Origin of the sequence: Duganella radicis (assembly GCF_009720825.1) — a bacterium.
In the GTDB taxonomy this organism is placed as follows: Bacteria; Pseudomonadota; Gammaproteobacteria; order Burkholderiales; family Burkholderiaceae_D; genus Rugamonas; species Rugamonas radicis.
In genome coordinates this window covers 56,326-111,516 of record NZ_WNKY01000017.1, presented here as the reverse complement: position 1 = coordinate 111,516, position 55,191 = coordinate 56,326, and the positions used below count along the sequence as shown (strand labels likewise).

The 55,191-nt window shown below is 62.1% G+C and carries 57 protein-coding genes and 1 tRNA gene (2 of these 58 cut by a window edge); 20 read left to right on the top strand and 38 right to left on the bottom strand.

The genetic code is table 11. From position 1 onward, the window contains the following. Positions 1-585 carry the 3' portion of an aldo/keto reductase gene (locus GM676_RS16850; protein WP_155464884.1) on the top strand. The gene continues 465 nt to the left of window position 1, outside the view, so 585 of the gene's 1,050 nt are visible here — the last part of the coding sequence; its start codon lies beyond the left edge, outside the window; it ends in the stop codon at positions 583-585. A gap of 95 nt (positions 586-680) precedes the next feature. After that, positions 681-3,017, top strand: coding sequence for a TonB-dependent receptor plug domain-containing protein (locus GM676_RS16845; RefSeq protein WP_155464883.1), 2,337 nt, complete (start codon positions 681-683; stop codon positions 3,015-3,017). Between the two features lie 18 nt (positions 3,018-3,035). Here the strand turns inward: GM676_RS16845 and GM676_RS32980 are convergent, their stop codons facing one another. The 11 genes from GM676_RS32980 to GM676_RS16795 form a co-directional block, all read right to left on the bottom strand. Beyond that, the gene (locus GM676_RS32980; protein ID WP_371866271.1) at positions 3,036-3,557 is read right to left on the bottom strand and encodes a methyl-accepting chemotaxis protein; all 522 of its coding nucleotides are present in this window, start codon (positions 3,555-3,557) and stop codon (positions 3,036-3,038) included. Further along, positions 3,493-4,356, bottom strand: a complete 864-nt coding sequence (locus GM676_RS16840) for a HAMP domain-containing protein (protein ID WP_371866270.1) — start codon at positions 4,354-4,356, stop codon at positions 3,493-3,495. The genes GM676_RS32980 and GM676_RS16840 overlap by 65 nt, the downstream gene beginning before the upstream one ends. 112 nt (positions 4,357-4,468) lie before the next feature. Then, positions 4,469-5,401 (bottom strand): CysB family HTH-type transcriptional regulator, encoded by a 933-nt coding sequence (locus tag GM676_RS16835; RefSeq protein ID WP_155464882.1) that lies wholly within the window; start codon positions 5,399-5,401, stop codon positions 4,469-4,471. Beyond that, positions 5,398-6,468 (bottom strand): sulfate/molybdate ABC transporter ATP-binding protein, encoded by a 1,071-nt coding sequence (locus GM676_RS16830; RefSeq protein WP_155464881.1) that lies wholly within the window; start codon positions 6,466-6,468, stop codon positions 5,398-5,400. Before GM676_RS16830 ends, GM676_RS16835 begins: the two co-directional genes overlap by 4 nt. 4 nt (positions 6,469-6,472) lie before the next feature. Then, positions 6,473-7,363, bottom strand: a complete 891-nt coding sequence (gene cysW, locus GM676_RS16825; protein ID WP_155464880.1) for a sulfate ABC transporter permease subunit CysW — start codon at positions 7,361-7,363, stop codon at positions 6,473-6,475. A gap of 1 nt (position 7,364) precedes the next feature. Next, a complete protein-coding gene (gene cysT / locus GM676_RS16820; protein ID WP_155464879.1) occupies positions 7,365-8,240 on the bottom strand; it encodes a sulfate ABC transporter permease subunit CysT in 876 nt (291 codons plus the stop codon). Between the two features lie 95 nt (positions 8,241-8,335). Next, positions 8,336-9,112 carry a sulfite exporter TauE/SafE family protein gene (locus GM676_RS16815; RefSeq protein WP_155464878.1) on the bottom strand — a complete coding sequence of 259 codons (777 nt, stop codon included), beginning with the start codon at positions 9,110-9,112 and terminating at the stop codon, positions 8,336-8,338. A gap of 81 nt (positions 9,113-9,193) precedes the next feature. Further along, the gene (locus GM676_RS16810; protein WP_155464877.1) at positions 9,194-9,832 is read right to left on the bottom strand and encodes a peroxiredoxin; all 639 of its coding nucleotides are present in this window, start codon (positions 9,830-9,832) and stop codon (positions 9,194-9,196) included. Between the two features lie 26 nt (positions 9,833-9,858). Further along, the gene (locus tag GM676_RS16805) at positions 9,859-10,419 is read right to left on the bottom strand and encodes an RBBP9/YdeN family alpha/beta hydrolase (protein ID WP_155464876.1); all 561 of its coding nucleotides are present in this window, start codon (positions 10,417-10,419) and stop codon (positions 9,859-9,861) included. A gap of 5 nt (positions 10,420-10,424) precedes the next feature. Then, the gene (locus GM676_RS16800) at positions 10,425-11,432 is read right to left on the bottom strand and encodes a sulfate ABC transporter substrate-binding protein (RefSeq protein ID WP_155464875.1); all 1,008 of its coding nucleotides are present in this window, start codon (positions 11,430-11,432) and stop codon (positions 10,425-10,427) included. 88 nt (positions 11,433-11,520) lie between these two features. Further along, positions 11,521-11,904 (bottom strand): diacylglycerol kinase, encoded by a 384-nt coding sequence (locus tag GM676_RS16795; RefSeq protein ID WP_155464874.1) that lies wholly within the window; start codon positions 11,902-11,904, stop codon positions 11,521-11,523. A 103-nt stretch (positions 11,905-12,007) separates the two neighbouring features. On the opposite strand from GM676_RS16795, the gene GM676_RS16790 reads away from it, so the two are divergent. Then, on the top strand, positions 12,008-12,787 hold the full coding sequence (locus tag GM676_RS16790) for an IclR family transcriptional regulator (RefSeq protein ID WP_155464873.1): 780 nt from the start codon (positions 12,008-12,010) through the stop codon (positions 12,785-12,787). On the opposite strand, the gene pbpG is transcribed toward GM676_RS16790, so the two are convergent. From pbpG to GM676_RS16775, 3 genes are all read right to left on the bottom strand, one after another. Continuing rightward, positions 12,769-13,842: a D-alanyl-D-alanine endopeptidase gene (gene pbpG / locus GM676_RS16785; protein WP_155464872.1), complete on the bottom strand. Its 1,074-nt coding sequence runs from the start codon at positions 13,840-13,842 to the stop codon at positions 12,769-12,771. The genes GM676_RS16790 and pbpG overlap by 19 nt on opposite strands. 129 nt (positions 13,843-13,971) lie before the next feature. After that, on the bottom strand, positions 13,972-14,667 hold the full coding sequence (locus GM676_RS16780; RefSeq protein ID WP_155464871.1) for a nitroreductase: 696 nt from the start codon (positions 14,665-14,667) through the stop codon (positions 13,972-13,974). 8 nt (positions 14,668-14,675) lie between these two features. After that, complete coding sequence (locus GM676_RS16775) at positions 14,676-15,584, bottom strand: DMT family transporter (protein WP_155464870.1); 909 nt, start codon at positions 15,582-15,584, stop codon at positions 14,676-14,678. A gap of 337 nt (positions 15,585-15,921) precedes the next feature. Here GM676_RS16775 and phaP point away from each other — a divergent pair, with 337 nt between their 5' ends. Further along, entirely contained in the window at positions 15,922-16,482 is a 561-nt protein-coding gene (phaP, locus tag GM676_RS16770) for a TIGR01841 family phasin (RefSeq protein WP_155464869.1), read from the top strand. 50 nt (positions 16,483-16,532) lie between these two features. Here the strand turns inward: phaP and GM676_RS32975 are convergent, their stop codons facing one another. The 8 genes from GM676_RS32975 to GM676_RS16730 form a co-directional block, all read right to left on the bottom strand. Continuing rightward, positions 16,533-16,757, bottom strand: a complete 225-nt coding sequence (locus GM676_RS32975; RefSeq protein WP_155464868.1) for a type II toxin-antitoxin system MqsA family antitoxin — start codon at positions 16,755-16,757, stop codon at positions 16,533-16,535. Between the two features lie 3 nt (positions 16,758-16,760). Next, the gene (locus GM676_RS16760) at positions 16,761-17,057 is read right to left on the bottom strand and encodes a type II toxin-antitoxin system MqsR family toxin (protein WP_155464867.1); all 297 of its coding nucleotides are present in this window, start codon (positions 17,055-17,057) and stop codon (positions 16,761-16,763) included. 182 nt (positions 17,058-17,239) lie between these two features. Further along, positions 17,240-17,962: an ABC transporter ATP-binding protein gene (locus tag GM676_RS16755; RefSeq protein ID WP_155464866.1), complete on the bottom strand. Its 723-nt coding sequence runs from the start codon at positions 17,960-17,962 to the stop codon at positions 17,240-17,242. Then, a complete protein-coding gene (locus GM676_RS16750) occupies positions 17,962-18,732 on the bottom strand; it encodes an ABC transporter ATP-binding protein (RefSeq protein WP_155464865.1) in 771 nt (256 codons plus the stop codon). Before GM676_RS16750 ends, GM676_RS16755 begins: the two co-directional genes overlap by 1 nt. Positions 18,733-18,745: 13 nt before the next feature. Then, complete coding sequence (locus GM676_RS16745) at positions 18,746-19,957, bottom strand: ABC transporter permease subunit (RefSeq protein WP_155464864.1); 1,212 nt, start codon at positions 19,955-19,957, stop codon at positions 18,746-18,748. 9 nt (positions 19,958-19,966) lie between these two features. Next, positions 19,967-20,896 (bottom strand): branched-chain amino acid ABC transporter permease, encoded by a 930-nt coding sequence (locus GM676_RS16740; protein WP_155464863.1) that lies wholly within the window; start codon positions 20,894-20,896, stop codon positions 19,967-19,969. A gap of 222 nt (positions 20,897-21,118) precedes the next feature. Next, positions 21,119-22,084: a 4-hydroxy-3-methylbut-2-enyl diphosphate reductase gene (gene ispH, locus GM676_RS16735; RefSeq protein WP_155464862.1), complete on the bottom strand. Its 966-nt coding sequence runs from the start codon at positions 22,082-22,084 to the stop codon at positions 21,119-21,121. Beyond that, positions 22,084-22,536 (bottom strand): FKBP-type peptidyl-prolyl cis-trans isomerase, encoded by a 453-nt coding sequence (locus GM676_RS16730; RefSeq protein WP_155464861.1) that lies wholly within the window; start codon positions 22,534-22,536, stop codon positions 22,084-22,086. The genes ispH and GM676_RS16730 overlap by 1 nt, the downstream gene beginning before the upstream one ends. Before the next feature lie 112 nt (positions 22,537-22,648). On the opposite strand from GM676_RS16730, the gene radC reads away from it, so the two are divergent. The 3 genes from radC to rpmG all read left to right on the top strand — a co-directional run bounded on the left by radC (position 22,649) and on the right by rpmG (position 23,905). Beyond that, positions 22,649-23,323, top strand: a complete 675-nt coding sequence (gene radC, locus GM676_RS16725) for a RadC family protein (protein ID WP_155464860.1) — start codon at positions 22,649-22,651, stop codon at positions 23,321-23,323. A 161-nt stretch (positions 23,324-23,484) separates the two neighbouring features. Then, positions 23,485-23,721, top strand: coding sequence for a 50S ribosomal protein L28 (rpmB, locus tag GM676_RS16720; protein WP_008451488.1), 237 nt, complete (start codon positions 23,485-23,487; stop codon positions 23,719-23,721). Positions 23,722-23,737: 16 nt separating this feature from the next. Next, positions 23,738-23,905, top strand: coding sequence for a 50S ribosomal protein L33 (gene rpmG, locus GM676_RS16715; RefSeq protein ID WP_005665735.1), 168 nt, complete (start codon positions 23,738-23,740; stop codon positions 23,903-23,905). Positions 23,906-24,088: 183 nt separating this feature from the next. Here rpmG and GM676_RS16710 read toward each other — a convergent pair whose 3' ends face one another. From GM676_RS16710 to GM676_RS16690, 5 genes are all read right to left on the bottom strand, one after another. Continuing rightward, entirely contained in the window at positions 24,089-25,285 is a 1,197-nt protein-coding gene (locus GM676_RS16710; protein WP_155464859.1) for a DesA family fatty acid desaturase, read from the bottom strand. Between the two features lie 98 nt (positions 25,286-25,383). Continuing rightward, entirely contained in the window at positions 25,384-26,727 is a 1,344-nt protein-coding gene (locus GM676_RS16705; RefSeq protein ID WP_155464857.1) for a mechanosensitive ion channel family protein, read from the bottom strand. 70 nt (positions 26,728-26,797) lie between these two features. After that, positions 26,798-28,087, bottom strand: a complete 1,290-nt coding sequence (locus GM676_RS16700; RefSeq protein ID WP_155464855.1) for an RsmB/NOP family class I SAM-dependent RNA methyltransferase — start codon at positions 28,085-28,087, stop codon at positions 26,798-26,800. Positions 28,088-28,106: 19 nt separating this feature from the next. Further along, positions 28,107-28,718, bottom strand: a complete 612-nt coding sequence (gene purN / locus GM676_RS16695) for a phosphoribosylglycinamide formyltransferase (protein ID WP_155464853.1) — start codon at positions 28,716-28,718, stop codon at positions 28,107-28,109. Between the two features lie 105 nt (positions 28,719-28,823). Then, complete coding sequence (locus GM676_RS16690) at positions 28,824-29,216, bottom strand: barstar family protein (protein WP_229262733.1); 393 nt, start codon at positions 29,214-29,216, stop codon at positions 28,824-28,826. Positions 29,217-29,617: 401 nt separating this feature from the next. Here GM676_RS16690 and GM676_RS16685 point away from each other — a divergent pair, with 401 nt between their 5' ends. The 7 genes from GM676_RS16685 to GM676_RS16655 all read left to right on the top strand — a co-directional run bounded on the left by GM676_RS16685 (position 29,618) and on the right by GM676_RS16655 (position 35,551). Beyond that, complete coding sequence (locus GM676_RS16685) at positions 29,618-30,139, top strand: glycine zipper 2TM domain-containing protein (RefSeq protein WP_155464849.1); 522 nt, start codon at positions 29,618-29,620, stop codon at positions 30,137-30,139. 89 nt (positions 30,140-30,228) lie between these two features. After that, complete coding sequence (locus GM676_RS16680; protein ID WP_155464847.1) at positions 30,229-31,029, top strand: spermine/spermidine synthase domain-containing protein; 801 nt, start codon at positions 30,229-30,231, stop codon at positions 31,027-31,029. A gap of 13 nt (positions 31,030-31,042) precedes the next feature. Beyond that, positions 31,043-32,815: a type IV pilus assembly ATPase TfpB gene (gene tfpB / locus GM676_RS16675; RefSeq protein WP_155464845.1), complete on the top strand. Its 1,773-nt coding sequence runs from the start codon at positions 31,043-31,045 to the stop codon at positions 32,813-32,815. A gap of 50 nt (positions 32,816-32,865) precedes the next feature. After that, positions 32,866-32,941: transfer RNA gene (locus tag GM676_RS16670), tRNA-Lys, on the top strand. A 175-nt stretch (positions 32,942-33,116) separates the two neighbouring features. Then, positions 33,117-33,896, top strand: a complete 780-nt coding sequence (locus GM676_RS16665) for a substrate-binding periplasmic protein (RefSeq protein WP_155464843.1) — start codon at positions 33,117-33,119, stop codon at positions 33,894-33,896. 53 nt (positions 33,897-33,949) lie between these two features. Then, on the top strand, positions 33,950-34,720 hold the full coding sequence (locus GM676_RS16660) for a hypothetical protein (protein WP_155464841.1): 771 nt from the start codon (positions 33,950-33,952) through the stop codon (positions 34,718-34,720). Positions 34,721-34,780: 60 nt separating this feature from the next. Next, positions 34,781-35,551 (top strand): substrate-binding periplasmic protein, encoded by a 771-nt coding sequence (locus GM676_RS16655; RefSeq protein WP_155464839.1) that lies wholly within the window; start codon positions 34,781-34,783, stop codon positions 35,549-35,551. On the opposite strand, the gene GM676_RS16650 is transcribed toward GM676_RS16655, so the two are convergent. Beyond that, complete coding sequence (locus GM676_RS16650; RefSeq protein ID WP_155464837.1) at positions 35,548-36,393, bottom strand: PhzF family phenazine biosynthesis protein; 846 nt, start codon at positions 36,391-36,393, stop codon at positions 35,548-35,550. The genes GM676_RS16655 and GM676_RS16650 overlap by 4 nt on opposite strands. A gap of 95 nt (positions 36,394-36,488) precedes the next feature. Between GM676_RS16650 and GM676_RS16645 the strand changes: the two genes are divergently transcribed. Continuing rightward, the gene (locus GM676_RS16645; protein WP_155464835.1) at positions 36,489-38,600 is read left to right on the top strand and encodes a dipeptidyl-peptidase 5; all 2,112 of its coding nucleotides are present in this window, start codon (positions 36,489-36,491) and stop codon (positions 38,598-38,600) included. Positions 38,601-38,701: 101 nt separating this feature from the next. Here the strand turns inward: GM676_RS16645 and GM676_RS16640 are convergent, their stop codons facing one another. Together GM676_RS16640 and GM676_RS16635 are read right to left on the bottom strand one after the other, a co-directional pair. Further along, positions 38,702-40,825, bottom strand: a complete 2,124-nt coding sequence (locus tag GM676_RS16640) for a metallophosphoesterase family protein (RefSeq protein WP_229262732.1) — start codon at positions 40,823-40,825, stop codon at positions 38,702-38,704. A 90-nt stretch (positions 40,826-40,915) separates the two neighbouring features. Then, positions 40,916-42,220, bottom strand: coding sequence for an MFS transporter (locus tag GM676_RS16635; protein WP_155464833.1), 1,305 nt, complete (start codon positions 42,218-42,220; stop codon positions 40,916-40,918). On the opposite strand from GM676_RS16635, the gene GM676_RS32610 reads away from it, so the two are divergent. After that, positions 42,219-42,350 (top strand): hypothetical protein, encoded by a 132-nt coding sequence (locus tag GM676_RS32610; RefSeq protein WP_267875630.1) that lies wholly within the window; start codon positions 42,219-42,221, stop codon positions 42,348-42,350. The genes GM676_RS16635 and GM676_RS32610 overlap by 2 nt on opposite strands. A 30-nt stretch (positions 42,351-42,380) precedes the next feature. Here GM676_RS32610 and GM676_RS16630 read toward each other — a convergent pair whose 3' ends face one another. From GM676_RS16630 to GM676_RS16600, 7 genes are all read right to left on the bottom strand, one after another. Next, positions 42,381-43,091 carry a BON domain-containing protein gene (locus GM676_RS16630; RefSeq protein ID WP_155464831.1) on the bottom strand — a complete coding sequence of 237 codons (711 nt, stop codon included), beginning with the start codon at positions 43,089-43,091 and terminating at the stop codon, positions 42,381-42,383. An 88-nt stretch (positions 43,092-43,179) separates the two neighbouring features. Further along, complete coding sequence (locus GM676_RS16625) at positions 43,180-43,845, bottom strand: hypothetical protein (RefSeq protein WP_155464897.1); 666 nt, start codon at positions 43,843-43,845, stop codon at positions 43,180-43,182. A gap of 80 nt (positions 43,846-43,925) precedes the next feature. Then, complete coding sequence (locus GM676_RS16620) at positions 43,926-45,626, bottom strand: DUF8614 domain-containing protein (protein ID WP_155464829.1); 1,701 nt, start codon at positions 45,624-45,626, stop codon at positions 43,926-43,928. Positions 45,627-45,674: 48 nt separating this feature from the next. Further along, positions 45,675-47,591 (bottom strand): methyl-accepting chemotaxis protein, encoded by a 1,917-nt coding sequence (locus GM676_RS16615; protein WP_229262731.1) that lies wholly within the window; start codon positions 47,589-47,591, stop codon positions 45,675-45,677. Positions 47,592-47,788: 197 nt separating this feature from the next. Further along, positions 47,789-49,264: an efflux transporter outer membrane subunit gene (locus GM676_RS16610; RefSeq protein WP_155464827.1), complete on the bottom strand. Its 1,476-nt coding sequence runs from the start codon at positions 49,262-49,264 to the stop codon at positions 47,789-47,791. Between the two features lie 23 nt (positions 49,265-49,287). Next, a complete protein-coding gene (locus GM676_RS16605) occupies positions 49,288-50,874 on the bottom strand; it encodes a DHA2 family efflux MFS transporter permease subunit (RefSeq protein ID WP_155464825.1) in 1,587 nt (528 codons plus the stop codon). A 15-nt stretch (positions 50,875-50,889) separates the two neighbouring features. Continuing rightward, the gene (locus tag GM676_RS16600; RefSeq protein ID WP_155464823.1) at positions 50,890-52,017 is read right to left on the bottom strand and encodes an HlyD family secretion protein; all 1,128 of its coding nucleotides are present in this window, start codon (positions 52,015-52,017) and stop codon (positions 50,890-50,892) included. 128 nt (positions 52,018-52,145) lie between these two features. On the opposite strand from GM676_RS16600, the gene GM676_RS16595 reads away from it, so the two are divergent. From GM676_RS16595 to GM676_RS16580, 4 genes are read left to right on the top strand one after another with little or no spacing between them, the layout of a single operon-like run. After that, positions 52,146-52,853, top strand: a complete 708-nt coding sequence (locus GM676_RS16595; protein ID WP_155464821.1) for a TetR/AcrR family transcriptional regulator — start codon at positions 52,146-52,148, stop codon at positions 52,851-52,853. Between the two features lie 56 nt (positions 52,854-52,909). Then, positions 52,910-53,092: a hypothetical protein gene (locus GM676_RS16590; protein ID WP_155464819.1), complete on the top strand. Its 183-nt coding sequence runs from the start codon at positions 52,910-52,912 to the stop codon at positions 53,090-53,092. 1 nt (position 53,093) lies between these two features. After that, positions 53,094-54,032: an alpha/beta fold hydrolase gene (locus GM676_RS16585; RefSeq protein ID WP_155464818.1), complete on the top strand. Its 939-nt coding sequence runs from the start codon at positions 53,094-53,096 to the stop codon at positions 54,030-54,032. Next, positions 54,029-54,541, top strand: coding sequence for a GNAT family N-acetyltransferase (locus GM676_RS16580; protein WP_155464817.1), 513 nt, complete (start codon positions 54,029-54,031; stop codon positions 54,539-54,541). The genes GM676_RS16585 and GM676_RS16580 overlap by 4 nt, the downstream gene beginning before the upstream one ends. 6 nt (positions 54,542-54,547) lie before the next feature. Here GM676_RS16580 and GM676_RS16575 read toward each other — a convergent pair whose 3' ends face one another. Continuing rightward, positions 54,548-55,191, bottom strand: the 3' portion of a protein-coding gene (locus GM676_RS16575; RefSeq protein ID WP_155464816.1) for a thiol:disulfide interchange protein DsbA/DsbL. 16 nt of this gene lie beyond the right edge of the window; the window shows 644 of its 660 coding nt (coding positions 17-660); its start codon lies off the right edge, out of view — the gene reads right to left on this strand; the stop codon is at positions 54,548-54,550.

Here is a 55,191-nt window from a genome sequence, read left to right as displayed (position 1 = left end):
GTGCCGATCGAGGAAACACTGGCGGCGCTGGGCGATCTGGTCAGGCAAGGCAAGATCGGCGCGATTGGCGTGTCCAACGAATCGTGCTGGGGCGTGAACGAGTTCGTCAAGCAATCCGAGCTGAAAGGCTTGCCGCGCATCGCCACCATCCAGAACCTGTACAACCTGACCGCGCGCCACTACGAAACCAGTCTGCTGGACGAGACCTGCTATCGCGAGAACGTCAGCCTGCTGGCCTACAGCCCGCTGGCGTTCGGGCAGCTGACCGCCAAGTACATCGACAACCCCCAAGCGCATGGGCGCCTGAATATTTTCCCGGCGAACTGGAGCCCGCGCTATGCCCGCCCGGCCACGGTGGCGGCGGCCACCCGTTATGCCCAGCTGGCGCGCGACAACGGCCTGGCGCCGACCCAACTGGCGCTGGCGTGGTGCTACTCGCGCTGGTTCGTGGCCTCGACCATCATCGGCGCCACCAGCTTGGAGCAGCTCAAGCAGAACATCGACGCTTACCAGGTCCAGCTACCGCTCGACCTCATCAAGCAAGTCGACCAGATCCACGCCGAAATCACCAATCCCGGCCAGTAAGCTCGAAACTTGAATATCAATAGTTATTAGGATTAGTGGGCAGCGCGGCTGTCCGCTGATATGCTTTTACTATTATTCCCTCAAAGAGTTTACCGATGCCCATACGTCCCCTGCTGCTGGCCAGCCTGATTTCTTCCGTCGTCATTCCCACCTTTGCCCAAGTTGCCGATGGTGAATTGCAATCCATCATCGTGACTGGTACCTATGCCAAGAACCGCCGCACCGTCGATACCGAATCGCCGGTCGACATCATCGGCGCGCGCGAGCTGCAAGCCAGCGGCTCGACCGAGCTGGCCACCGTGCTGGGCCGCGTGCTGCCGTCGCTGAACTTCCCGCGTCCGTCGGGCGCCGACGCCAGCGACGCGGTGCGCCCGGCGCAATTGCGCGGCCTGTCGCCGGATCAGGTGCTGGTGCTGGTCAATGGCAAGCGCCGCCACTCGTCGGCCGTGGTCAACGTCAACGGCACGCAGGGCCGCGGCTCGGCGCCGGTGGACCTGAACGCGATTCCGCTGTCGGCCATCGACCACATTGAAGTGCTGCGCGATGGCGCGGCGGCGCAGTACGGCTCGGACGCGATTGCCGGCGTCATCAACATCATCCTGCGCAAGGGCGCGGCCGGTGGCGAGGCTGAAGTCGGCTTCGGCGAGTACCAGGAGCGCGACGGCAAGCAAGTGTCGCTGCGCGGCTCCACCGGTTTCAATCTGGGCAGCGACGGCTGGCTGCGCATCGCCATCGATGCCGCCGACCGCGATCCGACCAACCGCGCCGGCGCCGATTACCGCAACCCGGCCGACCCGCGCTACGGCAAGGTCAACCAGCGCTTCGGCGATCCGGAAACCAAACCGCGCGTGCTGTTCGTCAACAGCCAGTACCGCGTGAGCGATGAGATCGACTGGTACGCCTTCGCCAACTACGGCCAGCGCGACACCTCGGCCGCCGCCACCTGGCGCACCTTCGGCCGCTCGCCGATTTACCCGGAGGGCTTCCTGCCGCTGGAGAACAGCAAGTCCACCGACGCCTCGCTGGTCACCGGCCTGCGCGGCGAAGCGTCCGGCTGGCGTTGGGACGTGAGCCTGAATTACGGCCAGAATGAGTTCAAGCTGGACCTCGACAACACCGTCAACCTCGACCTCGGCGCCAACAGCCCGACCCACTTCTACGCCGGCAAGCTGAAGAACGCGCAATCGCTGCTGAATGTGGACGTGGCGCGCGACTATCCGGTGGAGGCCTTCACCGGCCCGCTGACGGTGGCGCTGGGCGCCGAATACCGCCGCGAGGAATACGAGATCGGCGCCGGCGACGTGGCCTCCTACAGCGGCACCGGCGCGCAAGGCTTCTCCGGCTTCCGCTCGGTGAACGCCGGCAGCAACAGCCGCCACAACGAATCGATCTACGCCAACTTTGAAGCCGAGGTGAGCAAGCAATTCTCCGCCTCGGCCGCGCTGCGCCACGAGCGCTACAGCGATTTCGGCAACACCACCTCGGCCAAGGCGTCGACGCGCTATGCCTTCAACGATGCGGTGTCGCTGCGCGCGACGGCCTCGTCCGGCTTCCGCGCGCCATCGCTGGCGCAGCAGTTCTACACCATCACCACCACCAACTTCTCGGTGGTGAATGGCGTCAACACGCCAATCGAGACCGGCACCTTCGCGGTCGGCAGCGCCGCCGCCGCGGCATTGGGCGCGACGCCGCTCAAGGCCGAGAAAGCCCGCAACTACAGCCTCGGCATCCAGTTGCAGCCAACCCGCAACTGGACCGCCAGCATCGACGCCTATCGCATCAATATCGATGATCGTATCGCGCTGTCGGCCAATATGACCTTGAACCAGGCGTTGAAGGATACGCTGGCCAAGCAAGGCTTGCTGGTTGGCGCCGGCCGCTACTTCACCAACGCCATCGACACCCGCACCACCGGCGTCGATATCCTCAGCACCTATCGCTGGGAGAGCAGCAAGGCCGGCCGCTTCGACTTTACCGCCGCCTACAACCACAACAAGAATTCGCTGGAACACGTGAACGCCAACCCGGCCATCCTGACCGCGAACGGCCTGACGCTGATCGATCGCCAGACCATCAACCGCATCACGGTCGGCTCGCCGAAGGACAAGTTCAGCCTGGCCACCGATTGGGCGCTGGGCGACGTGGGCGCGCGCGCCGTGGTCACGCGCTACGGCAGCTTCACCGTGCCGCAGAATAACGCGACGCTGGATCAGACTTACGATCCGCAGTGGGTGCTGGACTTGTCGGCCAGCGTCAAGGTGGGCAAGAACTGGCGTTTCAGCGCGGGCATCGACAACGTGACCGACAAGTATCCAGATCAGGTCACGTCGGCGGGCAATCTCAACAACAATGGCATCAACCCGTACAGCGGCTGGGCACCGAACGGCTTCAACGGCCGCTACTACTACGCCAAGGCCGGTTACAGCTGGTAAGCGGCGCGGCGGCGCGGCTCAAGCCGCCGCCAGCCGGCGCAGTGTGGACTGGGCTGGCGGCGGACCGCCCGCCAGCTTGAACACGCTGACCGCCTGCGCCAGCAAGTCCGCCTGATCGCGCATGCTTTGCGCGGCGGCGGCGGCCTCCTCCACCAGCGCGGCGTTCTGCTGCGTCACATCGTCAATCGACACGATGGCTTGATTGACCTGCTCGATGCCGCTGCTTTGCTCGCTGCTGGCGGTGCTGATCTGCTTCATGATATCGGCCACCTGCTGCACCGATTGCACAATGTGCTGCATGGTCGCGCCGGCCTGGTCCACCAGCGAGGCGCCAGCATCCACCGTCTCCACCGAACGCCCGATCAACTCCTTGATCTCCTTGGCCGCCGCTGCGGAACGCTGCGCCAGCGTCCGCACCTCCGACGCCTCCACCGCCGCGTTCAAGGCCAGGATATTGGTCTGGAACGCGATCCCGTCAATCACGCTGATGATGTCGACAATCTTGCCGGAGCTTTCCTTGATGGCGCCCATGGTGCTCACCACCTCGTCCACCACCTGCCCGCCCCTGGTGGCGTAGTCCGAAGCCGCCACCACCAGCCTGGTGGCCTGGCGCGCATTCTCGGCATTCTGCGACACGGTCGAGGTCAGCTCCTCCATCGACGACGCCGTCTCCTCCAGGCTGGAGGCCTGCTGCTCGGTGCGCGTCGACAAATCCAGATTGCCGTTGGCGATCGTTGGAGGCATTGGTGATGGTGTCCGTCCCCGAGCGCACCTGCCCCACCGTACGCGCCAGGGATTCGTTCATGTCGATCAGCGCTCGCAGCAGCTGGCCGGTTTCATCGGTGGTGTGGCACTCCATGCGCATGGTCAGGTCGCCGCCGGCCACCGCCTGCGCCATGCCGACCGCGCGGTTCAATGGCTGCGTAATGCTGCGCGTGATCCAGTGCAGCACCCACGCCGCCAAGGCCACCGCCACCACCGTCAACGCGGCCATGGTGGTGCGCGAGCTGGAATACGATTGCTCGGCCACGGTGCTGGCCTGTTCCACCGCCGTATTCTGGAACTTGACCAGATCGGTCAACGCATTCAGGTAAGCCGTCTGCTCCTTGCGCACCGTGGTCAGCAGATATTTCACGTTCTCGTCGCGCTTGCTGTCGTCGGCCGACATGGCGATGAATTTGCTTTGCACCACCAGGTTTTTTTCGCGCGCATCCAGCACGGCTTGCAGCTTGGCCTTGCTTTGCGGGTCTTCGTCATCGGCGATCAGCACGCCCAGCTTGTCGAGGCGTTCGGCGTTTTCCTGCTTGCGCTTGTCCACGCGCTCCAGCTCGGCCTTCACCACCGCCGGGTCGGTTTTAAGGATTCAGTATATGGTCATTCGAACAATGCAAATAGGAAAAATTTGGAGACTGTTTTGCCGCCGCCACACTCAGGTGGCGGCGGCAACCACGTCAGTTCAACTCCCCGCCGTTGAGGGCGGCGTCGATGTCGGCGCGGGTCAGGTCCGGCGCGAATTGCTGGATGAAGTGATACGCGTACGAACGCAGATAGGTGCCCTTGCGCACCGCCAGCCGCGTGGTGTTTTGCGCGAACAGGTGCGAGGCCTCCACCGCGCGCATGCCTTTGTCGCGGCCATGGTCAAAGGCCATCGAGGCGACGATGCCCACGCCCAGACCGAGCGAGACGTACTGCTTGATCACGTCCGAATCCATGGCGGTCAGCACGATGTCCGGGCGCACGCCGGCTTGTTCGAAAGCCGCGTCGATGTGGCCGCGGCCGGTGAAGCCGACGTCGTAGGTGATTAGCGGGAATTCGGCCAGGTCTTCCAGCCTGATCGGCGAGCGCGACAGCAGCGGATGGCCGTCCGGCACCACGATCAGGTGGCTCCAGCGGTAGCACGGGAAGGACACCAGGTCGGGGAATTGCGACAGGCCCTCGGTGGCGATGCCGATGTCGGTCTTGCCGGACAAGATCCATTCCGCGATGTGCTCGGGCGCGCTTTGCTGCAAGGCGATGCGCACGTCCGGATAGGCGGTGCGGAAGCTCTGCACCACTTTCGGCAACGCATAGCGCGCCTGCGTGTGGGTGGCCGCCACGCTCAGCGTGCCGCTTTGCTGGCCGGTGTATTCCAGGCTGGCCTGTTGCAGGTTCTCGGCCTCGATCAGCAGGCGATCGATGATTTTCAGGATGCCTTTGCCCGGCTCCGTCATGCCGGTCAGGCGCTTGCCGTTACGCTCGAAAATGACCACGCCCAGTTCGTCTTCCAGTTCGCGGATCTGGCGCGACACGCCAGGCTGCGAGGTGAACAGGGCATTCGCCACTTCGGTCAGGTTGTAGCCACGACGGGCGGCTTCGCGGATGGACCGCAGCTGTTGAAAATTCATATGGAGGCTCCTTCGTCCACGAACACACGCAGGCGTTTTGGTCGCACCACCAGCGTCTCGCCTTCTTTCAGGTCGAGGCTGCTGAAGCGCTCGTTAGGGATGACTGCTTCGATCAGTTCGGCGTTGTCGCCGCGTTCCAGGTCCAGCTGGGCCAACGGGCCGATGGCGTGCGCGCGGCGCAGCTTGACCACGATGCCTTCCGCGCCCGGCGTGTAGCGGTCCACGTCCAGCTCGTGCGGACGCACGTAGGCGGTGCCCTTGCCCGCCGCTTCCGGCTGGCCCGGCACGGCGAAGCTGGCTTCGCCGCTGGCCAGCACGCCATCCTGCACGCGGCCGTGGAACATGTTGACGTTGCCGAGGAAGCCGTACACGAAGGGCGAGGCCGGGTGGTTGTACACCTCGTCCGGCGCACCGATCTGTTCGACGTTACCCTTGTTCATCAGCACCACCTGATCCGCCACTTCCAATGCTTCCTCCTGATCGTGGGTGACGAAGATGGAGGTGACGTGCAGCTCGTCGTGCAGGCGGCGCAACCAGCGGCGCAGTTCCTTGCGCACCTTGGCATCCAGCGCGCCGAACGGTTCGTCCAGCAGCAGCACGCGCGGCTCGACCGCCAGTGCGCGCGCCAGCGCGATACGCTGACGCTGGCCACCCGACAGTTGCGGCGGATAGCGGTCGGCCAGCCAGTCCAGCTGCACCAGCTCCAGCAGATCCTTGACCTTGCGGCGGATCTGCTCTTCCGACGGACGCTCGGAACGCTTCTTCACGCGCAGGCCAAAGGCGACGTTCTCAAACACTGTCATGTGCTTGAACAGCGCGTAGTGCTGGAACACGAAGCCGACCTGACGCTCGCGCACGTGGCGGTCGGAAGCATCCTGGCCATCCAGCAGCACCTGGCCCGAGTCCGGATGTTCCAGACCGGCGATGCAGCGCAGCAGCGTGGTCTTGCCGCAGCCCGACGGGCCCAGCAGCGCGGTCAGTTCGCCCTGCGGGAAGTCCAGCGAGATGTTGTTGAGGGCGACGAAATCGCCGAAACGCTTGTTGATGTTTTTAACTTGGATCGTCATGGTATTACTCCGTAGTGCGCACGTCGTCGGCGATGGATTCGTTCAGGCGCCAGGCGATAAAGGTTTTCACGACCAGCGTCACCAAGGCCAGCAGCGCCAGCAGGGACGCCACGGCAAAGGCGGCGGCAAAGTTGTACTCGTTGTAGAGAATCTCCACTTGCAGCGGCATGGTGTTGGTCTCGCCACGGATGTGGCCGGACACCACCGACACCGCGCCGAACTCGCCCATGGCGCGGGCGTTACACAGGATCACGCCGTACAGCAGGCCCCATTTGATGTTCGGCAGGGTCACGCGGCGGAAGGTATCCCAGCCCGATGCGCCCAGCACGATGGCGGCCTCCTCTTCCTCGCTGCCTTGCGCCTGCATCAGCGGGATCAGCTCGCGCGCCACGAACGGGAAGGTGACGAAGATGGTGGCCAGCACAATGCCGGGCACGGCAAACAGGATCTTGATGTCGTGCTCTTGCAGCCACGGACCGAACCAGCCCTGCGCGCCGAACAGCAGCACGTAGATCAGGCCCGAGATCACCGGCGACACCGAGAACGGCAAGTCGATCAGGGTCAGCAGGATGCTCTTGCCGCGGAACTCGAACTTGGCGATGCACCACGAGGCGGCCACGCCGAACACCAGGTTCAGCGGCACGGCGATCACGGCGGTGATCAGGGTCAGCTTGATGGCCGAGATCGCGTCTTCCTCGACGATGGCGGCGGCGTAGGCGTCCCAGCCTTTTTTCAGCGCCTCGTAGAACACCGAGACCAGCGGCACGAACAGGAACAGGGTCAGGAACAGCAGCGCGATGGCGATCAGCGCATTGCGCACCCAGCGCGGTTCCAAGGTTTGCGGCGCCGATGGCAGTTCGCCACGGCGCACATTGGTGACAGGAGCTCCGCTCATCTTATTTCCCCGACTTTCCGCGAGCCCAGGCTTGCAACAGGTTGATGGTCAGCAGCAGGATGAAGGACACCACCAGCATCACCACCGCAATCGCGGTGGCGCCCGAGTAGTCGTACTGCTCAAGCTTGGTGATGATGAACAGCGGCGTGATCTCCGACACCATCGGCATGTTGCCGGCGATGAAAATCACCGAGCCGTATTCGCCGGTGGCGCGGGCGAAAGCCAGCGCGAAGCCGGTCATCAGCGACGGCAGGATGGTCGGGAACACCACGCGCGAGAAAGTCTGCCAGGCGTTGGCGCCCAGGCTGGCGGCGGCCTCTTCCAGTTCGCGTTCGGCGTCCTCCAGCACCGGCTGCACGGTCCGCACCACGAACGGCAGGCCGATGAAGGTCAGCGCGATGATCACGCCCAGCGGGGTGAACGCCACCTTGATGCCGAGCTCGCCCTCGATGAAGCGGCCCAGCCAGCCGTTGGCCGAGTACAGCGCGGTCAGGGTGATGCCGGCCACGGCGGTCGGCAGCGCGAACGGCAGGTCGACCAGGGCGTCGACGATGCGCTTGCCGGGGAATTCATAGCGCACCAGCACCCACGCCACAATGCCGCCAAAGATGACGTTGATGAAAGCGCCCAGCAGCGAGGCACCAAACGTCAGCTTGTAGGAAGCCACCACGCGGGCCGAGGTGACGGTGTTCCAGAAATGCTCCCAGCTCATGGTGGACGTCTTGAGGAACACGGCCGACAGCGGGATCAGGACGATCAGCGTCAGGTAGAAAATGGTGAAGCCCAGCGACAGCCGGAAACCCGGCATGACGCGGAACGGTGCGCCCCGTTTGGCCGCCACGGGAGTGGCGCCGGACGCTGCAAGAACAGCAGACATGAATGCTCCCTTATTACAAATCCTTCTATAAGGGCTGCATGTTCTCATCTATGCTTCATAATACAAACGAAGCATTTCTCATGTCGTTATGAGATTCAGGTATATACCAGCTTGACAGCCACAGCCACCAGCGTCACCGCCAGGATGCCGCGCAGCAGGCGCTCGGGCACGGCGCGGGCGGCGTAGGCGCCGATGGTGATGCCGGGCACAGAACCGACCAGCAAGGTCAGCAGCAGCATCCAGTTGATCGAGCCCAGCCACCAGTGGCCGACGGCGGCAATCGCGGTCAGCGGCACGGCGTAGGCGATGTCGGTGCCGGCCACTTCGGCGGCGGTCAGGCGTGGATAGAGCATCACCAGCACGGTGGCGCCAATGGCGCCGGCGCCGATGGAGGAAATCGTCACCAGCACGCCCAGCACGGCGCCGGTGAAGATGGTGGCGTTGTGCAGCGCCCTGCCCTGCAACTGGCGTTCGGGATGGGTGGTGATCCAGGCCAGCATCTTGCGCCTGAACAGCAGCGCGATCACGGTCAGGAACACCGAGCCGGCGATGGTGTAGCGGATGATCTGGCCCATCTCTTTACTGAGGGTGCCGAAGTATTTGAGGCCGATGCTGGCGATCAGGGCGGCCGGCAGCGCGCCCATGCACAGGCGGCGCACGATGTCCCAGTGGACGGTGCCGCGCATACGGTGGGTGAAGGTGCCCACGCCCTTGGTCAGGGAGGCGAAGGCGAGATCGGTGCCGACCGCCACGGCCGGCGTGACGCCGAACAGCAGGGTCAGGAGCGGCGTCATCAAGGAACCGCCTCCCACGCCGGTCATACCGACCAGCAAGCCAACTGCAAAACCTGATGCGACGAACTGCAAATCCATAGAGTTTCCCCAAAGTAGGTCTGAAGGTTACCTACTTTGGGGAAAGTTCCAAACAACGGAAAACTTATAAGCTTATCCGGATTATTTGTTTGGTTGCGGGGTCACGCGCAGGTAGGGACGCTCGGCGGTGAAGCCTTTGGGATACTTTTGTTTCAGTACTTCCGGGTCCTGCACGGTCAGCGGGATGATGACGTCATCGCCATCTTTCCAGTTGCCCGGGGTGGCCACGGTGTAGCCATCGGTCAGTTGCAGCGCATCGATCACGCGCAGCACCTCGTCGAAGTTGCGGCCGGTGCTCATCGGGTAGGTGATGCTCAGGCGAACCTTCTTGTTCGGATCGATCACAAACAGGGTACGCACGGTGGCGGTGGCCGAAGCCTCCGGGTGAATCATGTCGTACAGGGTTGCCACCTTGCGGTCGGCATCGGCGATGATCGGGAAGCCGACCACGGTTTTCTGGGTCTCTTCGATGTCCTTGATCCACGCGGTGTGCGACTCGGCCGGATCGACCGACAGCGCGATCGCTTTCACATTGCGCTTGTCGAATTCCGGTTTCAGCTTGGCGGTCAAACCCAGCTCGGTGGTGCAGACCGGGGTGAAGTCCGCCGGGTGCGAAAACAACACCACCCACGAATTGCCAGCCCACTCATGGAACTTCAGTTTGCCGATGGACGAATCTTGTTCGAAATCGGGCGCGGTATCGCCCAGACGAATGGTCATGTTTTGCTCTCCAGAGTAGAAAATGGTCACACGGACAATGCGCTATTGTGCGCCTGCTCTGCTAAAAAGTACAAGGTTTCCAGCCCCTCCGGCCAGTCGCCCAGGCCGGACTCCGCATTGATGTGGCCCAGCGCTCCGCCATTGATGAAGCGGCTCCGCCAGCGTTGCGCCCACAGCTCGGCGCGCGGCGCCGCCATCCACGGATCGTTGGTGCTGCCCACCATGATGGAAGGCACGGGCAAGGCTTGCCGCGGCAGCAGCGCGGCCACCTTGAATTTATCGGGATCGGCCGGCGCCACCAGCAGCACGCCCGCCACGTTATCGGGATTGCGCGCCACGCTGTGCACCGTGGCCAGCGCGCCGAAGCTGTGCGCGACGATCAGTGTCGGGCGTGGATCGTTGCCGCGTTGGCGCAGCTCGTCCACCCGGGCCGACCAGCGCGGCAGATCCGGCGCCTCCCAGTCATCCTGCCGCACCCGCTCGAAAGCGGGATACAGGCGTTGCCAGCGGCTTTGCCAGTGGTCCGGTCCGCTGTTGTGCAGCCCGGGCGCGATCAGCACGCGCAAGTCTTCAAAGACGCTGGCCATGGTGCTTACTTGCCGGTTGGCTGATAAATCTGGTCGAACAGGCCGCCGTCGGCGAAGTGGGTCTTCTGCGCCTTGGTCCAGTCGCCAGCCACTTGCGCGATGGTGAACAGCTTCACGTTCGGGAACTGGGCGGCATATTTCTTGGCCGCTTTCTCGGTGCCCGGACGGTAGTAGTTCTGGGCGATGATGTCTTGCGCCTCGTCGGTGTACAGGAAGTTCAGGTAGGCTTCCGACACTTTGCGGGTGCCGCGCTTGTCGACCACTTTGTCGACCACGGCCACCGGCGGCTCAGCCAGGATGGAGACCGATGGCGCCACGATGTCGAACTTGTTCGGGCCGAGTTCCTTGATCGCCAGCAGGGCTTCGTTTTCCCAGGCGATCAGCACGTCGCCGATGCCGCGTTCCACGAAGGTGGTGGTGGCGCCGCGCGCGCCGGAATCGAGCACCGGTACGTTCTTGTACAGCTTGCTCAGGAATTCCTTGGCCGAGGCTTCGTTGCCGCCCGGCTGGCGCAGGGCGTAGCCATACGCGGCCAAGTGGTTCCAGCGGGCGCCGCCCGAGGTTTTCGGATTCGGGGTGATCACGGCCACGCCGGGTTTCACCAGATCGTTCCAGTCCTTGATGCCTTTAGGATTACCCTTGCGGACCAGGAACACGATGGTGGAGGTGTAGGGGGTGCTGTTGTGCGGCAGCTTTTTCTGCCAGTCCGAGGCCAGCAGCTTGTGGTCGGCGATGGCGTCGATGTCGTAGGCCAGCGCCAGCGACACCACGTCGGCTTCCAGGCCGTCGATCACGGCGCGGCCTTGTTTGCCGGAGCCGCCGTGCGATTGTTTGATCTTGACGTTGTCGCCGGTCTTGGCTTTCCACTCTTTGGCGAACGCAGTGTTAACGTCCTGATACAGCTCGCGGGTTGGGTCGTAGGACACGTTCAGCAGCGAGATGTCCGCCGCCAGGGCTGGGGCAACGGCGGAAACAACGAGAATGGCGGCGGCAATGATTTTCTTGGACAGCATTGGATTCCCCTAGTAGTGAAGGCCTCCAGATTAATGCCGCCCCTTATAAATTAGAACGAAGCATTTAGCAGTTCGTTATGCCAAAACCTCATAAGAAGCGGTTGTACAGCACCACCGACCAGGTGGCAATCGCCAGCAAGCAAGTCAGCAGCACGGCCGCGCTGCCGAAATCCTTGGCATTCTTGGACAAAGGGTGGCGTTCCAGCGACACCCGGTCCACCACCGCCTCAATAGAGGAATTAATCAGTTCCACGATCAGGATCAATAACAGCACGCCGATCAGCACCAGTTTTTCAAACGCCGAGACCCTGAGCACCAGCGCGATCAGGGCGCCCACCACGAACACGCCCACCTCCTGACGGAAGGCGTGCTCATTGCGCCAGGCCGAGCGGAAGCCGTCGATGGAATAGAAAAACGCCGTGTAAATACGCTTGAGGCCGCTCTTGCTTTTGAACTCGCTGACTGGTTCCATGATGTGGCAAAAAGAAATAATGTCACATTATGCAGCATTTTCGTTTTTTTCCACATTATGGTATAAAGTTTGATATCGAATACTGCATCGCACCAACCACATCATGAAAATCGAACCCGTTCCAGAGCAAAAGACCACCATCCAGGTGATCGAACGCATGGTAGCGCTGCTCGATGCGCTCGCCAAATACCCCGACCCCGTCAGCCTGAAGGAATTATCCAAGGTCTCGGGGCTACACCCATCCACCGCCCACCGGATTTTGAACGATATGGTGGTCACCCGCTTTGTCGACCGGGTTGAACCGGGCACCTACCGGCTCGGCATGCGCCTGCTGGAACTGGGCAATGTGGTCAAGAGCCGCCTGTCCGTGCGCGAGGCGGCGCTGGACTTTATGCGTGCACTGCACAAAAAAACCCAGCAGACCATCAACCTGTCGGTGCGCCAGGGCGACGAGATCGTCTACATCGACCGCGCCTTCTCGGAGCGCTCGGGCATGCAGGTGGTGCGCGCCATCGGCGGCCGCGGCCCGCTGCACCTCACCTCGACCGGCAAGCTGTTCCTGTCGGTGGACGAGCCGAAAGCCATCCGCGCCTACGCCACCCGCACCGGGCTTGCCGGACACAACAAGAATTCGATCACGGATCTGGGCAAGCTGGAGCGTGAGCTCAGCCTGGTGAAATCGCGCGGCTATTCGCGCGACAATGAGGAGCTGGAACTGGGGGTGCGCTGCATGGCCGCCGGCATTTACGACGACAGCGGCAAGCTGATCGCCGGCCTGTCGATCTCGGCGCCGGCCGACCGCTTGCAGGAGGAATGGCTGGAAGACCTGGTGCAAACCGCGCGCCAGATCTCCCTGACCCTGGGTTACATCCCGGTCGAGTAAGCGGCGCCGGCGCTGGTGCTGCCGCCCAGGCTGGCTGGGCGCAACGCTTCCAGCCACTTGCGCATGCGCCCGGCGTCGGCCGTCCGCGACTGCTTGCCCTTGGAATCGAGGAACACCATGATCACCGAGCGGCCTTCAATCACGGCCTGCATCAGCAGGCAGCGTCCGGCTTCATTGATGAAGCCGGTCTTCTGCAAGCCGATCGCCCAGTCCGGGCTGGCCACCAGATGGTTGGTGGTGCCAAACGCCATCGGACGGCCATTGCTGGTTTCGACGATGGCTTTGGGATCGGTGGAGAACTGGCGCAGCACCGGCTGCTGATAGGCCGCCATGGCCAGCTTGGCCAGATCGCGGGCGCTGGCCACATTCATTTTCGACAGGCCGCTGGAATCGACGTAATGGGTGTCGGTCATGCCCAGTTCGCGCGCCTTGGCGTTCATGGCTTCGACAAAGGCCGGCTTGCCGCCCGGGTAGTTGCGGCCCAGCGCCGAGGCGGCACGGTTCTCCGAACTCATCAGGGCGATGTGCAGCATATTGGCGCGCGTCATCTGGGTGCCGACTTTCAGGCGCGAGCTGCTGAACTTTTCGCGGTCGACGTCCTCGTCGGTGACGGTCAGGATTTCATCCATGTCCTGTTTGGCTTCCACCACGATCAGGCCGGTCATCATCTTGGTGATCGAGGCGATCGGCAAGGCGATGTTGGAATTCTTCTCAAACAGTACTTCCGAATTGGCCTGGTCCAGCACCAGCGCCACATTGGATGCCAGCGCGAGCGGATCGCTGGTCTGGTTCAGTCCGGCCAGATCGCCCATGGTCGGCACGGCCGGCGCGGCGGCCAGCACGCGCTGGTACACCACCTTGCGCTTGCCGTTGACCTTCATCACGCGTTTGACCACGCGCTCGCCGGCATCGGCGGCAGCAACACGCACCGCCTGGCGTTTCTTTTTGATCAGCTGTTTTTTGGGCGCGGCGCCGCCGGCTTCCGTCGCCGGTGCGGCGATGGCAGCAGATGCAAACATCAGCGAGATGAGCGCGCTAATTGCGAGTTTAACCATTCCACTTCCCCAAAAAAAATCCATTCCAATACTCGTTGCAGTGTAGCAAAACACTGAGCGAGCGCAAGCAAATTTAACCTTTTCCCTGCAATTGGTTGCGTAGCCGCAATACGGGAAAATCAAGCTGAGTCATTCGACAAATTTAACAAATTCCGCGAGCGCCATGCGCTCAGTGACCAAAGAATTTTCGATCTTGCTCATATCGGCAACACCCAGCGCCATGCCGCACACCACAGTCTCGCTTTCCGGCAACGCCAGCTGCTCGGCAATGATGCGGTGGTACTGGGTGAACGCCGCCTGCGGACAGGTATCCAGCCCGCGCCCACGCGCCGCCACCATGATGTTTTGCAGGAACATGCCGTAGTCCAGCCACGAGCCCTGCTCCATGATGCGGTCAATGGTGAAGATCAGGCCGACCGGCGCGCCGAAGAATTCATAATTCTTGCCGTGCTGGGCCGCCATGCCGGCCTTGTTGTCGCGGGTCAGGCCCAGCAGCGCGTACAGATCCCAGCCGACCTTGCGGCGGCGATCGATGTAGGGCGAGATCCACTCGCGCGGATAGTAGGCATACTCTTCCGTGTGCTGCGCAGCCAGCGCCGGATCGTTATGTGCGGCCAGGATGGCGGAAGACAACTGTCGTTTGCGCTCTCCCTGCAACACATAGACTTTCCACGGTTGGGTATTGGTCCCCGACGGCGCGCGCGCCGCCACCTGCAAGATGGCGGCAATGTCGTCGTGCGCCACTGGCGTCGGCAAAAAAGCGCGGATGGAACGGCGCGAGGTGATCGCGACATCGACGGCTTGCTGGGCTGGATTGGAAATCATGCGTCCTCTCACTTGGGTTTCTTGACCACAAAGATCACACCGGTTACCGCCAGCACCATGCCTGCCATGCCGAGGGCGTTAAACGCTTCGCCAAACATCAGCCATGCCATGATAGCGGTGGTGGGCGGCGTCAGATACATCAAGCTGGTGACCTGGGTGGCGTCATTTCTGCGAATCAAGGCGAACAGCAGGAAGATGGCGCCGATCGACAGCCCCAGCACCGACCACAGCAAAGCACCAATAAAGCGCGGCACCCACTGCACCGCAGCAAAATCCGGGCCCAGCCCCTCAAATATAATAGCGAGCGGCAATATAAGCACTGCGGAAGAGGCAAACTGGATCACCGTGCCGACGCGCAAGTCGAATTGCGGACAATAGTTCTTTTGGTACAAGGTACCGGCGGTGATGCTGAGCAGTGCAAGCACGCACAACAAAATGGCGTCCAGCGACAAACCGACCAGCCTGATCTTGGCGGCCACCACCAGCCCTACCCCGCCGATACCGAACAGCAAACCCAGCCATTGGCGCGGGCGCACTTTTTCACCGATCAGCGGCGCGGCAAAGGCGGTCAGGATGGGCTGCATGCCGACGATCAGGGCCGACAAGCCGGCCGGCATGCCTTGCCTGATGGCGCACCAGACGCCGATCAAATAGCCAGCCTGCACCAGCAGCCCGGCCACCGCGATATGGCCGATCTTGCCGTGCGGCCAAGGCGCCCGCAATATCAGCACGGCCGGCACCAGGAACAGCAGCACGCCGAGGAAGCGCAGCAGCAGGAAAGTCAGCGGCGGCGCATACGGCAGGCCGAACTTGGCGACGATGAAGCCGCTGCTCCATAAAAGCACGAAAAACAGGGGCAACGGCGACAAAAAACCGGCGTGCCGGGCTGCGGGGGCGGCTGAAGTGGTTTCGGGCATCAAACTGACTTGTGATCTAAAAGGCAATCGGCGCCGGATTGCGGCGCCGACTCGGGATGGCCTGAGTCTAACACGGCAGGCGATTTCTCATCGGCAGCCCGCTGATTTCCTCGGTTTCAAGAAATAGTCCTTTTTGCAAATGTTTCCATGAGATGAAGATTCGGTGCTTTGGTGCAACGCACAAAAAATCACTTGACTTAATTTTTGAAGGCCGTAAAATCTGGTTTGTTGCGTTGCACAATTCGTTGTTCGGTCTGAAACATAGTTTTGCCGGTTTCTCACCGACGGTAGAAACATCAGCAGTATTTATCAACGACTATTTTTCCTGGAGAACTACATGTTTTCGATTCCTGAGCAATTCTCGAATGCGACCAAAGCCAACTTTGAAGCCCAGTTCGCTATTTTCTCGACCCTGACCAACAAAGCTTTCGAAGGCGTGGAGAAATTCGTCGACCTGAACCTGACCGCCGCCAAAGCATCGCTGGAAGAAACTTCGGCCACCACCAAGCAACTGCTGGCCGCTAAAGACCCACAAGAATTCTTCTCGCTGGCCACCGCTCAGGCTCAACCAAGCGCTGAAAAAACCATCGCTTATGGCCGTCACCTGGCAACCATCGCTTCGAGCACCGGCGCTGAATTCAGCAAAGCCGCTGAAACCCAAATCGCCGAAACCAACCGTAAAGTTATTTCGTTGGTTGAAGAAGTGAGCAAAAACGCCCCAGCCGGCACCGAAAATGCCGTGGCCCTGTTTAAATCGGCTATCGGCAACGCCAGCGCTGGTTACGAGCAATTCACCAAAACCGCTAAACAAGCTGTTGAATCGCTGGAAACCAACCTGAGCGCCGCCGTAAATCAATTCAGCGCCGCTGCTGCTAAAGCCGCTCCAGCCAAGAAGTAATTCCCGGCCGCCGGCGCGGTAGGGCGCCGGCACCGAAAAAAAAGCCTCGATTACATATCGAGGCTTTTTTTTTCTCCATTATCCACACGCTGCTGAAATTCACGTATCAGGGCACTCAATCGGGAAGCCCCATGAGCGTCCAAAATGACTTCACCACAGGCCGCGCAATAGTCCGCCTCCAGGGACGCGATGACTATTTTTTTGCCTTTATAAAGATACGGAAAATCGCGTACATCATGCGATAACTGATTTGCGCCACAAGCTCCGCATATCATATGTCACCTCTTTTTAAAAGAGACAATCACCACATCATTAAGAACCGTTAATTTCAGATATATATTACCAAACGGCGTATTAGGTTTATATACATCCTGCCAGATTCGATGATTAGCATAAGTAGTCATGCTCTTGTAGAAATCACTCGGCGCAAGTGACATGATGACATGCATCATGTCACCGAAATTCATACCCAGCAACCCCGCATCGCTCAATGCAGATGACGTAGCATGTACGCGGCCTAAGGCGACGTACTGTTTAACAATCGATAGTTTGTAGCTGGGCGTGTGCTTCTCCATGACGAGTTTACTCCCATTAGATACGTCCAGCTATTAGCACATAGTTTCGGAGGCGAGATCTTATTCCTGATCAGTCTTTCGTAAGCTAGAAATTAGCTTACACATGCCAATTTTTAGCATGAAAAGGCGACAAAAAAGCCGCTCGGATCGCTCGGAGCGGCTATGCAGGCTGCGTTGGAGGCTTATTCGCCCAGGTAAGCGGCTTTGACGCGGGGATCGTTCAGCATGTCTTGGGCGTTACCAGTCATGGTGATATTGCCGGAGTCCATGACATAACCACGGTGGGCGGCTTGCAATGCGAGTTTCGCATTTTGCTCAACCAGCAGAATGGTAATGCCCTCTTTCGAGACATTACGAATCACCTCGAAAATCTTTTCCACCATAATCGGCGATAAACCCATCGATGGTTCATCCAGCAATAATAACTTTGGATGCGACATTAATGCCCGCGCCATCGCCAGCATCTGCTGTTCACCGCCAGACAAAGTCCCGGCCAATTGCTGCGCACGTTCTTTTAAACGCGGGAATACATCAAACCATTTGGCAATATCGGATTCAATACCGGCCTTGTCGTCGCGGGTATAAGCGCCCATCATCAGATTCTCCTGAATCGTCATGCGGGTAAATACGCCACGACCTTCCGGCACCATCGCAAGTTTCTTTTCCACCAAATGAAAAGATTTACTACCTTTTAAAGCCTCGCCCTGATAAGTAATCGTGCCTTCGACTTTGCATGGCGGCAGCGTGCCGGTAATGGCTTTCAGCGTGGTGGTTTTACCGGCGCCATTGGCGCCAATCAGGGCGATTAATTCCCCTTTATTTACGTCGAGATCGATACCCTTGACGGCTTTAATGCCGCCATACGCGACTTTCAGTCCCGATACTTTAAGAACGTTGTCGCTCATTAATGCGATCCTCCGAGGTAGGCGTCAATCACCGCCTGATTGCTTTGTATTTCCGCCGGCAGACCTTCCGCGATCGGTTTGCCGTATTCCAGCACCATCAGGCGGTCGCACAAGCTCATCATCATTTTGACGTCGTGTTCAATTAACAACACCGTCTTGCCCTGTTCTTTGATCTTGATCAACAGTTCGCGCAACGCCAGTTTCTCGGTGGCGTTCATGCCGGCCGCCGGCTCGTCCAGCGCCAGCAGCTGCGGATCGGTGGCCAGGGCGCGGGCGATTTCCAGACGGCGTTGGTCGCCATACGACAGGAACTTGGCGGTGCGCCTGGCAAACTGGCCGATGCCGACAAAATCCAGCAACTCCTGCGCGCGGCGGCGGATATCGGCTTCCTCTTCGCGCGCCGCCTTGTGGCGGAAAATCGCGCCAAACACGCCCTGCTTCGAGCGCACGTGACGGCCGACCATGACGTTTTCCAGCGCCGTCATCTCGCCAAACAGGCGGATGTTCTGGAAAGTACGGGCGATGCCAGCCTTGGCCACCTCGTGCGGCGCCGACGGCGAATACGGCTTGCCGGCCAGCTCGAAAGTGCCGGTGTCCGGCTGGTACAGGCCGGTAATCACGTTGAAGAAAGTGGTCTTGCCGGCGCCGTTCGGGCCGATCAGGCCGTAAATCTGGCCCTTCATGATCTTGATGCCAACATCCGTCAGCGCCTGCAAACCGCCAAAACGCTTGTTGACGCCGGCGATGTGGAGAATTACCTGTTCAGTCATTATTGTCTCTTCCTCAAGCCGCCATCACGCCGGACGATTGATTCCTGGTGTCGGAATCGCCATCCGGGCGATCCTCATGCTTGGGCGCGGGCCACAGGCCGGCCGGACGATTCAGCATGATCAGCACCATGGCCAGGCCGTACAACAGCTGGCGCAGCACTTCCGCCTCGATCAGCACGTGGCCGAACAGTTTTTCTTGCAGCGGCTCGACCACGTGACGCAGCACCTCAGGCAAGGCCGCCAGCAGCGCACCGCCCATGATCACGCCCGGGATGTGGCCGATACCGCCCAGCACCACCATCGCCAGCACGGCGATCGATTCGGTCAGCGAGAACGATTCCGGCGACACAAAGCCCTGGAAGGCGCCGAACATGGCGCCGGCGATACCGCCGAACGAGGCGCCCATCGAAAACGCCAGCAACTTCACGTTGCGGGTGTTGATGCCCATGGCCTTGGCGGCAATCTCATCTTCGCGGATCGCCACCCAGGCGCGGCCCAGGCGCGAGTGTTGCAGGCGCGAGGTCACAAACACCACCAGCACGCACAGGAACAGGAACAGGAAGTAGTAGGCGTTCACCGACGGCATGCCGTAGCCGCCGATAAACACGGTGGCGCGCGAGCCGGCCTCTCCGGCCAGATTCACGCCGAACACCTTGATCGGGTCGATCAGGTTGATGCCCTGCGGGCCGTTGGTGAAGTTGATCGGCTCGTTCAGGTTGTTCATGAAAATGCGGATGATCTCGCCGAAGCCCAGCGTCACGATGGCCAGGTAGTCGCCGCGCAGCTTCAACGTCGGCGCACCCAGCACGGCGCCAAAGAAGGCCGCCAGCGCCGCCGCCAGCGGCACGATCAGCCACACCGACAAGTGGATGCCGTTCTGCTGGATCTCCGGCCCCAGCAGCGCCACCAGCGACTCGCCCAAGGCCGGATACTGGTTGATCACCGATTCCAGCAAGGTGGCGAACTGCGGCGACGACAGCAGGCCGGCCAGGTAGGCGCCCACCGCATAGAACGCGATGTAGCCCAGGTCCAGCAGGCCGGCAAAGCCGACCACAATGTTCAGGCCCAGGGCCAGCATGATGTACAGCAGCGCCATGTCGGCAATGCGCACCCACGAGTTACCGAACTGCGCGGCAAAGAATGGGAAAGCCAGCAGCGCAACAATCAGCACCGCCATGCTGGCGTAGGCCTTGCGCGGATTGCGGGAGGTATCGAAGTTCAGCATGGTTCCTCCTTACGCGCGGTCCGCCACGCGTTCGCCCATGATGCCGGACGGACGCACCGTCAGCACCAGGATCAGCACGACGAAGGCGAAGATGTCTTGATAATGGCTGCCGAGGAAGCCGCCGGTCAGGTCGCCGATGTAGCCGGCGCCCAGGCTTTCAATAATGCCCAGCACGATACCGCCCAGCATGGCGCCATAAATATTGCCGATGCCGCCCAGCACCGCCGCGCAGAAGGCTTTGAGGCCGGGCAGGAAGCCCATCGAGAACTGGATCGAGGCGTAGTTGGCGCCCCACATCACGCCGGCCACCGCCGCCAGCGCCGCGCCCAGCGCGAAGGTGGCGATGATCACCTTGTTCGAATCCACGCCCATCAGGCCGGCCACGCGCGGGTTTTCCGCCGTGGCGCGCATGGCGCGGCCCATGCGGGTTTTCTCGACCAACAGCACCAGGCCGGCCATCGACACCAGCGCCAGCGCCAGCAGCAGAATCTGGGTCGGCGAGATCAGCGCGCCGCCGATGGAGATAGGATCAGATGGCAGCAGTTGCGGGAAAGGCAGCGGGTTGCGGCCCCAGATCATCATGGCGAAGGTATTCAGCAGGGTCGACACGCCGATCGCGGTGATCAGCGGCGCCAGCCGTGGCGCATTGCGCAGGCTGCGGTACGCCACGCGCTCGATGATGACATTGACGATCATGCACACCGGGACCGCGCCGCCAATGGCGATCGCCAGCTTGATATAACCGGGCAAATCGGGGAAGTGCTGGTTGAGGATGTTGAGAATGGTGAGACCGGTCATGGCGCCGATCATCAGCACATCGCCGTGGGCGAAGTTAATCAGATTCAGCACGCCGTACACCATGGTGTAGCCCAGCGCGACCAGTGCGTACATGCTGCCCAGCACCAGCCCGTTAATGATTTGTTGGATAAAAGTATCCATTTCCGCCTTTACCTATTGTTATGCGACCATGTAACAAAAACGGCACCCGGGTGTCCCCGTAGTGCCGCCGTTGACTGCATGCCTACGCTGCAAGTTTCATGCCTGATTGGTGTCTCGTCACTCATTTAGAGCGTTGCAAATGATAGCGATAATTCCGAAAAACTAATCGTGGAATAATACCAACGGCGCTGAATTATATTCCGCGCGCCGTCCAGAGAATTGTCAGGCCGCGCCCCCGGCTGGTGCGGTTTTTTGGACACCATCCAGGCCCTTCGGCAATGGGAAGGTGACGTTTTCCTCCACGCCCTCCAGCGGACGCACGCTGCGCACGCCCAATTCCTTCAGGCGGTCGATCACGGCTTGCACCAGCACTTCCGGCGCCGAGGCGCCAGCCGTCACGCCCACGCGCAGCTTGCCTTCCAGCCAGGCGGGATTGATCTGGGTGGCGTTGTCGACCATATAGGCCGGCGTGCCCTTCTTTTCCGCCACTTCCCGCAGGCGGTTGGAGTTGGAGCTGTTCGGGCTGCCGACCACAATCACCACTTCCACCTGCGGCGCCATGAACTTCACGGCTTCCTGGCGGTTGGTGGTGGCGTAGCAGATATCGCCCTTCTTCGGCTCGATAATCGCCGGGAACTTGCGCTTGAGCGCTTCGATGATGTCGGCGGTGTCGTCCACCGACAGCGTGGTCTGCGACACATAGGCCAGCTGGTCCGGCTTGGTCACTTGCAGCTTTTCCACGTCAGCCACGGTTTCCACCAGATACATGCCTTCTTCGGTCTGGCCCATGGTGCCTTCGACTTCCGGGTGGCCGTCGTGGCCGATCATGATGATTTCGCAGCCCTGCTTGCGCATCTTGGCCACTTCCACGTGCACCTTGGTCACCAGCGGGCAAGTGGCGTCGAAAATGCTGAAACCGCGCGCATCGGCTTCCGCGCGCACCGCCTTGGACACGCCGTGGGCCGAGAACACCAGCGTTTGGCCGGCCGGCACCTCGCTGAGCTCTTCGATGAAGATAGCGCCTTTTGCGCGCAAATCGGCCACCACATAAGCGTTATGGACGATTTCGTGGCGCACGTAGATGGGCGCGCCGAATTGCTGCAAGGCGCGCTCGACGATTTCAATCGCGCGGTCGACGCCGGCGCAGAAACCGCGCGGCTGGGCCAACAGGAGTTCTTTATCGCTCATCACAGCACCGAAATCAGTTGCACTTCAAACTTCAGGGGCTGGCCGGCCAGCGGGTGGTTGAAGTCGAACAGACAGGTTTCCTCGCCCAGTTCGCGCAGGATGCCGGCGAAGCGGCCGCCGCCCGGCGCGGCGAAGTCGACCAGGTCGCCGATCTGGTAATTGGCGTCCGGCGCCGAGTTGGCGTCCAGCGTGGCGCGGCTGACCTCGCGGATCAGTTCAGGATTGCGCGGGCCGAAGCCGACGCCCGGCTCCAGGTCGAAGGTCTTGTGCGTGCCTTCCGGCAGGCCGATCAGCAATTCTTCCAGCACCGGCGCCAGCTGGCCCTGGCCCATCAGCAGCGTGGCGGGCGTGGTGGCAAAGGTGGTGACGATATCGGTGCCGTCCAGCGAAGCCAGACGATAGTTCAGGGTGAGATACGACGACGCGGTGACGACAGGTTGCTCGTTAGACATGACTTAAGCTAGTGTGAACTGACAAAGCCTATATTGTAAGCCACCTTTGATCCTCCTCGCCTTCTCGCGCCACAGCTGGTGCAAAGTAATTAGTCTATCGAGGAGGATCATCATGCCAATAATGGACTGGCCGCAAGAAAAACGCCCGCGCGAGCGGCTGATACGCGAAGGCGCGCAAGCGCTGTCGGATGCCGAGCTGCTGGCCATCTTCCTGCGCACCGGCGTCATGGGCAAGGACGCCGTGCAACTGGGCGCCGAGATGATGCGTCACTTCGGCTCGCTGCAAAAATTGTTCGGCGCCAGCCTGAGCGAATTCGCCGTCGTCAAAGGGCTCGGGCCGGCCAAGTTCACCCAGCTGCAAGCGGTGCTGGAACTGGCGCGGCGCGCGCTGCTGGAGGAAATCCAGAACGGTTGCGCGCTCAACTCTCCGCGCGCGGTGAAGGAATATCTGCGCACCACCTTTGCCGCCAAGTCCTTCGAATCCTTCCACGTGCTGTTCCTGGACGTGAAAAACCGCCTGATCGACGCCAAGGAAATGTTTCGCGGCACGCTGACGCATACTTCGGTTTATCCGCGCGAAGTGGTCAAGGAAGCGCTGGCGCGCAACGCCGCCAGCGTCATGCTGGCGCACAACCACCCGTCCGGCACGCCCGAGCCCAGCGAATCGGACCTGCTGCTGACGCGCGCCCTGATGCAGGCGCTGGCGCTGGTCGATATCCGCATCCTCGACCATTTTGTGGTGGCCGGACACCAGATCCACTCCTTCGCCGAGCACGGGCAACTCTAGGTTTACCCCTATCCGCTCAAGGGTTTACGCGCGAATTCACAATTGTTAAATTTTCTCACGCGATCAAGACACCATTGTTTTTCGTAAGTGATTGAAAAACCTGATTTTTTTGGATATACTCTTGTTTTTCCAATTTTGGAATGTCTTTTAAGGAGTGCGTTATGGCACGTGTTTGCCAAGTTACTGGGAAGAAGCCGATGGTCGGCAACAACGTTTCCCACGCAAACAACAAAACCAAACGTCGTTTCCTGCCTAACCTGCAGAACCGTCGTATTTTTGTTGAATCTGAAAACCGCTGGGTCTCCCTGCGTCTGTCCAACGCTGGTCTGCGTGTAATCGACAAGGTCGGCATCGATGCCGTTCTGGCCGACATGCGCGCCCGTGGCGAAAAAGTCTAAATAGGGAGCTACTACCATGGCAAAAACTGGCCGCGACAAAATCAAGCTGGAATCGACCGCTGGTACGGGTCACTTCTACACCACGACCAAAAACAAGCGCACCATGCCTGCGAAAATGGAGATCACCAAGTTTGATCCTAAAGCACGCAAGCACGTGATCTACAAAGAAACCAAGATCAAGTAATCGATCTTCGCTTCTACGAAAAAAGCCACTCCGCGGAGTGGCTTTTTTACGTCCTGCCGGGTTGAAAGCAGAAAGTTAAGCTACGTCGTTCCGGCGCAGGCCGGAACCCAATTGGATTCCGGCCTGCGCCGGCATGACGACTTAAACGCTAACTGAACGGCACTACCCCGCAGGGTCATTTTGTTATGCGTAGCTGCGCAGTCGCAGCGAGAAGTCTTGCAGGGACTTGATGCCCGAAGCTTCCGCGCGGTTGCACCAGTCTTGCAGCTTGTGCAGCAGCTGGTCGCGGGTGAAGTGCGAACGCTCCCAGATCACGCCCAGCTCCACACGCATATTGTGCATGGTTTCCAGGGCTTTGCTGTGCTGGAACAATTCCGACAGCTGCTGCTGTTGCGGCGCCTCCAGCTTGCCCGGCTCGCGCTGCATCAGCTTGCGCGACGATTTCAGGAAGCGCGCTTCCAGCTGGGCCTTGTCCTTCAGGTGCTCCAGTTCTTCTTTCCAGGCGCTCTTGATCGATTTGGCGTACTTGGCCATCACGTCGTAGCGGTTGGCGATCACCGATTGCAGGGTGTCGAAGTCGGCCTCCATTTTGCCCTTGGCGAACTTCGGTTCCGGCGCCAGCTTCTTCACTTTGGCCAGGCCGACGATTTCCAGCGCGCGGATGTAGCCCCAGCCGATGTCGAACTCATACCACTTGGACGACAGCTTGGCCGAGGTGGCAAAGGTGTGGTGGTTGTTGTGCAGCTCTTCGCCGCCGATCAGCAGGCCCAGCGGAATGATGTTGGTGGCCGCGTCCGCGCAATCGTAGTTGCGGTAGCCCCAGTAGTGGCCGATGCCGTTGATGATGCCGGCCGCCGTCACCGGAATCCACAGCATCTGCACCGCCCACACGGTAATGCCGATCACGCCGAACAGCAGCACGTTGATCACCAGCAGAGCCGACACGCCAAACGCGCTGTAGCGGGTGTAGACGTTGCGCTCCATCCAGTCATCCGGCGTGCCGTGACCGTACTTCTCCATGGTTTCCTTGTTCTTGGCTTCGGCACGGTACAGCTCGGCGCCTTCCCAGAACACTTTCTTGATGCCGCGCGTGACCGGGCTATGCGGATCTTCCTCGGTGTCGCACTTGGCGTGGTGCTTGCGGTGGATCGAAGCCCACTCCTTGGTCACCTGGCCGGTGGTCAGCCACAGCCAGAAACGGAAGAAGTGGCTGACGATGGGATGCAGGTCCAGCGCGCGGTGCGCCTGGCAGCGGTGCAGGTAAATCGTCACGCTGGCGATGGTGATGTGGGTGACCACCATCGTATAGAAGAACACTTCCCAGCCCGTGAAGCGGGTGATGCCGTTCGACAGGAAATCCAATACTGCGTATAAACTCATTACTACTCCAACCAAGATTGTGTTTTTTACAGGCGTACGTCGCCCGCCGTTTCCGACTTTTGGACGATATTGTACGACGGTTTTCTCTGAATCACTGATTATTCCTTGGGCACGGTCGTGCTTTCTTGCGCCGCGAGCGGCGCGGGCACAGGGCCAAGGATGCGCATTTCCCGTTGCGGGAATGGAACAGAGATATTGTTTTCCTTGAGCGCGCGCCAGATCGCGCGGTTGACGTCGGACGTCACGCCGCCACGGCCGTTCTCCGGATCGCCGATCCAGAAGTTGACCGTCAGGTCCAGGCCGTCGGCGCCAAAGGTGGTCAGGTTGACCGATGGCGACGGTTCCTTCAGCACACGCTCCACCGTCAGCGCGGCGTCGGTCAGCAACTGAATCACCAAATCGACGTCGGTATCGTAAGCCACCGACACCTTGGTCGAAATATTCACCCGGCTGTTGGTCAGCGAGGAATTCTGCACCGCGCCCGACACCAGCATCTCGTTGGGCACGATGGACTCCATGCCGTCCAGCCCTTGCAGCACGGTGTAGCGGGTGTTGATCTGGGTGACGCGGCCGCTGTACTTGTCGACCGTGATCATGTCGCCGATGGTCAGCGAGCGGTCCAGCAGGATCACAAAGCCGGACACGTAGTTGCTGGCGATCTTCTGCAGGCCCAGACCCAGCCCCACGCCCAGCGCGCCGCCAAACACCGACAGCACGGTCAGGTCGATGCCCACCAACGACAGGCTCATCAGCACCGCCACCAGGATCAGCAACGCGCGCGCCGTGCGCGACACCACCACCCGCAGATTGGTGTGCATGCCCTGCACTTTCATCAGCCATTCTTCCAGCGCGGCGCCGGCCCACAGCGCCAGCATCAGCAGCACGATCACCGAGGCGGTGGCTTGCAGGACGTCGGCGATGCTGACCTTGTACTTACCGATCGGCAGGATGGTGCCATCCATGAACAGGAACACATCGTTCCACAAACCGGTGATGTACAGCACGAAGGCCAGCCACACCAGCAGCTGGAACACCTTCTCGAACGCCAGCATGGTGGCGCTGATGGTGCGGCCGTTGCGCGCGAACACCCGGCGGATCAGGTAGAAGGTGAAGCGGATCACCGCCAGCGAACCGAAGATCGGCATCGCCACCTTGATCCAGTTGACGTGGGTGTAATGGAACCTGGCCAGGATCACGCGCGACAGCGCCAGCAGGCCGATCACGGCCAGCGGCGCCATCACCCGGCCGAAACTCTCGACGCCAAAGCCCAGCACGCCCGTGGGCCCATCGCGACGGCCGAAGCGCTTCTTCAACAGCCGCGCCAGCCCGAAGCCGATCACCACGGAGACGGCGATGGCGGCCAACTGCCACAGCAGGCTGGGGTCGCGCAGGTCGCCGGTGAGGTCTTCGATCAGGTTGAGCAAGGGCTGTTGTTGCGGCATCGTGTGAATGGTCCTGTGATTGAGGTGTGTAGCTTAACGTAAAACAGGCCGGATTCCCCGGCCTGTTGAATTACGCTTCGTCTTCTTCCCTGGCCTTCTTCGGCATCGGCTTGCGCTCGAACACGGCGGCAAAGAAGCCATCGGTCTGGTGCTTGTGCGGCAGCAGCTTGAGGTAGTCGCCCATCTCCAGTTCGATCTTCTGCTCGGCCAGCGCCTTGCTCATCGGGACCAGTTCGAAGTCCGGATGGGTTGCCAGGAATTGGCTGGCGATGAATTCATTCTCGTCATCCAGCACCGAGCAGGTGGCGTACACCAGGCGGCCGCCGCCCTTCACCAGGCGCGCGGCGCCATCCAGAATGGCGGCCTGCTTGACTTGCAGCTCGCCGATGGCGTCCGGCTTCTGGCGCCATTTCACGTCCGGGTTGCGGCGCAGGGTGCCCAGGCCCGAGCATGGCGCATCCACCAGCACGCGGTCGATCTTGCCGGCCAGGCGCTTGATCTTGGCGTCGCGCTCGTGCGCGATCACCACCGGATGCACGTTCGACAGGCCGCTGCGCGCCAGCCGCGGCTTCAGCTTGGTCAGGCGCTTTTCCGAGACGTCGAAGGCGTACAGGCGGCCGGTGTTGCGCATGGTCGCGCCCAGCGACAGCGTCTTGCCGCCGGCGCCGGCGCAGAAGTCCACCACCATCTCGCCGCGCTTGGCGGCCACCAGCGCCGACAGGATCTGGCTGCCCTCGTCCTGCACCTCGATATGGCCATCCTTGAACAGCGGCAGGTTTTGCAGCGCCGGCTTGGTCAGGATGCGCAGGCCCAGCGGCGCGTACGGGGTCGGCTCGGCCTTGATCGGCGCTTCGGCCAGCTTGGCGATGACGTCCTCGCGGTTGTCCTTGAGCGCGTTGACGCGCAGGTCCAGCGGCGCCGGCTGGTTCATGCCGTCGGCCAGCGCCAGCGTTTCTTCCTCGCCCATTTGCGCCACCAACTTGTCGAACAGCCACTTCGGCATGTTGGAGCGGCTGGACTTGTGCATCAGCGTGCGGTCGATGCCCATGATGCGGGTGACCCACTCGGCTTCCTCGGCCGACACGCCGCCCAGCGACTCCAGGCCCACCGCGTCCGCCATGCCCAGCAAGGTCAGGCGGCGCATGGTGGCGCCGCCGCCCTGCTCGGAGAAATCGGTGTAGAAGTTTTTATTGCGCAGCACGTTGTACACCGACTCGGCAATGGCGCCGCGCTCGCGGCCGCCCAGGCGCGGATGGTCTTTGAAGTAGCGCGACAGGGTGGTGTCGGCCGGCGCGGCAAAGCGCAAAATCTCGCGCAACACTTCTTCGGCGTTGGCGAGTATCGCTGGAGGCAATCTCATGGAATTCCTTGGTTAGTTTTTACTTACTGTGGTCCACCTGGACCGCGCCCTGCGCCAACGTCAACCTGTCTTCTACAAACCAGCGCACCGCGCGTGGATAAATGACATGTTCCTGTTCCAGCACGCGGGCCGACAGGGTTTCGACCGTATCATCCGGCAGCACAGGCACCGACGCCTGTAACACCATCGGCCCGTGATCGAGTTCGGCCGTTACGAAATGCACCGTGGCGCCATGTTCCCGCACGCCGGCGGCCAGCGCCTGCGCATGCGTCGCCAGGCCCGGGAACAGCGGCAACAGCGACGGATGAATATTGAGCATGCGTCCGGCGTAGTGCGTGACGAACGGCTCGGTCAGGATGCGCATGAAACCGGCCAGCACCACCAGATCGGGCGAAAAGCCATCGATCGCGGTTTGCAGGGCGGCGTCGAACTCGGCGCGGCTGGCGTAATCCTTGTTGACCACCACGGCGGTCGCGATCCCGTGCCGGGCGGCGAACGCCAGGCCGGGCGCATCCGCGCGGTTGCTGATCACGGCGGCAATGCGCGCCGGCCAGCGCTCGGTCTCCAGCGCGCGCACGATGGCTTCCATATTGCTGCCGCGGCCGGAAATAAGGATGACGATGTTTTTCATAACCCGGCATTGTACCTTGTCCACAGGCACACAGCCACTCAAGAATTGTTGCAATGCAGCAGGAGTCGGGCGGCCCGTCCCACGCGGGCATGCGGCGGCGCGCGTTTACTCGAAGGAGTAAAACACCCGGAATGGCACTTTTTTGTCGGCCCAGTAATCGGCAGCGTCGCGGAAGACGTCCAGCAGGGTTTCCCTTGCTTCCTTGTCAAATTTTTGGGTGTTCGGCAATTGTTCGAGGACGATCAGGAAGCCGGTCTGCTGGCCTGCCTTGAACATGGTTTCGGTCAGGGTCTCCCGCAGCCCGTCGAAATTCTTGCCTACACCCTTGGGAAACAGGAACGACTCCGAAATAATGCCCAGCACTTGCTGCTTGGTCGCCCCGGCGATCGGGTGCGCGTACAGGAAGTGCTGCCCCAGCCTGGCCGCTTCCTCTTGCAACTCGGTCACGCGGAAGGCGCGGATCGACTGCACGAGGTTGGGCGGCACGCTGGCCAGCAAGCTCTCGTTTCCCTCAATTTGACCTGGTATGTACGGAGTGTCCACTTTGCTGTCGGGAGTGCCTAACTTGTGTATTAATGAGTAAATAATTTGAGCACCTGTCCACTTAACATGGCTGGCGGGTCGGCGCCGGCCATTCAATCCCATACGCGTATTAGGGTAACGTGTTGTTCCTCCCAGATCAACACGTATGTGGTGTCTAACGCAATATTTGTTAAAAACAGAAGATTTTTACCGGATTTAGGGGTGAAATCGGCACAATTCAGCTTTGCCCCGCTGTTACAATTTGTTGCCACAGATACCGCCCAGCCACTAGTCGGGGCTTCGGCGCCGGATTACCATACGTTTCATGCAATATCAGAATCCCCCTGATAGACACCCTGAACGAAACGAGGTATCACATGAACCTGCAAGCCAAACTGATCGCATCGGCCCTGAGCCTGAGCGCCATGCAATTTGCCCAAGCCCAAGCGGCTGATTTCGAGGATTTCGGCCGCGTGGTGCGCGTCACCCCGCAAGTCGAGCAAATCAACCGTCCGCGCCAGGAGTGCCGTACCGAGTACGTGCAAGTCCAGCAGCCTGCGCCTGAGCGCAGCGTGGGCGGCGCCATCATCGGCGGCCTGGTGGGCGGCCTGGCCGGCAACCAGGTGGGCGGCGGCACCGGCCGCTCGGTGGCCACCGCCGCCGGCGCCATCGCCGGCGCGCTGGTGGGCGACCGCGTCGACAACGCCAACACCCCGAACAGCGGCCCGGTGGGCCAGCAAGCCGTCAAGCAGTGCCGCACCGTGGACCACTGGGAATCGCGCACCTCGGGCTATGAGGTGACCTACGACTACCGCGGCCGCAACTACACCAGCGTCATGTCCTACGACCCGGGCGAGCGTGTGCGCCTGCGCGTGGTGGTGGAACCGATGCAGCGTTGAGCGCCTGACGCCCTCCCCTGACAATGCCGGCCTTGCGCCGGCATTGTCGTTTTCAGATAATGCCGATTCATCTCCAGCGGCCCGTCCCAATGTTAATCAAACGTAAATCCATCGAAAAAGAAGAATCTTCGCGCCCGGCGTCGAAGTCCGCGCCGGCCAAGGCCCGCAAGCCGAAATACGCGCCGGTCACCCTGTCCGAGCAGGACGGCGTGCGCTACCTGCACTTCGGCACCGAATGGGTGCAGGGCGCCATGCGCATCCGCAAGCCCAACTGGCCGGAGCTGGAATACGCGCAGCAGATGATGGCCTGGATGCTGTGGCTGGAGCAGCCGCGCCGCATCGCCCAACTGGGCCTGGGCACGGCGGCGCTGACCAAGTTCTGCCACGCCACCTTCCCCGAGGCCCAGGTCACCGCCATCGAACTGAATCCCTCGGTGATCGCGATCTGCGCATCGATGTTCAAGCTGCCGCCCAACGATGGCCGCTTGCAGGTGCTGGAAATGGACGCGCTGGACTTCGTCAACGACAAGGCCAACGTCAACACGCTGGACGTGCTGCAAGTCGACCTGTACGACGCCACCGCGCGCGGCCCGGTGCTGGACACGCCGGAGTTCTACACCTCCTGCAACGCCTGCCTGACCGACGATGGCGTGATGACCGTCAACCTGTTCGGCGACCACCCGAGCTACGCGCGCAACCTCAAGGCCATGAAGTTCGCCTTTGCGCAAGTGATTTGCCTGCCGCGGGTACATGATGGTAACGTGGTCGCGATAGCCTTCAAGCGCCAGCACGCAATCGATCCGGCGGCGCTGGCGGCGCGCGCCGCGCAGATCGTGGCCGACACCAAGCTGCCGGCCAAGTCCTGGGTCAAGGGCATCACGACAAAATAGAAAGGCTGGCCGCATGACACCGCTCGACCTGCAACAGATTTACACATGGCTGCTGGCCGACGGCATGATACGCAAGGCCGAGGTCAAGGAGCTGTACGCGCAAAGCTCGGCCATCCTCAAGAACACCAGCGGCTACATGCATCCCTTGTGCGCGGTAGCGCACGCCAAACTGCTGTCGGCGCAACCGCCGCACAAGCTGCTGACGCTGGACGCGCTGTGCGAATGGCTGGCGCAGCGCTCCAACCTGCCCTTCATCCGCATCGATCCGCTGAAGATCGACTTCACCAAGGTGGCCGACGTGATGTCGGCCAGCTACGCCGCCCGCTTCAACATCCTGCCGGTGGAGCTGACCGCCGACACGCTGGTGGTGGCCACCGCCGATCCCAACGCCCAGGAGTGGGAAGCGGAGATCGCCAAGATCTCGCGCCGCGCGATCCGCCGCGTGATCGCCAATCCGCTCGACATCGCGCAATACATCACCCAGTTCTTCAGCCTGGCCAAGTCGATCAAGAAGGCCAACAAATCCAACAGCAACGACCTCACGCTGCGCAACAACTTCGAGCAGTTGGTCGAACTGGGCAAGAGCAACAAGCAGGTCGACGCCAACGACCAGCACGTCATCAACATTGTCGACTGGCTGTGGCAGTACGCGTTTGAACAGCGCGCCTCCGACATCCACCTCGAACCCAAGCGCGACATGGCGGCCATCCGCTTCCGCATCGACGGCGTGCTGCACCAGGTCTACCAGGTGCCGGCGGTGGTGATGATCGCCATGACCGCGCGCATCAAGCTGCTGGGGCGCATGGACGTGATCGAAAAGCGCCGCCCGCAGGACGGCCGCATCAAGACCCGCACCGCCGGCGGCCAGGAAGTCGAACTGCGCCTGTCGACCCTGCCGACCGCGTTTGGCGAAAAGCTGGTGATGCGTATCTTCGACCCGGACGTGGTGGTCAAGACCCTGCCGGAACTGGGCTTCCCGCAGGACGACGCCGACCGCTGGGACGCGCTGACCCGGCGCCCGCACGGCATCATCCTGGTGACCGGGCCGACCGGCTCGGGCAAGACCACCACCCTGTACACCACATTGAAAGCGCTGGCCACCTCCGAGGTCAACGTCTGCACCGTGGAAGACCCGATCGAGATGGTGGAGCCGGCCTTCAACCAGATGCAGGTCCAGCCCGGCATCGAGCTGTCGTTTGCCGACGGCGTGCGCGCACTGATGCGGCAAGACCCGGACATCATCATGGTCGGCGAGATCCGCGACCTGGCCACCGCCGAAATGGCGATCCAGGCGGCGCTGACCGGCCACCTGGTGCTGTCGACACTGCATACCAACGACGCGCCCTCGGCCGTGATGCGCCTGCTGGAACTGGGCGTGCCCTACTACCTGCTGGAAGCCACGCTGATCGGCATCATGGCGCAGCGCCTGGTGCGCACCTTGTGCGAGGACTGCAAGGCCGAAGGCGGCGAGCTGAGCGACGAAATCTGGCACAGCCTGGCGGGCGAATGGCGGCTGCCCAAGCCGGCCGCCGTGTACAAGCCGGTCGGCTGTCCGGAATGCCGCCAGACCGGCTACCGCGGCCGCACCGGCCTGTACGAGCTGCTGATCGTGACCGAGGCCTTCAGCTCGCAAGTGCGCGAGGAAACCGACATCCAGGCCCTGCGCCGCCAGAGCGTGGCGGACGGCATGAAGCCACTGCGCGTGGCCGGCGCCTGCAAGATCGAGGAAGGCGTGACCACGGCGGACGAAGTGCTGAAAGTGACGGCCGCCTTGGGTATCAGATAAAAAGCCCTTTGCAATTTGCGCGGACCAGTCTATAATACGGCCTCTTTCGGGGGTCGTTAGCTCAGCTGGTAGAGCAGCGGACTTTTAATCCGTTGGTCGCAGGTTCGAATCCCGCACGGCCTACCACCGAATTCCTAAAAAAGCTTCCAGACGGAAGCTTTTTTTTCATCGGTCGCCGCGCAAAGTGCCCTTCTGCCCGCAGTGCGCATCCACGACAGCAATCCTCCTGACCTCCTCAACTGCCAGCCACTGGTGTAAGCTAGGGACAAAGAGCGCGAGGCGCCGGACTTTTGGGGACTTTATGAGGGGTGGGCAAAGGACATGGAAAAGGCTGCTGCTGGCAGCCTGCTGGCTTCCTTTGCTGGCCGCCGCCGAGCCGCAATCCGTCATTCAACTGCGCACCGCCGCCCAGGAGGGCACCGAACCCAAGTTCATCGCCGACGGCAAGAACCGCATTGTCGGCTTGTGCATCGACATCATGCGTGCGATCGAACAAGTCGATCCCGGCCTGCGCTTCATTGGCGACCAGCGCTGGAAGCCACTGGTCCGCGCCTATTCCGAGCTGGAGTCCGGCACGGAAGACGTGCAATGCGCGGTCCAGCACACCGTCGAGCGCGAGAAGCGCTTTAACTTCATCGGCCCCTCCCTGTACACCATCGAATACCACTTCCTGGTGCGCCAGAACGACGATGTGGTGATCCAGAACTGGGACGACGTGCGCCGGCTGGCGCCGAACGGCGTGGTGCTGGTCAACCGCGGCTTTGCCGCCGGCGACATCCTGGCGGCCATGGGCGGCATCGAACTGGACGCCAGCTCCAGCAGCCCGGACCTCAACCTGCAAAAGCTGATCGCCGGCCGTGGCCGTTTGTACTTCCATCGCGGCCCCGGCCTGCAAAAGCTGCTGCAACGCACCGGCACCACCGACAAGGTCAAGATCCTGCCGCAAATCATGTACAGCGCCAAGTTGTACTTCGCCACCAGCAAGCACCTCGACAGCCGCACCGGCGAACGCCTGGTCAACGCCCTCAACCAGCTGGAAAAGAAAGGCGAACTGGAACGGCTGACCAGGAAATGGGATTGAAGCCGTGGCAATTGATGAGGATCCCGCCCACAACCTACTGTCATCCTGACGTCATGAAACGCTCCCTGCTTGCCCTGGCCCTGCTGCTGACCATCAACGCCCATGCCGCCGGCACAGCGCGCAAATACGGCATCCTCTCGTTGGTCGGCGATAGCATTTCCACCGTCACCTACGTGCCGGAGATCGGCAGCCGCACCGACACCAACGACAAGCAAGTGTATTCACTGGGCGAGAACACGGTGTTCGACGAAGCCGCCATCCGCGCCGCCAGCGCCGCCGTGCAGCAAGCCCAACCCGAGGCCGGCCGCTTCCTGATGCTGAGCACCGACGCCGAACTGCACCAGAAGCAGAACGCCATGTTCGACGAGCCCGCCGCCAACCAGGCCAATCGCGATTTCCTGAAAAGCCTGTGGAAGGACAAGGGCCTCACCCATCTGATCCTGATCACCCGCTACCGCGCCGACACCGAACTGAAATTCATGCATGAATCCGGCGGCACCGGCAAGATCGAGGGCCTGGGCTTTTACATGGACAACCGGGTGAACGTGGTCACGCACGATGACAAGCACAACAAGCACGAAAGCAACCAGGGCGTGCTGATGCCGTTCGCCTACATCAAGCTACGCCTGATCAACGCCGACACGCTGGCGGTGGAGGGCGAAGTGCACCTCAAGCAAAGCCAGATGGTGACCTACGCCCAGAATGCCGATGACCGCGCCATCCGCACCTGGGGCGCGCTCAGCGCCAAGGAAAAAACCGACTACCTCGACCACCTGCTGCGCGAAGCCGTCAGCCAGGGCGTGCCACGCCTGCTCAAGCAATAATCCGCACTGGCCCGCCCGCCTGCTCTATACTTTCCGAATAGGAAAACGAGAGGAGAAACCATGTTGTCGAGGGCACTGTGCTGCGGGCTGACGCTGCTGTGTGCGCTGCTGGGCGCGCCTGTGGCGGCGGCCCCGGTCACGGTCCTGAAAGTGGTGGCCCAGGAAGGCACCGAGCCCAAATTCATCCCGGCCGGCATCGGGCGCGTGGTCGGCCTGTGCGTCGACCTGTTCCGCGCCATCGAGCGCACCGATCCCAGCCTGCAATTCGTCGGCGACCAGCAGTGGCTGCCGCTGCTGCGCGCCCACTCCGAACTGGCCAGCCACCAGCACGACGCCCTGTGCGCGGTGCAAAAAACCGATGAACGCGCGCGCCAGTACGTGTTCCTCGAACCGCCGCTGTTCCAGCTGCGCTACCAGCTGATCGCGCGCGCCGACGACAGCGCCGTCATCAGCAACTGGGACGACGTGCGCGCCCTCGGCCAGCAAGCCGTCATCCTGACCAACCGCGGCTACACCACGCCGGAAATGCTGGCCCGCGTCGGCGGCCTGCATATCGATCCGAGTGCCACCAGCCCGGTCATCAATCTGCAAAAGCTGGCGGCGGGCCGCGGACGTTTCTTCCTGCACCGCGCGCCTGGCATGCAAGGCTTTATCGACCGCGCCGGCCTGACCCACAAGGTGAAGATACTGCCCACCGTGATGGCCACCACCAACGTCTACATGGCAATGGGCACCCACGTCGACGCGGCGGTGCGCCTGCGCGTGCAGCGCGCCATCGAACAGCTGGAAAAATCCGGCGAGTTGGCGCGCCTGCTCAAACGGTGGGATTAATCGCCTATCATCCGGGCTTTGCCCGACACGCGGATCGAACTGCCCGGCTCCTGCGGAATCTGCACGTGCAGATGGCAAGGCGCGCCCATGTCCTCGCCCTGAATGATGTCGATGGCGCCGCCATGCGGCCAGTCCAGATCGCGCAGATAACCGGCCAGCGCCGCCGCCGCCGCGCCGGTCGCCGGGTCCTCATACACGCCGCCCGAGGCAAACGGATTGCGCGCATGGAAACGCTGCGGCGTTTCGGCGTACACCAGCGAAATCGTCGTCAGGCCGTAACGCTGCATCAGGCTGCGGCCGGCGCCCAGCTCGTAGCGCATGGCGCGCAGCTTGTCGCGGCTGGCCAGGGCCAGTACCAGGTGATGCACACCGCCATTGGCGACGGCCGGCGGAATGCGGTCATCCAGATCGGCCAGCGTGTAGCCGAACAGCGTCAAGGCCTCCTGCACCAGCGCCGGCGAAGCGGGCGAGCTGGAAGTGGCCGGCGATTGCAGCGCGGCGCTGGCGCCGCCGCCATGGGCGCGGCCCTCCACCGTCACGCGGGTGTGATTGGTGGTCAGCGGAAAAATGCCATCGCCATTCTGCTGCGCCAGCACGGCGCCCAGCGCGATGGTGGCGTGGCCGCAGAACGCCACCTCGCCATCCGGCGAAAAATAGCGCACGCGCCAGCCATCCTCATGCGGCGCGGCAAACACGGTTTCGGAGTACCCCATCTCGGCGGCGATGCGCTGCATGGCCGGCTCCTCCGGCAGCGAGGCGCGTATCATCACGCCGGCCGGATTGCCGCCGGCATCGCCGTTGGTGAAAGCCGCGACTTTGTGAACCTTGGTAATGGTCTGCATGTTGTCTCCGTGGTCTAGGGAAGGATAACTTGATTGACAGCAATGACGGTTATGGCCACTATCTTTGTTTCACTGACTCTACAAGCGAACTCGCCATGACTATACCGCGACTTTCTCTTCTTGCCTTCATCATTTCGGCCCAATTGACGGGCCAGGCTTTTGCGGCCGACGCCGTGCAAGCCAAGCACGCCATCACTCACGAGGATGTATGGCTGATGAAGCGCGTGGGCGCACCCCAGCCCAGCCCGGACGGCAAATGGGCCGTGTTCTCCGTCACCGATCCTGCCTACGACAGCAAGGAACAATGGTCGGATCTGTGGATCAAATCGCTGAGCGATGAATCCCCTGCCCGCCGCCTGACCTTCAGCAAAGGCGGCGAAAGCTCGGTCAACTGGTCGCCGGACAGCAAGCAGCTGATCTTCATCGCCAAGCGCGACGGCGACGACGCCGGCCAGATCTACCGCATCGACGTGGCGGGCGGCGGCGAGGCGCAGCGCCTCACCACGCTGACCCTGGGCGCGCGCCAGCCCAAGTTCAGCCCGGACGGCAAGCAAATCCTGTTCGTCAGCGACATCTTCCCCGGCAACGCCAATGAAGAGGACGTGAAGAAAACCGCCAAGGAGCGCAAGGACCGCAAGTACAGCGCGCGCGCCTACGAAACCTTCCCGCCGCGCTTCTTCGACAAATGGCTGGACGACAAACAGGTGCGCCTGTTCGTGATGGACGCCGAGCTCGGCGCCAGGCCGCGCGACCTGCTGAGCACCACCAGACTGGCCGCGCTGCCAGGCTTTGGCGGCGGCCAAGGCGACGAAGGCCAGACGCTGGACGCGATCTGGGCGCCGGACGGCAAGGCCATCGTGTTCTCCGCCTCGACCAACCGCAACGAACTGGCGCGCGCCTCGGGCTATACGCAAATCTTCAGCCTGCCGGTGGCCGGCGGCGAAGCCACCCAGCTGACCGCCGACAAGCGCAGCTACGGCAACCTCAAATTCAGCGCCGATGGCCGCACCCTGTTCACCCTGACCGAAGCGGAAGAACCGGGCAAAGTCTACGACCTGAGCCGCCTGGCCAGCCTGTCGTGGCCGGTGACCAATCCCACGCCGAAAATCCTGACCGCCGCGCTGGACCGCTCGATCGCGCGCTACGCCCTGCCGGCCGGCGGCAACCGCGTGGTGTTCAGCTTCGAGCATGCCGGCCTGGAGCAACTGCACTCGATCAACTACAACGGCGGCGACCTGCGCGACGAGCCATCGCTGCCGACCGGCAGCATCGGCTCGCTGAACGCGGGCGGCAAGGCGCTGGTGGGCGTGTGGGAATCTTCGATCAATCCGCCGGAGGTGTACGCGTTTGGCCAGGGCGCGCCGAAGCGCCTGACCTCGTTCAACACCGAACGCGCGGCAAGCATCGACTGGCAGGCGCCGGAACACTTCTGGTTCAAGGCCAGCGACGGCCGCATGATCCACAACATGATCGTCAAACCGGCCGGCTTCGACCCGAACAAGAAGTATCCGCTGTTCGCGGTGATCCACGGCGGCGCGGCCAATATGTGGCGCGACCAGTTCGTGATCCGCTGGAACTACCACCTGCTGGCGCAGCCGGGCTATGTAGTGCTGCTGACCGACTACAAAGGCTCGACCGGCTACGGCGAAGAATTCGCCCGCGCCATCCAGGGCGATCCACTGAAAGGCCCGGGCGACGAAGTCAACGAAGCGGTCGATGAAGCCGTCAAAAAATACAGCTACATCGACGGCGGCAAACTGGCCGCCGGCGGCGCCAGCTATGGCGGCCACCTGGCCAACTGGCTGCAAGCGACCACCACGCGCTACAAAGCCATCGTCTCGCACGCGGGCGAGATGGACCTCATCATGCAATGGGGCACCAGCGACAGCGTGTGGGGCCGCGAGGCCAACAGCGGCGGTCCGGTCTGGGGCGACCAAGCCGTGTGGCGCGAGCAAAGCCCGGTGCTACAGGCCGGCAACCACGAGAAAGGCACCGGCTTCAAGACGCCGATCCTGATCTCCGTGGGCGAGCTGGACTACCGCGTCCCGGCCAACAACGCCCTGATGAACTTCGCCACCCAGCAGCGCCTGAACGTGCCAAGCAAGCTGCTGGTCTTCCCCGACGAAAATCACTGGATACTGAAAGGCGAGAACAGCCGCTACTTCTACAGCGAAGTGCACGGCTGGCTCGCCAAATACCTCAAATAACTAACAGCAATTTAGGGTCAGCTCTGTCATTCGGACATTGAGGAACTAATTCAAAATCGTTTAGTTCAATTTTGTCCGAATGACAGAGCTGACCCCGAAGTTTAGTTGAAGCTCAGGCCGCTGGAGCTGACGTTGTTCAGCTTCTGCGCCTTGAGGTCGATCGTGAAGTGGTCGCCAGGCTTGCCCGAGCCCAGCCCCTTCAGGATCGCGAACACTTGCTTGAACTGCGACTGGAACGCCACGTGCACCGGGTTCTGGTCCGACAGTTGATCGCCCACCTTGATGATGGCCGCCGGCGATGCCGGGAAGGCCGCCATCAGCACTTTGTACTGCGCCACCCGCTCGGCGCCCATATCGCGCAGCGCCAGTTCGCCGGCATATACCGTACGGTGGAAGTCCCCGTAAAACTCGTAAGCGCTGATCTTGGCGAAGTCGGCCAGTTTTAAATTCGCGGCGGCGGCGATCTGCTCGGCCTTGGCGGTCGCGGTGGCCCAGTCCGCCGTCAGCTGGCTGGCCGCCACGCCGCCATCCGCCGGCGTGCCCTTGGCCGCGCAAGCGGCGGTGATCGGCAACACCGATGGATTGTCCTTCAGCTGCGCCAGCGTCACCCTGGTTTGCAGCTGCGACAGGATCAGCATCTGGCGCGCATCCAGCGACATCGCCGCTTCCTTCATCTCGCACGGCCAGTAATCGCTCATGAAACGCAGGCGCGACAGCTCGCCGAAGTAAGTGCGGGTGAACTCGCCATACGATTTGCTGTCGAGGATGCCGCGGTTCCAGCGCTTGGCGATATCGCTGGCGGCGCTGCTGCCTTGCAGATAGTCGTACTCCACCTGGTACAACGGGAACAACTCGTTGTGGCGCGCCACGCTGCTCAGCGGCACGGTCTGCACGTCAATCAAATCCTTGCTCTGGTAGCTGACGATCTTGTACGCCGCGCCAAACACCGCCAGCGACGGCGACTGCACGTTCACCAGATAGTTGCCGGCGCTGTCCTTGTAATCGTTGGTGCCGTTGAAGTGCATGTGGCCGCCGACGTGCAGCGGCAGGCCGGTGGCCGCGAGTGCCGCCGTGGTGGCCGCTGCCGGCATGCGCGATACCTGGAACGCGCCCGGCTTGAACACGGCTTTCATCGCATCGGTCTGGTTGGCGTAGAAGTCCATGGTTGGATAATGCGAGAAGGACATCAGCTGCTTGCCCTGCGCCTTGGCGCGCGCGGCCACCGACTTGATCCACGCGATCTGGTGGATCTTATGCGTCAGCATCTTGTTCCAGCCGGCGTCGCCGGCGTTGTCATAGCCTTTGAAGTATTTCGGATTGGCCGGATCGAAGTTGGCGTTGGGCGCGTGCACATTGCCATCCAGCGCCAGCAGCCAGATGCCTTTCACCGGCTCCACCAGATAGCTGGCATCGACCATGTTGACGCAGCGGCTGTAGGTCTTGCCCGCCACCTTGTACTTGCCGCCCTCGCCTTCGGTGCAGATTTCGAACTGGCGCTTGCTCAGGTCGGCCGCCGCGCTGGCGGCTTCGTAGCTGTACTTGCCATCGGCGTAGCTGCTGAACGGGGTTTCCCAGTAGACGTCGTTCTTGCTGGGCGCGTAGCCGAACTCGGCCAGCTTGGTCATCAGCTTTTCGTAGCCCTGCTCCATCAACTGATTGGTGCAGACCACGCCGGGGTCCTTGGCCTTGCAGGCGGCGTTGTTGACGGCGTAGATTTTCTGCTCCTTGCCGTCCTTGGTGAGGAAATCGTTCTTGCCGGCCTCGTCGTCGTCATAAGGCTCGTTGGGGTCGTGATTGCCCGGCGCGATGAAGAAGCGCATGCCCTTGGCCTGGTATTCGTGCAGGATGTCGGCCAGGCCATCGATGTTGATCGGCTGCGCATCGTCCGAGATATCGCCCGGCATGGCGACCAGGCGGATCCCCTTGCCGTAGGCGTCATCCAGCGCGGCGCGGAAGGCGAAGTAGTTTTCGTTGAACAGGCGCGTCGAGGTCAGCTGCGCGTACATGGTGCGGATGGTGGCGTTCTTGCCCTCCCTGGTCGGGATGCCGGCGAACTGGCTGCTCTTCAGATCGCCGTAGATATTCTCGAAGTGGACGTCGCTCATGAAGGCGACGGCGGTGGCATTGAAACCATCGCCAGGATTGGTTTCGGTGACCGGCAGGCCGTCGCTGCCGCAAGCCGCCAGCAAGGCGGCCGCGGCTGCGGCGAGTAAAACATAACGCATACAAAACTCCATCAGGCTGGTTAAAAGTCGGCGCATTGTTGCACCGGCAAGTGACAGCCTGATTACATTTTGGAAGCGCTCCCAGTTTTTTTATGCCGCCTTGGCCGAGGGCGCTTGCGCGGCGGCCGCCACCGCCGGCCTGCGGATCATCATGACGATGGCGGCGGCGACCAGACAGGCCGCGCCGGCGGCGAACAGGGCCGGGTTGTAGGTCAGCAGCAGCGTGCGGATGCGGCCGGCGCCGTAGGCCGCCACCGCCGCGCCCAGCTGGTGCGCCGCGAAGATCCAGCCGAACACCATGCCCGCCTTCTCCTTGCCGAAGGTGGCGCCGGTCAGGCGCACGGTCGGCGGCACGGTGGCGATCCAGTCCAGGCCGTAGAACATGGCAAAGGTCGACAGGCCGTACAGCGTGAATTCCGAATACGGCAGCCACAGCAGCGACAAGCCGCGCAAGCCGTAGTACATCAGCAGCAGCTTGCGGTTGTCGTAACGGTCCGACAGCCAGCCGGAACCGATGGTGCCGACCAGGTCGAACGCGCCCATCATGGCCAGCACGGAAGCGGCCGGCACCGGGCCCAGGCCGGCATCGCCGCACAGCGAAATGAAGTGCGTCTGGATCAGGCCGTTGGTGCTCAGGCCGCAGATGAAAAAGGTGGCCGCCAGTATCCAGAACACACTGCTGCGCGAGGCTTCCGCCAGAATCTTGAACGGCGTCGCCAGCGTCACGCGCATGGCCGGCGCCGGCGCCACCACCGCACCCGGCGCCGCGCCGTAAGGAGCAAGGCCGACGTCGCTCGGACGGTTGCGCATCAGCAGGTACACCGCCACCGCCATCACCGCGCACGCCAGGAACACCGGCAGCACCGCCATGCGCCAGCCCATGTGTTCGATCATCCAGGCGCCGACCGGCAGGAAGATCAGCTGCCCGGTGGCCGAACTGGCGGTCAGGATGCCCACCACCAGCCCGCGATGGCTGTCGAACCAGCGGTTGGACACCACCGCGCTCAGCACCAGCGCCGTCATGCCCGAGCCCACGCCCAGCATGATTCCCCAGAACAGCACCAAATGCCAGAACTGCGTCATCCGGGTGGCCAGCGCCATGCCGGCCGCCACCAGCGTCAGCGCCGTGACCACCACGTTGCGCAGACCGAAGCGCTCCATGAAGATGGCCGCAAACGGTCCCATCAAGCCAAACAGCGCAAAGCGCACCGCCAGCGCGGACGAGATCTGCTCCACGTCCCAGCCGAATTCTTTCGACAGCGGTTGCAGCAAGGCGCCCGGCAAGCCCAGCGCGGCGGCCGAGGACAGCCCGGTCAGGAACGTCAGGGTGACGATCACCCACGAAAAGTGCAGGCCGCGCCGGTGCAGCCAGTTGGATAAGGGTTGTGCAAACATGAAGATCCTCACGATGGCAATGCGCGCCGAAGGCACGCTTTTCGCCATTTTAAATTACGATCATCATGAATACAAGCAAAAAAGGTGGCGCCCGGCTGCGTCAGGGGATCGCAGCCGGGCGCCGGGGTGAGCGGGCACTGGGGGTTTGCCCGTCCGCCCTTTACTTGATGCGCAGCGAGCTTTGCACTTTGTTCACGCCCTTGACGTTGCGTGCCACGTCCACGGCTTTGTCCACTTCCGCCTGCGACGGCACGAAGCCGCTCAGCATCACGGTGCCGTTGGTGGTTTCAACATGCACGTCCAGCGATTTCAGCGCGGGCTCGGCCAGCAGCTCGGTTTTCACCTTGGTGGTGATGGCGCTGTCGGCCAGCGCATCCTTGGCCAGCTCGGTTTTCGAGCGCGCTTCGCACGAGGCTTTGTCGGTGCCGCTCAGGGCGCTGCAATCGATGCCGGTCTGGGCCGTGTCGGCGGCTTTCTTGCCGGCCTTGGCGTCCTGCACCCACGCGGTGTGCTGCGACTTGGCGCCGCTCAGGCAGCTATCCTTGTCGGCGCCGCTTTTCGACGCGCACTGGGCTTTGGCCAGGTCGTACTGGGCGTCAGCCACATTGATCTGAGCTTTTTCGATGGACTTTTTATCGTTCTTGTATTGCAGGGCGGCGGTCGATTCCGCGTTGGCGCGGTTGACCTTGGCCTGTTCCTGGCAGACATCCTTGGCATTACCCGATTGTGCATCGCAGGCGGCCTTGGCGGTTTTGTAGTCGGCGTCGGATTTATTGATCGCCGCTTTGTAGGCCACGGTGTCGTTATTTGGCGTGGCAGCGAAGGCAGCGCTGGCCGCAGTGGCCAGCACGAAGCAGAGTAACTTATTCATGATGTGTCCCTCTTGTGGTGGTTGATGGACACCATTAAACGCCTGTCCAGCCGCATACTCCGTGCGGCAACGTACACAGTCGGGGAATTTACTCGTCCTGCAACAAGCCTTGGCGCCACAGGCGATCTGCCTGTTCGAACAAGGGCAAGCCGGAGGCGAAGGCGGCGCCGGTGGGCGCCAGGTGCAGCCAGGTCAGCGTACTGTGGCTGCCGGTGGCTGGCGAAGGCTGGCGCACTTGCTGCATCCAGCTGGCCACGGTGGCGTATTGATCGGGATGGCGTTGTTGTATCCAGGCCAGCGCCACCAGGTCGGCAAAGCCTTCCTCGCGCCGGGTGTCGCGCAGCGCATGGCTTGCAGGCTGCGATGGACGCTCCTCGAAACCGGCCGGCACGGCGTGCCAGCTGCCCTGCGCGTAACGCCAGCAGTGGCCGATTTCATGCGCCACCATGGCTTCGATCATCAACGGACGTTGCGCTTCGGCTACGTTGTCGAGGATGTCCTCGGCGTTGGGATTGCCGCGCATCGACAGCACCAGCTTGCAGCGGCCGTTGTCATAACCCAATGCCAGCGGCACGTCGGTGGGACGCGCTTGCGGTTGGACGGTGATGTCGAGCGGCAGCTTGAGTTCCTGCTTGGCGTAGGCCAGGACGGCCGAACCAGCCTTGATCCAGCGGATTTCCATCTCGGTCAGCTCGGCTGCGGAGGCAAGGCTGGAGGCCAGCAATAACAGGGGGAGGAAGGCGCGCTTGATCATGGTGATCAAACTGTAGCATGCGCCGGGCAAGAATTATTGCCCGGCAGCAGGTTTATTACTACGTAGAAAAAGAGGAATGCTTACTTGCCCAACAAGGTGTTGGCGGTCTTGAATTCCGGACGGATGTCGTTCGGTACAGCTTTCATTTTATCCAAGGCTTTCTGCACATCCGGACGGATAACCACGTACTTGGCCATCATGTCTTTGGCGCGCGCGTAGTCGCCGGTGGCTTCGATGGTCAGGAACTCGCGGTCGAGGTCAATCACGGCCTGCTTGATCTTGCCGAAGTCGACCGAGAAGGTACCGTCACCATGCGACACAAAGCCGCCCTTGTCCAGCAGGTAGTTCATCTGGATCGCCATGCCGCGCGCGTGCGAGTCGGTCAGGCCGAAGTGCAGCGTGCGGAAGGCCGAGGCAAGGAAGGTGGTGTACAGCTTGCGCTCGGCGGCAGCGCCCTGCCCCAGCGTGCCATTCAACTGGCCCTTGTCCATCATGTAGCCCAGCGCGTACAGCCCGGTGATATCGGCCTTGGCCTCCTCGATGGTGGAATAGGCTTCCTTCAGATCCTGGCGCGGGGTCGATTCCTTGCCATCGTTTTTGGTGATGTGCGGGCCGAGACCGTGCGTGATTTCGTGCGCCAGGATGTGGGTGAAGAAGGAATCGAAGTCCACATCCTTCTGGTCGGCCGGACGCAGCACCAGCCTGGCGATCGGCGTCAGTGTCGATTTGAATTTGGCCTGCTGCACATTCTTCAGCATCACGCGCTTGGAGCCGCGCTGGCTGATGATGCGCTCATCGTTCGGCAGATTGTAGGCGGCGGTCTGCACGCCCATATTGCCGTCGCCTGCGCCGTAGACCTGGTTCACCACCACCATCGGCGCCAGCGCGCCGACCTTGGGATTGCGGTACTGCGCGTCCAGCGGCAGATTGTCTTCCAGCTCCTGCATATGCCTGGCGAAGAAGTCCAGCTTCCGGGTTTCCTTCTGGTCGCGGATATTCACGTAGGCCTCAAACGCGGCCTTGTAGCCAAACAGCTCGTCGTTGTAGGTCTCGTAAGGGCCAATGGTGATGTCGACCGGCGAATCCAGATCCATCCAGGCGAAATCGGAAGCGAGATAGTCGTTGCTGAGGAAGGCATCCGCGCGCAGATCGAGGAATTTTTTCAGCGAGGCGTTGTCGGTATCGGCGGCGGCCTGCTTGAGCAGGGCGGCGGCTTTCTCCAGATCGGCCTTGTACTCGTCCGAATACTTCACGGTGGTGAACAGTCCGTCCTTGTTCTTGCGGATGGTGGTGAAGAACCATTGCGCCTGCTCCTTGTCGACCGCCGGCAAAGCGTTCATCCACTTTTCCAGCTCAGCCTTGGTGGCGTCTTCGGGATAGAAGTTGCCGCCCTCCGGCTTCTTGCCTGGCACCTTGATGCCGCCCACTTCGGCCGGCAGGAAGGACTGGTGATCGTCGAGGATGGACCACGGGCCTTTGTTGAGCCAGAAGTAGTTCAGGCGCGCCTTGCCCAGCGGCGTGGTGTCTTTCTTGAGCGCTGCCCACAGGGCCTCGTTGCCGGACCAGCGCTGGCGCAGTTGCAGCACGTCGATGATCTTGGCCGCTTCGATCAATTTGGCGATGGCTTTCTTGTCGCCGGCGGAGAGATGGCTGGTGTCGGCGGTGAGCGCGATCGGCGCGTAACGCTTGCTCATTTTGTCGAGTTGATCGACGTCCGCCGGTGCGGCGCAGGCGGTGGCGCAGGCGACTGCGAGCACCAGCGGGAACAGGATTTTTTTCATGTGGTCCTCTTGTGGAGTGAGGACCACATTGTAATGCAGGCGACGGCCTCAATACCGGACGAAATTGGCCTCGTCCACGTTGGTGACGAAACGCTCGTTATGCTGCCTGCGCGCGGCAGGCGCCTGCGCCGCACGCTGCCGCGTATCGCGCGCCGCAACGCGCACGTCCTGGCTAGCCGCCGCCATCGCCCCCACCTTGAAGAATCCCATGGCCGTTTGCAGTTCGCTGGCCTGCGTGCTCATTTCTTCCGCAGTGGACGCCAGTTCCTCCGAACCGGCCGCGTTCTGCTGGGTCGTCTGGCTCAGTTGTGTAATGGCGGAGTTGATCTGCGCCAGACCGCTCGACTGCTCCTCCGATGCGGCGGTAATTTCCTGCACCAGGTCCGAAGTCTTCTTGATGCTGGGGACCATCTCGTCCAGCATGTGACCCGCACGCTCGGCCAGATCCACGCTGCTGGAGGCAACCTGGCCGATTTCCTGGGCCGCGACCTGGCTGCGCTCGGCCAGCTTGCGCACCTCGGCCGCCACCACGGCAAAGCCCTTGCCATGCTCGCCGGCCCGCGCCGCCTCGATGGCCGCATTCAGCGCCAGCAGATTGGTCTGATAGGCGATGTCGTCGATGATCACCACCTTGGCGGCAATCTGCTTCATCGCCGCCACCGTCGACTTGACCGCCTCGCCGCCCTCGGTGGCTTCGCCCGACGCCTTGCAGGCAATGGCGTCCGTGACCTTGGCATTCTCGGTGTTCTGCGATACCGACGCCGTCATCTGCTCGACCGACGCCGACGTTTCCTCCACACTGGCGGCCTGCTGGCTGGCCGCCTGCGCCAGCGACTGCGCCGTGGAGCTGACTTCTTCCGAGGCCGCCGCCAGCGCTTCCGCATTGGCATTCACTTCGCTGACCACATGCGCCAGCCGCACCATGGTGTTGTTGGCATAGGACTTCAGCTCGGCGAAGGCGCCCTCGTAATTCTTGTCGATGCTTTGTGTGAGGTCGCCCTCGGACATTGCCCCCATCACGCGCACCACGTCGCCAATGCTGGCCCCCGTGGTGGTCGCCAGTTGATTCAAGCCTTCGCCCATCTCACGCTGGAATCCCTGCAGGCCGTTCAGGTCCACCCGCGCATCGAAGTTGCCGCGGTTGGCGGCGGCCACCACCTGGCGCTGGCCGTCTATCACCTGCCGCAATTTGCCGATCATGTTTTTCACCGCGAACAGCATGCTGGTGTGATCGCCGTCGCGCGTGACCACTTCACCGCTCAAATCGCCGTTGCTGATACGCTGCATGATCTCGGCCGCATACGACGGCTCGCCACCCAGGCTGCGCATCAGGTTACGCGTAATCAGCACCGCAATCGCGATCGACAGCAGCAACGCCACCGACGCCAGGAGGATCACCACGTTGCGTGTGGACTCGTAGGTATCGCGCGCATCCTTGGCACTCTGGTCCATCAAGCCGCTCTGCAGCTTGGACAGCGCCTCCAGCGAAGCCCAGTAGGCATTATTGGCCGCGGCAAAATCGTTGCGCAGGAAGTCCGCGGCACGCTTGCTGTTGGTGCGCAGCAGTTCGTACACCTGTTCATATTTGGGATTCAGCGCGTCGCCCCTGGCGGTGATTTCCTTGAACAGCTCACGCCCGCGTTCAGTGCTGATCAGTTTATCCATGCGCGCCAGCGCTTCGGCGACCTTGTGGCGGTTGGCTTCGACGTTGTTGCGGAATTTATCGCGCTCGGCATCGCTAGTAGCGAGCAACATGCTACGCAGTTGGCGGCCATTGTCGATGGTGAGCTTGATGGCCTCGTTGCCCAGGACAATTTTCGGATAGCGGTCTTCCATGATCAGCTGCATGGCGCTGTTGATGGATGCCAGTCTGCTGATGCTGACTGCGGACAGTATGAGCAACAGCAGAACGACGATCCCGAAACCCAGACCCAGGCGGGTCGCCACTCTCATGTTCGTGAACATAATCTCTCCAGTAGAACAATGCCGACGGAAGAAGCAAGGCGGATGCGGTCGAAACATCATGCCACGCGTAAGTTCGCCAACGCAAGCGGGACGTCCCGACTGTTGTAGCGGAGGGAGGAGGACAGAGAAACGCTTCGGACCAGCGGCACATCTGCCGCTGGCCTCTTCCGCGTAATGGGTACTGAAATGAGAGTGACTTACTGCGCTTTGATATTGCCGTTCTGCGCCACTTGCGACAGCTGCGCGGAAGGCTGCCAGCCAGCGCCAAGCGCGCGTGCCACCGATACGGCGGCCAGCAAGCGCTGGGTGTTGATCTGCACCGCCGCGCGATCGGCCGCCAGCGCGCTACGCTGGGCATCGGTCACGTCGAGGTAAGTCGACACGCCACGCTCGTAACGCGCACGCGCCACCAGGTAGCCGCGTGCAGCCGCCACTTGCGATGCCTTCTGCGCGTCGCCCTGCATCTGACGCTGCTGCACGTCGGACAGCGCATCTTCCACTTCACGCAGCGCGGTCAGCAGCTTGGTCTGGTGATTAGCCAGCGCCTCTTCGTAGCGCGCCTTGGCGATCGCCAGATTGGCCTTGTTGCGGCCACCGTCGAAGATCGGTAGCGACAGCGCCAGCGGACCAACGCTGAACTGGCGCGCATCACCCTTGGCCAGATTGCTCAGGCTCTCGGAAGCGAAACCGAAGTTACCGGTCAGCGAGAACGAAGGATAGAACGCGCCTTCCGCCACGCCGATCTGCGCATTGGTGGCGCGCAGGGTCGCCACGCTGCCAGCGAGGTCGGGACGCTGCGACAGCAGGCTGGCCGGCAGGCCGACCGGAATCGCCGGCGGCTGCGGCAGCACGGCGGCATCCGCATTGGCAGCAGTCAGCATGGACGATGGCGAGGCGCCGACCAAGGTAGCCAGGCTGTGTTCCAGCAGATTGCGCTGACGCTGCACTTCATGCAGATCCGCCTGCGCATTGGCGCGCTCGATGCGGGCACGCGATACGTCCAGCTCATTCGACAGGCCGGCGTCAAAGCGCGCGGTCACAAGTTCCTCGCTTTCGCGGCGGGTATCCAGCGCGCCTTTCAGGATGGCGATTTCGGCATCGAGGCCACGCAGTTGCCAGTAGGTGGTCGCCAGTTGCGACGACAGCACCAGCAGCACGCCGTCACGATCCGCTTCCGCTGCCAGCGCCTGCGCATCCGACGCTTCCACCAGACGGCGCACGCGGCCCAGCAGGTCCACTTCATACGAGAAGCTGGAGCCCACCGAGTAGTTGTTACCCTTGATCGAACGATGGCCCAGCGCCAGGCCTTGCGAGGTCTCGGCCGAAGTGCGCGAGTTCGAGATACCGGCGTTGACGCTCAACTGCGGCTGCTCGTTGGCGCGCGCCACACCGGCCTGTTCCAGCGCCTGCACCAGACGTTGCGCCGCAGCCTTCACGCTCGGATTATCGCGCAGCGCGGTCTCTTCCAGACGATTCAGGGTGGCGTCGTTAAACACCGTCCACCATTGTGCCGGCAGGTGTGCTTCGCCAGTGCCGGCTTGCGGCACATGGCGGAACGATGCATCGGCCACATTGGCCGGCGCCTTAAAGTCGGTGCCGACGGTGGCGCAGCCGGTGACTGCCAGGGTGACGGAAACAGCGAGCGTCAGGCGCTTCAAAGCTGAATTCAACATGATTACCTCTTAAAGAATTTTTATTAGTGAGCGCCGCCGCCGCCGCCACCCGAAGGGGCTTTGACTTTGTCCGAGAACCACAGCACGCCGATACAGGCAAACAGCACCATCGCCACCAGGAAGAAGCCATCGTTGTAAGCCATCACAAACGATTCGCGGCGCACAATGCCGTCGACCGCTTTCAAGGCCATGTCCGAAGCCGTGGCGCTATCGAAGCCCTTGGCGATGAACGACGAGGTCAAGGCGCTCAAACGGTCCTGCGTCGCCAGCGCGAAATTGCTCACCGATTCGCCGATGCGCACCGAATGGAAATGCTCGCGATTGGTCAGCGCGGTCGCCAGCAATGCGATACCGATCGAACCACCCAGGTTACGGGTCATGTTGATCAGGCTTGAAGCCGATGGCGTGTCCTTGGGCTGAATGCCGTTCATCGCAAAGTTCGACAAGGTCAGCATCACAAACGGCTGGCCCAGCGCGCGCACGATCTGCGACAGCAGCAACTGGTCGTAGCCGGTGGTGGCGTCCATGTAGGCGTTCATCAGGCAGGAGCCGCCGAACAGCAGCAAGCCGAACGAACACAGGATGCGGTTGTCGATCTTGGCCGACAGCTTGGCCACGAACGGCATGATGAACAGCTGCGGCAGGCCGGCCCACATGATCACCTCACCGATCTGCATCGGCGAATAGCCCGGAATCTGCGCCAGGAACAGCGGCAGGATGAAGGACGAACCATACAAGCCCATGCCCATCGCCATCGACAGCGCGGTGGCGGCGGCGAAGTTGCGCGATCCGTACAAGCCCAGATTCACAAACGGCTGCTTGCGCATGGTGCTGGTCACCACCCATCCCAGCAGGCCGACAATCGCCAGCGCGGCAAAGGTGTTGATGAAGGCGGAGTCGAACCAGTCCTTGCTGTTGCCTTCTTCCAGGAAGATGGTCAGGCTGCCCAGGCCCATCGCCATGAAGCCGATGCCCAGCCAGTCCGCATTGAACAGCAGCGACAGATTCGGCTTCTCTTCATCGAGCCCCAGCGCGATACCGCCAATCAGCAGCAGGCCAGGCACCCAGTTGATATAGAAGATCGAAGGCCAGCCATACAGCTCGCTCAGATAGCCGCCCAGCGTTGGACCCATCGATGGCGCCAGCGTCGCGGTCAGGCCGAACAGCGCCATGCCGGTTGCGCGTTTCGATGGCGGCAGCTTGGCCATCACCAGCGTCATCGCCATCGGAATCAGCGCGCCGCCGGTAAAGCCCTGCATCATGCGGAAGGCGATCATGCTTTGCAGGTTCCATGCGAAGCCGCACAGCGTGGAGAACACCAGGAACAGCGCCGTGGTGCCCATCATGTAGCCGCGCATGCCGAACACCCGCACGAACAGGCCGGTCATCGGAATCACGATGATCTCCGCCACCAGATAGGCGGTGGCGATCCACGAGCCCTCTTCCTGCGTGGCCGACAGCGTGCCGAGAATATCCTTCAGCGACGAGTTGGTGATCTGGATATCCAGCACCGCCATGAAGGCGCCCAGCATGCCGGCGGCAACCGCCATCCATGTGCGTGCGGAGACCTTCTCGCTCGGCATCGGCGGGACAAAAGTAGTACTAGCCATGAGAAGCCCCCTGAATTACTTGGCTTCTTTCTGGTTGATCGATACTTCGGCGATGGCCGACATGCCCGGCACCAGACGGCCGCTCAAGGCTTTCACGTCTTCCGGCTTGAAGGTGATCTTGACCGGCACGCGCTGCACGATCTTGGTGAAGTTACCGGTGGCGTTATCGGCAGGCAGCAGCGCGAATTGCGCGCCCGACGCTGGCGAGAAGCTGTCCACTTTGCCGATCAGTTCTTTGCCCGGAAGCGCATCGACGGTCACTTTGACTTCCTGGCCAACCTTCATGTTTGCCAGTTGCGTCTCTTTGAAGTTCGCGGTCAGCCACACGTTTTCCTGCACGATGGCGGTCAGCTGCTGGCCCGGCTGCACGCGCTGGCCCACCTCGATGGTGCGCTTGCCGATGCGGCCCGACACCGGCGCCAGGATCTGGTTATAAGCCAGTTGCTGTTTGGCGTCCTTCAGCTGCACTTGCAGCACGGCGATCTGCGCGTTCAACACTTCACGTGCCGATTTGGCCGAGGCGATTTGCGCCTTGGCGGCTGCGGCGCTGTCCTTGCGCGCGGCCACGTCGGCGCTGGCGCTGGCGCGGGCGGCGACAGCGGCATCCAGCTCGGCTTTCGACACGGCTTTCATCTGACTGTTATACAGCTGGCCGAAACGGTCGGCATCCTGCCTGGCGCGCACCAGTTGCGCTTCCGACTGCGCCACTTGCGCGGCGGCGGCGCTGGCTTGCGCCTGCGCCTGCGCGATCTGCGCGTCAGCCTGCGTGACCTGTTGCTGGGCCGAGGCGATCTGCGCCTGGATCTGCTCCACTTTCACGCCCTGGTCGAACGGGTCCAGCTCGGCGATCACATCGCCTTCCTTGACCAGCTGGTTATCGTCGATCAGCACCTTGGTCACCACACCGGCAATGCGGGTCGACACCGGGTGCACGTGACCGGCCACATAGGCATTCTCGGTCTCGACATAGAAATGGCTGCGATACCACATGCGGCCACCGGCGGCCAGAGCGGCCAGCGCGATGATGGCGGCCACCACCAGCACGCGGCGGTTCGGTTGCTGCGGCGGCGCGGACGGAGCGGCGGCCGGGGCAGCGGCTGGAGCGGCAGGCACGGCACTGAGTTTTTGTTCTTGGGTGGACATGAGGGAGCTCCAGAAATGAAATGAGATAGGAGCATTATCGTCAGTTCCAGACCAAAGTCAAGAAATGAAACGATTGCATTTCATTTTTTTTTGGACTAGCATGACGGCATTCGCTATCATTCACCGCCATGAATACCACCGACCTGATCGACGCGCCGGACGAGCAAGATTGCCCGGAAGGCAACTACCCTCCCGACTCGCCCTGCTTCGGCAAGGCGGCCGGCCGCCCCCGCGCCGCCGACAAAGCCGCCCGCCGTGCCGCCCTGCTGCACACGGCCGGCCAGCTGTTCCTGGAAAAAGGCTACAGCAAGGTCAGCCTGGAAATGATTGCGCGCGAAGCCCACGTGGCGGTGCGCACCATCTACGTCAAGTTCGGTGGCAAGGCCGGCCTCCTGAACGCCGTCATCGCAGACGGCCGCGCGCGCTTCTTCGGCGGCATGGAGAATATGGAAACCGATCCGCGTCCGATGGAGGAAATCCTCAGCGACTTCTCGCTGCGCTTCCTGGAACTGATCTCCCTGCCCGCCTTTTGCAGCCTGCACCGCATGGTGGTGGCCGAAGCCAAGAGCACGCCGGAGCTGGCCGAAACCTTCTTCGAAGCCGGGCCGCAGCGCACGCGCGCGGAGCTGAGCCGCTTCTTCGCCCGCCCCGACATCCGCGCCCAGTTGCGCCCGGACCTGCGGCCGGAGGTGCTGCCGGTGTTCCTGATCAACTGCATCTTGGGCGACCAGATAACGCGCCTACTGTTCCCCATCACCGCGCCGCCCACCATGGACGAGCTGCGCGCCCGCGCCGCCGAAGGCCTGGATTTGTTCCTGCGCGGCGTAAAACGTTAAACCACGCACAGTTTTGCTATTTGTTCTATACTGATTTTTTATCAATCGGAGTACACATGAGCAAAACGAGTCGCCTGGACTGGAGCAAACAAATTACGCTCATGAACGAGCGCATCAAACACTTCCAGGCCAATCCTGGCCAGGAGCAGCTGGACGCCGTGATCAGCGAGCTGAAAGCCTACGCCGAAGCCGCCCGCACCGGCGGCATTGAAATCCCGGCCCGCTTCACCGTCAACTGAAATGAAACCGCTACGCTGGGTCCTGCTGGCCGTAGTGCTGGCGACCGCCGGCCTTGCGGCCACCTACCACGAGCGCAATCCCGAGCGCCGCGCGCTGACCGCCTCCGTCCGTGAACACAATGGCGCGCCGGGCAGCTACGCCACGCTGGGCGACGGCGTCACCTACTACGAGGCGGCGGGGCCGGACAATGGCCGCGTGGCGGTGCTGGTGCACGGCTTCTCGGTGCCCTCCTACATCTGGGACCCCACCTTTGCCGCCCTGCGCGACGCCGGCTACCGCGTGATCCGCTACGACCTGTTCGGCCGCGGCCTGTCCGACCGGCCGGACGCCGCCTACGACGGCGCCTTCTACGACCGCCAGCTGGACGACCTGCTCAAGGCGCTCAAGGTGGACGGCAAGATCGATCTGTTCGGCCTGTCCTTCGGCGGCTACCTCACGGCGCATTACGCGTCCACGCATCCGCAGCGCGTGCGCACCCTCAACCTGGTCGATCCCTCCAACAGCGCGCCCGCCATTCCGTGGCAGCTGGCCACGCCGTGGCTCGGTCCCTACCTGTTCCAGGTGAACGCCGTACCGACCATGGCGGACAACCAGAGCAGCGACTTCCTGCATCCGGAACAATTCCCCGGCTGGGCCGAGCGCTATCGCCCGCAGATGGAGTTTTATGGCTTTGGCCGCGCGCTGTATCGTTCGCGTCTCAGCCTGTCGCGTGAAAACTTCGACGCCATCTACGCCGGCATCGCCAAGGCCGGCACGCCGGTGCATCTGATCTGGGGCAAGCAAGATCCGGTGATCCCGGTGGCGCAGGCGGCGCACATCCGCAACGCCATCCCGTCGCTGACCTACACCGAGATCGACCAGTCGGGCCACCTGCCACAGCTGGAACAGCCGGCGCTGTTCAACCAGCACATGCTGGCCTACCTCGCCGCCCATCCATGAAGATACGCACCCTGCAAGCGGACGATGTGGAACGCCTGCTGGCGTTTGAACTGGCCAACCGCGCATGGTTCGAGCAGCATGTGGAAGCGCGCGATCCGGCCTTCTACTCAAGGGCCAGCGTGGCGGCGCACATCGCCGATTATCTCGCCAGCCACCACGCGGGCGTGCTGCATCCCTGTGTACTGACCAGCGACGACGACGCCGCCATCGCCGGTCGCGCCAATCTGCGCCGCATCGATCGCACGGCGGGAACCGGTGAAGTGGGATACCGCATCGCGCACAGCGCGGCGCGCCAAGGGCTGGGCAGCCTGGCACTGACGTATCTGATGGAACTGGCGCGCGAGCTATACGGCCTGCGCGTGCTGAACGCATGGATCTCGCCGCAGAATACGGGATCGCGGCGCATACTGGAAAAGCATGGCTTCACGCGCGACGCGCTGGCCGCGTCGCACGTGGTACAGGTGAACGGCGAAGATCACTTCTCCCACCTGTACCAGTGCCGCCTCTAGGAAGGCTTACTTGCCGCGCGCCTGCGCCACCAGGGCGTCCAGCACTTGCAGCGTGGCCGCGCCCAATTGCGCGCGCGGGATGCCCGGATTGCTGGCGTCAACCATGGTTGGATTGGTGAGGTAGCGGCCCGCCACCACCATGGTCGGCGTGCTGTTCACCTCATACGCCGCAGCCACACGACCGGCGTTTTTCAGGCGCGTCATCACCGCGAAGGAATTGTAGGCCGCGGTGAACTTCTCTTTATCGACGCCGTTCTTGACCGCCCAGTCGATATTGTCGGCATCGCTCTTCAGGCGCTTGCGCTCGACGTGCCAGGTGGTGAGGATCTTGGCGTGCAGCTGCTCTTCCAGCTTCATCGCTTCCAGCGTCAGGAACATATGCGCTTCCGGATCGTTCTCGCCGGTCAGCGGCAGGTGGATGCGGCGGAAATTGATGTTGTCGCCCTGCTTCTTCACCCATTCCAGCATAGCCGGCTCCAGCGCGTAGCACGCCGGGCAGTGATACATGAAGAACTCGATCACCTCCACCTTCTGGCCCTGCACCTGTACCTGCTGCGGGGTTTTCAGGATGTTGTACTCGGCGCCGGCGCGCGGCGCGGCAGGCGAGGCAAACGCGGTAGCGGCGCACAGACCGGCTACTGCCAGGGCAA

Excerpts from the sequence above, each read along its gene's own strand:
- GM676_RS16845 (WP_155464883.1), top strand. The coding sequence starts at position 681 with ATGCCCATACGTCCCCTGCTGCTGGCCAGCCTGATTTCTTCCGTCGTC.
- GM676_RS16835 (WP_155464882.1), bottom strand. The coding sequence starts at position 5,401 with ATGAATTTTCAACAGCTGCGGTCCATCCGCGAAGCCGCCCGTCGTGGC.
- GM676_RS16830 (WP_155464881.1), bottom strand. The coding sequence starts at position 6,468 with ATGACGATCCAAGTTAAAAACATCAACAAGCGTTTCGGCGATTTCGTC.
- cysW (WP_155464880.1), bottom strand. The coding sequence starts at position 7,363 with ATGAGCGGAGCTCCTGTCACCAATGTGCGCCGTGGCGAACTGCCATCG.
- cysT (WP_155464879.1), bottom strand. The coding sequence starts at position 8,240 with ATGTCTGCTGTTCTTGCAGCGTCCGGCGCCACTCCCGTGGCGGCCAAA.
- GM676_RS16815 (WP_155464878.1), bottom strand. The coding sequence starts at position 9,112 with ATGGATTTGCAGTTCGTCGCATCAGGTTTTGCAGTTGGCTTGCTGGTC.
- GM676_RS16810 (WP_155464877.1), bottom strand. The coding sequence starts at position 9,832 with ATGACCATTCGTCTGGGCGATACCGCGCCCGATTTCGAACAAGATTCG.
- GM676_RS16805 (WP_155464876.1), bottom strand. The coding sequence starts at position 10,419 with ATGGCCAGCGTCTTTGAAGACTTGCGCGTGCTGATCGCGCCCGGGCTG.
- GM676_RS16800 (WP_155464875.1), bottom strand. The coding sequence starts at position 11,432 with ATGCTGTCCAAGAAAATCATTGCCGCCGCCATTCTCGTTGTTTCCGCC.
- GM676_RS16795 (WP_155464874.1), bottom strand. The coding sequence starts at position 11,904 with ATGGAACCAGTCAGCGAGTTCAAAAGCAAGAGCGGCCTCAAGCGTATT.
- GM676_RS16790 (WP_155464873.1), top strand. The coding sequence starts at position 12,008 with ATGAAAATCGAACCCGTTCCAGAGCAAAAGACCACCATCCAGGTGATC.
- pbpG (WP_155464872.1), bottom strand. The coding sequence starts at position 13,842 with ATGGTTAAACTCGCAATTAGCGCGCTCATCTCGCTGATGTTTGCATCT.
- GM676_RS16780 (WP_155464871.1), bottom strand. The coding sequence starts at position 14,667 with ATGATTTCCAATCCAGCCCAGCAAGCCGTCGATGTCGCGATCACCTCG.
- GM676_RS16775 (WP_155464870.1), bottom strand. The coding sequence starts at position 15,584 with ATGCCCGAAACCACTTCAGCCGCCCCCGCAGCCCGGCACGCCGGTTTT.
- phaP (WP_155464869.1), top strand. The coding sequence starts at position 15,922 with ATGTTTTCGATTCCTGAGCAATTCTCGAATGCGACCAAAGCCAACTTT.
- GM676_RS32975 (WP_155464868.1), bottom strand. The coding sequence starts at position 16,757 with ATGATATGCGGAGCTTGTGGCGCAAATCAGTTATCGCATGATGTACGC.
- GM676_RS16760 (WP_155464867.1), bottom strand. The coding sequence starts at position 17,057 with ATGGAGAAGCACACGCCCAGCTACAAACTATCGATTGTTAAACAGTAC.
- GM676_RS16755 (WP_155464866.1), bottom strand. The coding sequence starts at position 17,962 with ATGAGCGACAACGTTCTTAAAGTATCGGGACTGAAAGTCGCGTATGGC.
- GM676_RS16750 (WP_155464865.1), bottom strand. The coding sequence starts at position 18,732 with ATGACTGAACAGGTAATTCTCCACATCGCCGGCGTCAACAAGCGTTTT.
- GM676_RS16745 (WP_155464864.1), bottom strand. The coding sequence starts at position 19,957 with ATGCTGAACTTCGATACCTCCCGCAATCCGCGCAAGGCCTACGCCAGC.
- GM676_RS16740 (WP_155464863.1), bottom strand. The coding sequence starts at position 20,896 with ATGGATACTTTTATCCAACAAATCATTAACGGGCTGGTGCTGGGCAGC.
- ispH (WP_155464862.1), bottom strand. The coding sequence starts at position 22,084 with ATGAGCGATAAAGAACTCCTGTTGGCCCAGCCGCGCGGTTTCTGCGCC.
- GM676_RS16730 (WP_155464861.1), bottom strand. The coding sequence starts at position 22,536 with ATGTCTAACGAGCAACCTGTCGTCACCGCGTCGTCGTATCTCACCCTG.
- radC (WP_155464860.1), top strand. The coding sequence starts at position 22,649 with ATGCCAATAATGGACTGGCCGCAAGAAAAACGCCCGCGCGAGCGGCTG.
- rpmB (WP_008451488.1), top strand. The coding sequence starts at position 23,485 with ATGGCACGTGTTTGCCAAGTTACTGGGAAGAAGCCGATGGTCGGCAAC.
- rpmG (WP_005665735.1), top strand. The coding sequence starts at position 23,738 with ATGGCAAAAACTGGCCGCGACAAAATCAAGCTGGAATCGACCGCTGGT.
- GM676_RS16710 (WP_155464859.1), bottom strand. The coding sequence starts at position 25,285 with ATGAGTTTATACGCAGTATTGGATTTCCTGTCGAACGGCATCACCCGC.
- GM676_RS16705 (WP_155464857.1), bottom strand. The coding sequence starts at position 26,727 with ATGCCGCAACAACAGCCCTTGCTCAACCTGATCGAAGACCTCACCGGC.
- GM676_RS16700 (WP_155464855.1), bottom strand. The coding sequence starts at position 28,087 with ATGAGATTGCCTCCAGCGATACTCGCCAACGCCGAAGAAGTGTTGCGC.
- purN (WP_155464853.1), bottom strand. The coding sequence starts at position 28,718 with ATGAAAAACATCGTCATCCTTATTTCCGGCCGCGGCAGCAATATGGAA.
- GM676_RS16685 (WP_155464849.1), top strand. The coding sequence starts at position 29,618 with ATGAACCTGCAAGCCAAACTGATCGCATCGGCCCTGAGCCTGAGCGCC.
- GM676_RS16680 (WP_155464847.1), top strand. The coding sequence starts at position 30,229 with ATGTTAATCAAACGTAAATCCATCGAAAAAGAAGAATCTTCGCGCCCG.
- tfpB (WP_155464845.1), top strand. The coding sequence starts at position 31,043 with ATGACACCGCTCGACCTGCAACAGATTTACACATGGCTGCTGGCCGAC.
- GM676_RS16665 (WP_155464843.1), top strand. The coding sequence starts at position 33,117 with ATGAGGGGTGGGCAAAGGACATGGAAAAGGCTGCTGCTGGCAGCCTGC.
- GM676_RS16660 (WP_155464841.1), top strand. The coding sequence starts at position 33,950 with ATGAAACGCTCCCTGCTTGCCCTGGCCCTGCTGCTGACCATCAACGCC.
- GM676_RS16655 (WP_155464839.1), top strand. The coding sequence starts at position 34,781 with ATGTTGTCGAGGGCACTGTGCTGCGGGCTGACGCTGCTGTGTGCGCTG.
- GM676_RS16650 (WP_155464837.1), bottom strand. The coding sequence starts at position 36,393 with ATGCAGACCATTACCAAGGTTCACAAAGTCGCGGCTTTCACCAACGGC.
- GM676_RS16645 (WP_155464835.1), top strand. The coding sequence starts at position 36,489 with ATGACTATACCGCGACTTTCTCTTCTTGCCTTCATCATTTCGGCCCAA.
- GM676_RS16640 (WP_229262732.1), bottom strand. The coding sequence starts at position 40,825 with ATGCGTTATGTTTTACTCGCCGCAGCCGCGGCCGCCTTGCTGGCGGCT.
- GM676_RS32610 (WP_267875630.1), top strand. The coding sequence starts at position 42,219 with ATGAAGATCCTCACGATGGCAATGCGCGCCGAAGGCACGCTTTTCGCC.
- GM676_RS16635 (WP_155464833.1), bottom strand. The coding sequence starts at position 42,220 with ATGTTTGCACAACCCTTATCCAACTGGCTGCACCGGCGCGGCCTGCAC.
- GM676_RS16630 (WP_155464831.1), bottom strand. The coding sequence starts at position 43,091 with ATGAATAAGTTACTCTGCTTCGTGCTGGCCACTGCGGCCAGCGCTGCC.
- GM676_RS16625 (WP_155464897.1), bottom strand. The coding sequence starts at position 43,845 with ATGATCAAGCGCGCCTTCCTCCCCCTGTTATTGCTGGCCTCCAGCCTT.
- GM676_RS16620 (WP_155464829.1), bottom strand. The coding sequence starts at position 45,626 with ATGAAAAAAATCCTGTTCCCGCTGGTGCTCGCAGTCGCCTGCGCCACC.
- GM676_RS16615 (WP_229262731.1), bottom strand. The coding sequence starts at position 47,591 with ATGTTCACGAACATGAGAGTGGCGACCCGCCTGGGTCTGGGTTTCGGG.
- GM676_RS16610 (WP_155464827.1), bottom strand. The coding sequence starts at position 49,264 with ATGTTGAATTCAGCTTTGAAGCGCCTGACGCTCGCTGTTTCCGTCACC.
- GM676_RS16605 (WP_155464825.1), bottom strand. The coding sequence starts at position 50,874 with ATGGCTAGTACTACTTTTGTCCCGCCGATGCCGAGCGAGAAGGTCTCC.
- GM676_RS16600 (WP_155464823.1), bottom strand. The coding sequence starts at position 52,017 with ATGTCCACCCAAGAACAAAAACTCAGTGCCGTGCCTGCCGCTCCAGCC.
- GM676_RS16595 (WP_155464821.1), top strand. The coding sequence starts at position 52,146 with ATGAATACCACCGACCTGATCGACGCGCCGGACGAGCAAGATTGCCCG.
- GM676_RS16590 (WP_155464819.1), top strand. The coding sequence starts at position 52,910 with ATGAGCAAAACGAGTCGCCTGGACTGGAGCAAACAAATTACGCTCATG.
- GM676_RS16585 (WP_155464818.1), top strand. The coding sequence starts at position 53,094 with ATGAAACCGCTACGCTGGGTCCTGCTGGCCGTAGTGCTGGCGACCGCC.
- GM676_RS16580 (WP_155464817.1), top strand. The coding sequence starts at position 54,029 with ATGAAGATACGCACCCTGCAAGCGGACGATGTGGAACGCCTGCTGGCG.